The sequence below is a fragment of the Streptomyces sp. NPDC088810 genome, assembly GCF_044750305.1.
In the GTDB taxonomy this organism is placed as follows: domain Bacteria; phylum Actinomycetota; class Actinomycetes; order Streptomycetales; family Streptomycetaceae; genus Streptomyces.
Genome location: NZ_JBIVJQ010000008.1, coordinates 75,136 through 117,474, shown reverse-complemented (window position 1 = coordinate 117,474; position 42,339 = coordinate 75,136). Strand labels below are relative to the sequence as shown.

37 protein-coding genes and 1 pseudogene (1 of these 38 only partly in view) are annotated in these 42,339 nt (G+C 70.6%); 8 read left to right on the top strand and 30 right to left on the bottom strand.

Annotation, left to right across the window (positions count from 1 at the left end; genetic code table 11):
• Positions 1 to 124: 124 nt before the first annotated feature.
• Positions 125 to 706, bottom strand: coding sequence for a GNAT family N-acetyltransferase (locus ACIP4Y_RS24830; RefSeq protein WP_401397305.1), 582 nt, complete (start codon positions 704 to 706; stop codon positions 125 to 127).
• Positions 707 to 793: 87 nt separating this feature from the next.
• Here ACIP4Y_RS24830 and ACIP4Y_RS24825 point away from each other — a divergent pair, with 87 nt between their 5' ends.
• Positions 794 to 1,855, top strand: coding sequence for an RluA family pseudouridine synthase (locus ACIP4Y_RS24825; protein WP_401397302.1), 1,062 nt, complete (start codon positions 794 to 796; stop codon positions 1,853 to 1,855).
• Here ACIP4Y_RS24825 and ACIP4Y_RS24820 read toward each other — a convergent pair.
• The 16 genes from ACIP4Y_RS24820 to ACIP4Y_RS24745 form a co-directional block, all read right to left on the bottom strand.
• Complete coding sequence (locus tag ACIP4Y_RS24820; protein WP_401397299.1) at positions 1,764 to 3,260, bottom strand: cytochrome P450; 1,497 nt, start codon at positions 3,258 to 3,260, stop codon at positions 1,764 to 1,766. The genes ACIP4Y_RS24825 and ACIP4Y_RS24820 overlap by 92 nt on opposite strands.
• A gap of 46 nt (positions 3,261 to 3,306) precedes the next feature.
• Positions 3,307 to 3,927, bottom strand: a complete 621-nt coding sequence (locus ACIP4Y_RS24815; RefSeq protein WP_401397296.1) for a GTP-binding protein — start codon at positions 3,925 to 3,927, stop codon at positions 3,307 to 3,309.
• Entirely contained in the window at positions 3,908 to 4,345 is a 438-nt protein-coding gene (locus tag ACIP4Y_RS24810) for a DUF742 domain-containing protein (protein ID WP_358647940.1), read from the bottom strand. Before ACIP4Y_RS24810 ends, ACIP4Y_RS24815 begins: the two co-directional genes overlap by 20 nt.
• Positions 4,342 to 4,746 carry a roadblock/LC7 domain-containing protein gene (locus ACIP4Y_RS24805; RefSeq protein WP_358647942.1) on the bottom strand — a complete coding sequence of 135 codons (405 nt, stop codon included), beginning with the start codon at positions 4,744 to 4,746 and terminating at the stop codon, positions 4,342 to 4,344. The genes ACIP4Y_RS24810 and ACIP4Y_RS24805 overlap by 4 nt, the downstream gene beginning before the upstream one ends.
• The gene (locus tag ACIP4Y_RS24800; RefSeq protein WP_401397291.1) at positions 4,743 to 6,431 is read right to left on the bottom strand and encodes a sensor histidine kinase; all 1,689 of its coding nucleotides are present in this window, start codon (positions 6,429 to 6,431) and stop codon (positions 4,743 to 4,745) included. The genes ACIP4Y_RS24805 and ACIP4Y_RS24800 overlap by 4 nt, the downstream gene beginning before the upstream one ends.
• A gap of 351 nt (positions 6,432 to 6,782) precedes the next feature.
• Entirely contained in the window at positions 6,783 to 9,635 is a 2,853-nt protein-coding gene (locus tag ACIP4Y_RS24795; protein WP_401397288.1) for a DEAD/DEAH box helicase, read from the bottom strand.
• A 95-nt stretch (positions 9,636 to 9,730) separates the two neighbouring features.
• On the bottom strand, positions 9,731 to 10,681 hold the full coding sequence (tatC, locus tag ACIP4Y_RS24790; RefSeq protein ID WP_401397285.1) for a twin-arginine translocase subunit TatC: 951 nt from the start codon (positions 10,679 to 10,681) through the stop codon (positions 9,731 to 9,733).
• Positions 10,682 to 10,728: 47 nt separating this feature from the next.
• Entirely contained in the window at positions 10,729 to 11,007 is a 279-nt protein-coding gene (gene tatA / locus ACIP4Y_RS24785; protein ID WP_358647949.1) for a Sec-independent protein translocase subunit TatA, read from the bottom strand.
• 259 nt (positions 11,008 to 11,266) lie between these two features.
• Positions 11,267 to 11,461, bottom strand: coding sequence for a hypothetical protein (locus ACIP4Y_RS24780; RefSeq protein WP_401397282.1), 195 nt, complete (start codon positions 11,459 to 11,461; stop codon positions 11,267 to 11,269).
• 42 nt (positions 11,462 to 11,503) lie between these two features.
• The gene (locus ACIP4Y_RS24775; RefSeq protein ID WP_401397876.1) at positions 11,504 to 11,764 is read right to left on the bottom strand and encodes a hypothetical protein; all 261 of its coding nucleotides are present in this window, start codon (positions 11,762 to 11,764) and stop codon (positions 11,504 to 11,506) included.
• A 145-nt stretch (positions 11,765 to 11,909) separates the two neighbouring features.
• Complete coding sequence (locus tag ACIP4Y_RS24770) at positions 11,910 to 12,914, bottom strand: WYL domain-containing protein (RefSeq protein WP_358647953.1); 1,005 nt, start codon at positions 12,912 to 12,914, stop codon at positions 11,910 to 11,912.
• A 10-nt stretch (positions 12,915 to 12,924) separates the two neighbouring features.
• The gene (locus ACIP4Y_RS24765; protein WP_358647955.1) at positions 12,925 to 13,878 is read right to left on the bottom strand and encodes a WYL domain-containing protein; all 954 of its coding nucleotides are present in this window, start codon (positions 13,876 to 13,878) and stop codon (positions 12,925 to 12,927) included.
• A gap of 159 nt (positions 13,879 to 14,037) precedes the next feature.
• Positions 14,038 to 14,409, bottom strand: coding sequence for an FKBP-type peptidyl-prolyl cis-trans isomerase (locus tag ACIP4Y_RS24760; protein ID WP_358647957.1), 372 nt, complete (start codon positions 14,407 to 14,409; stop codon positions 14,038 to 14,040).
• A gap of 87 nt (positions 14,410 to 14,496) precedes the next feature.
• The gene (locus tag ACIP4Y_RS24755; RefSeq protein WP_401397277.1) at positions 14,497 to 15,501 is read right to left on the bottom strand and encodes an FKBP-type peptidyl-prolyl cis-trans isomerase; all 1,005 of its coding nucleotides are present in this window, start codon (positions 15,499 to 15,501) and stop codon (positions 14,497 to 14,499) included.
• Positions 15,502 to 15,644: 143 nt separating this feature from the next.
• Positions 15,645 to 17,006 carry a Pup--protein ligase gene (gene pafA / locus ACIP4Y_RS24750; RefSeq protein WP_358647960.1) on the bottom strand — a complete coding sequence of 454 codons (1,362 nt, stop codon included), beginning with the start codon at positions 17,004 to 17,006 and terminating at the stop codon, positions 15,645 to 15,647.
• A gap of 9 nt (positions 17,007 to 17,015) precedes the next feature.
• Positions 17,016 to 18,275 (bottom strand): MFS transporter, encoded by a 1,260-nt coding sequence (locus ACIP4Y_RS24745; RefSeq protein WP_401397273.1) that lies wholly within the window; start codon positions 18,273 to 18,275, stop codon positions 17,016 to 17,018.
• Positions 18,276 to 18,392: 117 nt separating this feature from the next.
• Here ACIP4Y_RS24745 and ACIP4Y_RS24740 point away from each other — a divergent pair, with 117 nt between their 5' ends.
• The gene (locus ACIP4Y_RS24740) at positions 18,393 to 19,412 is read left to right on the top strand and encodes a LacI family DNA-binding transcriptional regulator (protein ID WP_401397270.1); all 1,020 of its coding nucleotides are present in this window, start codon (positions 18,393 to 18,395) and stop codon (positions 19,410 to 19,412) included.
• 61 nt (positions 19,413 to 19,473) lie between these two features.
• Here ACIP4Y_RS24740 and prcA read toward each other — a convergent pair whose 3' ends face one another.
• The 6 genes and pseudogenes from prcA to arc form a co-directional block, all read right to left on the bottom strand.
• Complete coding sequence (gene prcA, locus ACIP4Y_RS24735) at positions 19,474 to 20,229, bottom strand: proteasome subunit alpha (protein WP_358644074.1); 756 nt, start codon at positions 20,227 to 20,229, stop codon at positions 19,474 to 19,476.
• A gap of 61 nt (positions 20,230 to 20,290) precedes the next feature.
• Positions 20,291 to 21,136 (bottom strand): proteasome subunit beta, encoded by an 846-nt coding sequence (prcB, locus tag ACIP4Y_RS24730; protein WP_401397267.1) that lies wholly within the window; start codon positions 21,134 to 21,136, stop codon positions 20,291 to 20,293.
• Positions 21,088 to 21,571: pseudogene (locus tag ACIP4Y_RS24725) on the bottom strand (endonuclease VII domain-containing protein). The gene prcB and the pseudogene ACIP4Y_RS24725 overlap by 49 nt, the downstream one beginning before the upstream one ends.
• Positions 21,572 to 21,603: 32 nt before the next feature.
• Positions 21,604 to 21,822 carry a ubiquitin-like protein Pup gene (locus ACIP4Y_RS24720; protein ID WP_020939002.1) on the bottom strand — a complete coding sequence of 73 codons (219 nt, stop codon included), beginning with the start codon at positions 21,820 to 21,822 and terminating at the stop codon, positions 21,604 to 21,606.
• A gap of 173 nt (positions 21,823 to 21,995) precedes the next feature.
• The gene (gene dop / locus ACIP4Y_RS24715; RefSeq protein WP_401397263.1) at positions 21,996 to 23,507 is read right to left on the bottom strand and encodes a depupylase/deamidase Dop; all 1,512 of its coding nucleotides are present in this window, start codon (positions 23,505 to 23,507) and stop codon (positions 21,996 to 21,998) included.
• A 232-nt stretch (positions 23,508 to 23,739) separates the two neighbouring features.
• Positions 23,740 to 25,506 (bottom strand): proteasome ATPase, encoded by a 1,767-nt coding sequence (gene arc, locus ACIP4Y_RS24710; protein ID WP_358644083.1) that lies wholly within the window; start codon positions 25,504 to 25,506, stop codon positions 23,740 to 23,742.
• A 520-nt stretch (positions 25,507 to 26,026) separates the two neighbouring features.
• Here arc and ACIP4Y_RS24705 point away from each other — a divergent pair.
• A complete protein-coding gene (locus ACIP4Y_RS24705) occupies positions 26,027 to 26,329 on the top strand; it encodes a ferredoxin (RefSeq protein ID WP_030744715.1) in 303 nt (100 codons plus the stop codon).
• Positions 26,330 to 26,336: 7 nt separating this feature from the next.
• On the opposite strand, the gene ACIP4Y_RS24700 is transcribed toward ACIP4Y_RS24705, so the two are convergent.
• The 3 genes from ACIP4Y_RS24700 to ACIP4Y_RS24690 form a co-directional block, all read right to left on the bottom strand.
• Entirely contained in the window at positions 26,337 to 26,912 is a 576-nt protein-coding gene (locus tag ACIP4Y_RS24700; protein ID WP_401397258.1) for a hypothetical protein, read from the bottom strand.
• A 227-nt stretch (positions 26,913 to 27,139) separates the two neighbouring features.
• Positions 27,140 to 28,042, bottom strand: a complete 903-nt coding sequence (locus ACIP4Y_RS24695; protein ID WP_358644087.1) for a tRNA (adenine-N1)-methyltransferase — start codon at positions 28,040 to 28,042, stop codon at positions 27,140 to 27,142.
• Positions 28,043 to 28,086: 44 nt separating this feature from the next.
• A complete protein-coding gene (locus tag ACIP4Y_RS24690) occupies positions 28,087 to 29,520 on the bottom strand; it encodes a site-2 protease family protein (RefSeq protein WP_401397253.1) in 1,434 nt (477 codons plus the stop codon).
• 347 nt (positions 29,521 to 29,867) lie between these two features.
• Here ACIP4Y_RS24690 and ACIP4Y_RS24685 point away from each other — a divergent pair, with 347 nt between their 5' ends.
• Both ACIP4Y_RS24685 and ACIP4Y_RS24680 read left to right on the top strand, forming a co-directional pair.
• Positions 29,868 to 30,824, top strand: a complete 957-nt coding sequence (locus tag ACIP4Y_RS24685; protein ID WP_401397874.1) for a RecB family exonuclease — start codon at positions 29,868 to 29,870, stop codon at positions 30,822 to 30,824.
• 53 nt (positions 30,825 to 30,877) lie between these two features.
• Positions 30,878 to 31,549, top strand: coding sequence for a response regulator transcription factor (locus tag ACIP4Y_RS24680; protein ID WP_030608351.1), 672 nt, complete (start codon positions 30,878 to 30,880; stop codon positions 31,547 to 31,549).
• A gap of 65 nt (positions 31,550 to 31,614) precedes the next feature.
• On the opposite strand, the gene ACIP4Y_RS24675 is transcribed toward ACIP4Y_RS24680, so the two are convergent.
• The 4 genes from ACIP4Y_RS24675 to metH form a co-directional block, all read right to left on the bottom strand.
• Positions 31,615 to 33,195, bottom strand: coding sequence for an ABC transporter substrate-binding protein (locus ACIP4Y_RS24675; protein WP_401397250.1), 1,581 nt, complete (start codon positions 33,193 to 33,195; stop codon positions 31,615 to 31,617).
• Positions 33,196 to 33,294: 99 nt separating this feature from the next.
• A complete protein-coding gene (locus tag ACIP4Y_RS24670) occupies positions 33,295 to 34,899 on the bottom strand; it encodes an ABC transporter substrate-binding protein (RefSeq protein WP_401397247.1) in 1,605 nt (534 codons plus the stop codon).
• Positions 34,900 to 35,362: 463 nt separating this feature from the next.
• Positions 35,363 to 36,064, bottom strand: a complete 702-nt coding sequence (locus ACIP4Y_RS24665; RefSeq protein WP_358644095.1) for an HAD family phosphatase — start codon at positions 36,062 to 36,064, stop codon at positions 35,363 to 35,365.
• Positions 36,065 to 36,177: 113 nt separating this feature from the next.
• Positions 36,178 to 39,693, bottom strand: a complete 3,516-nt coding sequence (metH, locus tag ACIP4Y_RS24660; RefSeq protein ID WP_401397242.1) for a methionine synthase — start codon at positions 39,691 to 39,693, stop codon at positions 36,178 to 36,180.
• A 279-nt stretch (positions 39,694 to 39,972) separates the two neighbouring features.
• On the opposite strand from metH, the gene ACIP4Y_RS24655 reads away from it, so the two are divergent.
• The 3 genes from ACIP4Y_RS24655 to glpK form a co-directional block, all read left to right on the top strand.
• Positions 39,973 to 40,737, top strand: a complete 765-nt coding sequence (locus tag ACIP4Y_RS24655; RefSeq protein ID WP_401397239.1) for an IclR family transcriptional regulator — start codon at positions 39,973 to 39,975, stop codon at positions 40,735 to 40,737.
• Positions 40,738 to 41,079: 342 nt separating this feature from the next.
• On the top strand, positions 41,080 to 41,874 hold the full coding sequence (locus ACIP4Y_RS24650; RefSeq protein WP_401397236.1) for an MIP/aquaporin family protein: 795 nt from the start codon (positions 41,080 to 41,082) through the stop codon (positions 41,872 to 41,874).
• A 91-nt stretch (positions 41,875 to 41,965) separates the two neighbouring features.
• A protein-coding gene (gene glpK / locus ACIP4Y_RS24645) for a glycerol kinase GlpK (protein WP_358644103.1) crosses the window boundary here: on the top strand, positions 41,966 to 42,339 show its 5' portion. 1,165 nt of this gene lie beyond the right edge of the window; 374 of the gene's 1,539 nt are visible here — the first part of the coding sequence; it begins with the start codon at positions 41,966 to 41,968; its stop codon lies off the right edge, out of view.

Here is a 42,339-nt window from a genome sequence, read left to right as displayed (position 1 = left end):
GGGGGGGTTGCCCCCGGGGGGGGGGGGCGGCGGGGGGGGGGGGGGGGGGGGGGGGGGGGTTGGGGGGGGGGGGGGGGGCCCCCCCGGGGGGGGGCCCCCCCGCCTCCGTACGTCCGCCGTGGCTTCAGTCGCCGCGCACGCGCGCGTGCAGGTGCATGTCGTGCCAGCCGTCCGGGTGGTTCAGGGCGCTGCGCTTGGTGCCCTCCAGGGCGAACCCGGACTTGCCGGCGACCCGGCAGGACGCCTGGTTGGCGGTGGCGTGCATAAGTTCCAGGCGGTGCAGGCCCAGCTCCTCGAAGGACCAGTGGGCCAGGGTGCTCGTGGCGCGCACGGCGACGCCCCGGCCCCGCGCCCGCGCCACCGTCCAGTACGCCACCTCGGCGACTCCGTCCCCGAGCAGGATCTGGCGCAGCGCGACCCGGCCCAGCAGCTCGTCCGTCGCCTCGTCCACGACGGCCCACTGCGCCTCGCGCTCGTCCGCCCACCCCTGATGCCACTGCGCGATCCAGCCGGCGGCCTCCTCGGCGGAGTCGCAGGACCTTATGTGCCACTGCCGCAGGACGGGGTCCTGGAAGGCGGCGTGCACCGCGGGCGCATCCTCGGCCCGCCACGGGCGCAGGACCACGCCGTCGCCGGCGGGGAGAGTGGGCTGGAGGGCACGGGCCAGGGCGCCGGGTGCCACGACCGGGCTGGTGAGATGGGGCATGGCCGACATCCTGCCGAGTACGCGGCCATGGGCGCAGCCGATTTCGGCCCCCGTCCCGGTGACGGTGTCCCCGTACGCTTGACCCCGATGAGACGCCGTACACCGCCCCCGCCCGCCCCGCTCCCCCAGCGCGAGGGGGTCGACCCCGTACGGGTACGGCTGCCCGCGGACGGGGTGTGGGCCACCGTGCGGGAGCATCTGGTGGAGCGGCTGACGGGGGCCGGGCCCGGGATGATCGAGTCGATGTTCGCCGCGGGGCTGGTGGTCGGGGCCGACGGGCGGGCCGTGCCGCCGGACGCGCCGTACCGGCCGGGGATGTACGTCTGGTTCCACCGCGAACTGCCCGCCGAGGTGCCGGTGCCGTTCCCGGTGGAGGTGGTGTACCGGGACGAGCACATCGTGGTGGCCGACAAGCCGCACTTCCTGGCCACGACCCCGCGCGGCATGCATGTCGCCGAGACCGCACTGGCCCGGCTCCGGCGCGAGCTGGGCATCCCGGCACTGACGGCGGCCCACCGCCTGGACCGGCTCACCGCCGGGCTGGTGCTGTTCACGGTACGGCCCGAGGAGCGCGGCGCCTACCAGACGCTGTTCCGGGACCGGCGCGTGCGCAAGGAGTACGAGGCCGTCGCGCCGTACGATCCCGCGCTCGCCCTGCCCCGGACCGTGCGCAGCAGGATCGTCAAGGAGCGGGGGGTGCAGGCCGCCCGGGAGGTCGCGGGCGAGCCGAACGCGGAGACCCACGTGGAACTGGCCGAGCACCGCGCCGGCCTCGGCCGCTACCGACTCGTCCCCACGACCGGCCAGACGCACCAGCTGAGGGTGCACCTGAACGCCCTGGGCATCCCCATCCTCGGCGACCCGCTCTACCCCGAGGTGGCCGCCCCCGAACCCCCCGGCACCTTCCGGCGTCCCCTCCAACTCCTGGCCCGGACGCTGGAGTTCACCGACCCGGTCACGGGCGCGGACCACACGTTCACCAGCGCACGCGAACTCCACGCCTGGACGTCGTACGAGACCTGGGCCGCCGAAGCCCAGCCCCCGGGAGGGACGGGGCTCACTCGCCGTGCCACCAGGCCAGGAGCCGCTGCCAGAAGCCCCGGGGGCGGGTGGGCTGCGGGGTCGCCGGAGGGGTCGGGGGCGGGGTGAGGGTGGCGCGGACACTCACCGGCTGGGAGTCGACGGGCGGTGCCGGGTCGGTGCTCAGGGTGCCGACCTGCCAGTGGGAGCGCTGCTGCGGGACGGGCATGGCCTGCGGCGGCAGGTCGACGTCCTGCTGCGGCTTCGGTTCGAAGCGCACCGGCAGGGCCACCAGGTGCCGGGAGGCGATGGACGACCGCCAGCGCAGGTCCTCCTCGGGGCAGTCGAGCTGGATGTCGGACAGCCGGGTCAGCAGCGCGTCGACGCCGACGTCCGCGATGGCGCGGCCGATGTCCTGACCGGGGCACTCGTGCGGGCCCCCGCCGAAGGCGAGATGCGCGCGGTTGCCCTGCATGCTCGCGGACAGGTCGGGCCGTACCCGCGGGTCGACGTTGCCCGGAGCGGGCGCGAAGAGCAGCCCGTCGCCCTTGCGGATCTGCCGGCCGCCCAGCTCGGTGTCCTGCTTGGCGTAGTAGCCGAAGACGGTGCTGAACGGCGGCTCGTCCCACAGGGACTGCTCGATCGCCTCCGGCACCGTCATCTGGCCGCCGTTGAGCTGGGCGCGGAACCCCGGCTCGGTCAGCACCATGCGCAGCGCGTTGGCGAGGAGGTTGGCCGTGGCCTCGTAGGCCGCGAAGAGGACGACCCGCAGGTGTTCGCGGACCTCGTCGTCGGTGAGCCCGGCCGGGTGGGTGATGAGGTGACTGGTGAAGTCGTCCTCGGGCTCGGCGCGCCGCCGGGTGGTGAGCCGGCTGAGCGCCTCCATGACGTAGGTGTGGCTCTGGATGGCGGTCTCGCTGCCCTTGAGGGCGTCCCGGGCGGCCTGCACCATCCGGTCGTTGTACTCCTCGGCCATGCCGAGGATCTCGCACATCACGGCCATCGGCAGGTGCTCGGCGAACTGGGAGACCAGGTCGGCCCGCCCCCGCTCGCAGAAGCTGTTGACCAGGATCTGGGTGTAGCGGCCGATGTGGCGGCGCACGCTGCGGTGGTCGATGGTCTCCATGGCGGCGGTGACGGCGCCGCGCAGCCGCTTGTGCTCCTCGCCCTCGGCGTGGGAGCAGATGGGCTGCCAGGCGATGTGCGGCATGAGCGGGTGGTCGGGCTTGACCCTGCCCTCGCGCAGCGGGGTCCAGATCCGGCTGTCGCGGGTGAACTGGGAGGCCTGGCGCACCATCTGCAGGTTCTCGGCGTGGCCGAGGACCACCCACATCGGGACGTCGTCGTGGAGCAGCACGGGCGCCACGGGGCCGTGCTCCTCGCGCAGGCGCTCGTACAGCTCGCCGAGGTCCTCCGCTTCGGGGCCGTACAGCCGGCGCGGTCCCGCGGGGACGAGGCCGTGCGCGGGGCAGCCCGGCGGCGGACCGGAGAGGGTGTCGTGCGTGCCGGTCGGGAAGGGGGGTTCAGGCGTCACAGTGGTCGCTTTCGGAACGAAAAGGGGAGGGGTCGGGGGCTGCCGGTCAGGTGAGGGCGCCGGACATGGCGAGCGAGTGCAGGAAGCGCATCAGGGTCATCAGCACGTCCTTGCTGGAGGCCCGGCGGCGCACGTCGCACTCGATGATCGGGATGTCCGGGCTCAGGTCGAGCGCGGTGCGCAGTTCCTCGACGGGGTAACGGGGGGCGTCCGGGAAGGAGTTGACGGCGACGACGAAGGGCACGCCGCCCTCCTCCAGTCGGCCCATGACGTCGAAACTGACCTCCAGGCGCCGGGTGTCGACCAGCACGACCGCGCCGAGCGCGCCTTCGAACAGGCCGTTCCACAGGAACCAGAAGCGCTCCTGGCCGGGGGTGCCGAAGAGGTAGAGGACCAGCTTCTCGGTGATGCTGATGCGGCCGAAGTCCATGGCCACGGTGGTGGCCGTCTTGGAGTCGGAGCCGTAGTCGTCGTCGACCCCGATGCCGGCCTGGGTCATGGTCTCCTCGGTGGTCAGCGGTCTGATCTCGCTGACCGAACCGACCATGGTGGTCTTGCCGACGCCGAAACCACCCACGATCACGATCTTGACCGCGGCCTGCGCCGTGTGCGGCAGGTGGTCCTCGGTGCGCGGGCCGGGGAGGGTGTCAGAGCCTTTGAAGTCCATGCATCACCGCTTCGAGGAGTGATCGGTCGGGGACGGCCTGGCGGACGATGGGGGCGCGCGCGTGCACCAGTTCGGCCGTGATCAGCTCGGTGAGCAGTACGGTCATCGTGCTGAACGGAAGCCTGAGGTAGGCCGAGAGCTCCGCCACGGACAGCGGGGCGTGGCAGAGGCGGAGCACTGCCGCCTGCTCCGGCGTGGCGGAGACCGGTGGCGCGGTACGCGCCACGATCAACGTCACCAGATCGAGTTCGGCGCGGGCGCCGTCGGCCCCGGCGACGGAGTACAGCCGTTCCGGGTTCTCGCGCGGCCCCTGGCCGTCCGCCGCCTCCGGCAGCGCAGGCTGCGACGGCTGGGGTGCCGGCTGGGGCTTCGGGGTCAGGGGCTGCGGCCGGCGCCGCGTGCGTCGTGGAGGGGTCATACGGTCTGCCCGTTCCGCCGGGGCGGACTGGTGAGATGGGTGCCGATCCGGACGACGAGGTCGCGCATCATGCCGCTCATCCGCCCCGGTTCGCAGGTCACGTCGGAAAGCACGGCGAGGAAGGCGCCGGGGCCGGCGTTCATGAGGTAGAAGTAGCCGCCGTCGATCTCGAAGACGACGGTCTTCATGTCGCCGGCCTCGGGCAGCTCCTGGATGATGGCGCTGGCCAGGCTCTGTACGCCCGCGCAGGCGGCGGCCACCCGGTCGGCGGCGTCGGGGTCGCCGCCGTAGCGGGCGATGCGCAGTCCGTCGGCGGAGAGGACCACGATCATCTCGATGCCCGGCACGCCGTCGTTCAGCTGCTTGAGCATCCAGTCCAGGTTGCCTCGCTGCTGGATCACTTGAGGTCCCCCTCGTCGTCGGCCTCGGTGGCGCCCTCGGTGGCGCCTTCGGCGTAGTCGGCCGAATCGTTGAGCAGATGCAGGTACTTGGTCGGGTGAAGCGTGAAGTCGGTCAGTTCGTGGGTGGGGGTGTCCGGCGGCATGCCCTTGCGCAGGCCGTTCCAGAAGTCCTCCATCCAGAGGCCCGGCGGCCGTTCCCTGAGCTTCTTGCGCTCCGGGTCCATCTCGGGCTCGGGCTCGGGCTCCGGCTTGCGCTGCGACCAGATGGTCGGCCGGCCCTCGCGTTCGGCGCGTTCGATGGCGGCCTGTTCGGCGTACCGCTGGGTGAGCGAGGTCCGCACCCGGCTGCGGCGCTGCGGCAGGCCGCCCGCCGTCCACTCGGTGACCTCGGGGACGTCGTCCTCCAGGGAGATCCCGGCGGGGATCTTGGGGCTGGTGGGGCGGCGCTTCTTGGCCGGACGCTTGGGGCCCTCGACGGCGTCCGCCGTCGGGATCTGGGCGGCGGCGGCACCGATGCCGTGGGCCTGCACGGCGCCGACACCGGGCTCGGTGGTCGTCATGACGCGCGGTACGACGAGGATGGCGCGGACCCCGCCGTAGGCGGAGGAGCGCAGCGAGACCTCCATGTCGAACCGCTTGCACAGGCGGCCGACGACGGCGAGGCCGAGGCGCGGGTTCTCGCCGAGGTTGTGCGCGTCCTCGCCGTTCTTCGCGTCCTCGATCATCTGCTCGATGCGGGCGCGGGACTCCTCGCTGAGGCTGACCCCGCAGTCCTCGATCTCGATGACGATGCCCGACTGCACCTCGACGGCGGTGACGTGCACCTTGGTCGTGGGCGGCGAGTAGCGGGTGGCGTTGTCGAGGAGTTCGGCGGCGGCGTGGATGACCGGCTCGACCGAGGTGCCCTTGATGTTGATGTTGACGATGGAGGCGAGGTTGATGCGGCGGTACTCCAGGATGCGCGACATCGCGCCGCGCAGCACGCTGTAGAGGGAGACCGGCTGGGGCCACTGGCGGCCGGGCCGTCCGCCGCCGAGGACGGAGATGGTGTCGGCGAGCCGGCCGATCAGCGAGGTGCCGTGGTCGATGCGCAGCAGGTCGTCGAAGACCTCGGGGTTGCGGCCGTGGTCCTCCTCCATCTCGCGGAGTTCCTGGGCCTGCTGGTGGACGATGGCCTGGACGCGGCGGGCGACGCTCACGAAGGAGCGCTCCGTGGCGTCGCGCATCGAGATCTCCTGGTCGGCACCGCGCAGCGCCATGCGGATCAGTTCGCGGTAGCCGTCGGGCAGGGAGCGCAGGTAGGGGTCCGCGTCGAAGACGTCGCGCACGACGTTGCGGAGCACCTGGCCGCGGCGCAGCCGGTAGAAGCCGTTGGGCAGGACCTCGGTGGCGAAGCGCTCCATCAGCTCGTTGTGGGCGGCGATCCGCTGCTCCAGATACGCCGCGTGACGGGCGTGTTCGGCCTGTACCTCGCGGAGCCGCCGGCCGCGGCGGGCGGCCTCCCCGCCCGTGCCGAGGACCAGCAGCACGGCCAGCGCTCCGCACAGGCCGACGGCGAGCCGGGCCGCGGGCGGTACCAGGGCGACGGCGGCGCCGGCCGCCGCGGCCATCACTATGGCCGGCGGCAGGAGCACACGCGCATAGGGGCGTTCGCGGCGACCGGGAGGCTTCTGAACACTCACCATGGATGCCTTCTGAGACGAATCGGCTGGGTGTCGGGGGAGCTTGCGGGGGGAAGGTGCATGAAGGATCGGGACGTACGGCATGTTTGGGAACAGACGCACGAATAGGCTCAACTCGGTGCGCCGCGGGCGAGCTTAGTCCGACCGGATCATCGCCGTGTCATATTCGGCAAGCACCTGAAATCACCCCCGGAGGAGGAGTAACCTCAACTCCTTTTATACGCACGGCTTTTGTTCGAACACGATGCGTAACGACCGACGGGTGTACGAAGCCCGCTCACCGTGAAGAGTGAAACGGCGACCGCGGCCGCACCTCAGCGGCCACGATCGCCGTTCCGGACGAAGACGGACAGGTCAGCCGACGGACGAGTAGGCGACCACGCCCCGCAGCAACTGGTCGACAGCCTTGCGCGCAGCCTTCCCCACGGTCGAGCCCTCCACGTGAGCCGCCGCGGAGATCTGCCCGAGCACGTCGATGACCTGCTTGCACCACCGCACGAAGTCGCCGGCCGGCATCTCCGCCTCCCGCAGCACCTCGTCGAGCCCCTTGCCGGACGCCCACATGTACGCGGCCCAGGCGAACCCGAGATCCGGCTCCCGCTGCCCGACACCCTCGGTCTGGCTGATCCGGAACTCCTCCTCCAGCCCGTCGAGCCGGCCCCAGATCCGGACCATCTCACCGAGCGCGGCCTTGGCCTTCCCGGAGGGCAGCTTCGGCGCCATGGCGTCGTCGCCGACCCGTGCCTCGTACACCAACGCGGAGACGCAGGCGGCGAGCTCGGCGGGGGCCAGCCCCTCCCACACCCGCTCGCGCAGGCACTCGCTGGCCAGCAGGTCCAGTTCGCCGTACAGCCGCGCGAGCCGCTTGCCGTGCTCGGTGACCTCGTCGCCGCGCAGATAGTCCATCTCGGTCAGCAGGGCCACGATCCGGTCGAAGGTCCGCGCGATCGTGTTGGTACGGCCCTCGATGCGCCGCTCCAGCTGCGAGGTGTCACGCAGCAGCCGGTGGTACCGCTCGGCCCAACGGGCGTGGTCCTCCCGGTCGTTGCACCCATGGCAGGGATGCGCGCGGATCGCCGTGCGCAGCCGTGCGATCTCTCGGTCGTCGGCGGCCTGGGACCGCTTCTTGCGCGCCCGCTCCGGCGGGATGTGCCCGGCCTTGGAGCGCAGCGCGGAGGCGAGGTCGCGGCGGGACTGCGGCGAGCGCGGGTTGAAGGACTTCGGGATCCGCATCCGGTCCAGCGGCTCCACCGGCACCGGGAAGTCCATCGACGCCAGCCGCTTGACCTGCCGTTCGGCGGTCAGCACCAGCGGGCGCGGGCCGTCGTGGTGGTCGAAGCCGCGGTGGCCGTTGGAGCGGCCCGCGGGCAGTCCCGGGTCCAGCACCAGGGCGAGGCCCGCGTACTTGCCCGTGGGCACGTGGATGACGTCGCCCGGCTTCAGCTTCTCCAGGGCGACGGCGGCCTCGGCCCGGCGCTCGGTGGCGCCCTGCCGGGCCAGCTCGGTCTCCCGCTCCTTCAGCTCCCGGCGCAGCCGCGCGTACTCCTCGAAGTCGCCGAGGTGGCAGGTCATGGAGGCCTTGTAGCCTTCCAGGCCCTCCTCGTTGCGCTGCACCTGGCGGGAGATCCCGACGACCGACTTGTCGGCCTGGAACTGCGCGAAGGAGGTCTCCAGCAGCTCGCGCGAGCGGTGCCGGCCGAACTGCTCGACCAGGTTGACCGCCATGTTGTACGACGGCTTGAAGCTGGAGCGCAGCGGATACGTACGGGTGCCCGCGAGACCGGCGAGGTGCTCGGGGCTCATCCCGCGCTGCCAGAGCACCACGGCGTGGCCCTCGACGTCGATGCCGCGGCGGCCGGCCCGGCCGGTCAGCTGGGTGTACTCGCCGGGCGTGATGTCGGCGTGCTGCTCGCCGTTCCACTTGACGAGCTTCTCCAGCACCACCGAGCGGGCGGGCATGTTGATGCCGAGCGCGAGGGTCTCGGTGGCGAAGACGGCCTTGACCAGGCCGCGGACGAACAGCTCCTCGACGACCTCCTTGAAGGTCGGCAGCATGCCCGCGTGGTGGGCCGCGATCCCGCGCTCCAGGCCCTCCAGCCACTCGTAGTAGCCGAGGACGTGCAGGTCCTCGGTCGGAATGGAGGCGGTGCGCTCCTCGACCAGGGCGCGGACCTGCTCGCGCGCCTCCTCGTCGTTGAGCCTCAGGCCCGCGTACAGGCACTGCTGGACGGCGGCCTCGCAGGCGGCGCGGCTGAAGATGAAGGTGATGGCCGGGAGCAGGCCCTCGGAGTCGAGCCGCTCGATGACCTCCGGCCGGCCCGGGGTCCACACGCGCGAGCGCTGTCTGCGCTCCCGCTCCCGGTCGGCCTCGCGCATCGCCCGGCCGCGCCTGCGGTCCTGGTACGACGGCCGGCTGGCCTCCATGCGGGCGAGGCGGACCAGGTCGGGGTTGACGGCCTTCCTGTGGCCCTCGCCCTCCTCGAACAGGTCGTACATCCGGCGCCCGGCGAGCACGTGCTGGAACAGCGGCACGGGCCGGTGCTCGGAGACGATCACCTCGGTGTCGCCCCGGACGGTGTCCAGCCAGTCACCGAACTCCTCCGCGTTGGACACGGTGGCGGAGAGCGAGACCAGGGTGACCGACTCGGGCAGGTGGATGATCACCTCCTCCCAGACGGCGCCGCGGAAGCGGTCGGAGAGGTAGTGCACCTCGTCCATGACCACATAGCCGAGGCCGAGGAGGGTCTGCGAGCCGGCGTAGAGCATGTTCCGCAGCACCTCGGTGGTCATCACGACCACCGGGGCGTCGGAGTTCACGCTGTTGTCGCCGGTGAGCAGGCCCACCTTCGCGGTGCCGTAGCGCCGGCACAGGTCGGCGTACTTCTGGTTCGACAGCGCCTTGATGGGTGTCGTGTAGAAGCACTTCTTGCCCTGCTGCAGGGCGAGATGGACGGCGAACTCGCCCACGATCGTCTTGCCCGAGCCGGTGGGGGCGGCCACCAGTACGCCCTTCCCCGCTTCGAGGGCCTGGCAGGCCTCGATCTGGAAGGGGTCGAGGCCGAAGTCGTACATCTCGCGGAAGGAGGCGAGGGCGGTGGCCTGCTCGGCTGCCCGCCTGCGGGCTGCCGCGTACCGCTCGGCCGGTGAGAGATCCTCTGTCATCGTACTTTCGAGCGTACCGGGCGCCACTGACAACAGGACGATCATTATCCGGATCCCGGGCCGGCCGGCAGACGACGGATGCCCCCGTCCTCGGGGGGCGGGGGCATCGAAGGCGGCGGCTCGGCGGAGGCCGTATCGGATCAGGTCACGTCGTCGTAGCCGTTGACCCGCTCGGTGCCCGCCGGCTCGGGCAGCGCCCGGGTGGCCGGGACGGGCTCGACGTCGCCGATGTCCTCGGGCGTGAGGTCCAGCTCGGAGGCCTCGTCGTCGTCGGGGCCCTGGGCGTCGCGACGGCGCCGGCGCTTGTCGTTGAGCAGCGAGAAGCCGACCGCGCCGAAGTACAGCACCCAGATCGGCCCGGCGAGGGCCAGCATGGACAGCGGGTCGGTGCTCGGTGTGGCCACGGCCGCGAAGACCGTGATGCCGAGGATCATGGCCCGCCACCAGCCGAGCATGCGCCGGCCGGTCAGCACCCCGGTGAGGTTGAGCATGATCAGCAGCAGCGGCAGCTCGAAGGAGAGGCCGAAGACGATCACCATGCGGGTGACCAGCTGGAGCAGGTCGTCGAGCGGCAGCAGGTTCCTGATGTTGCCGTTCGGTGTGAAGTCGATCAGCACCTTGGCGGTGGTCGGCAGCACCTTGTACGCGAAGAAGGCACCGCAGAAGAACAGCGGGGCGCCCGTGAAGACGAAGGCGTAGGCGTACTTCTTCTCGTGCCGGTGCAGACCCGGCGCGACGAAGGCCCACAGCTGGTAGAGCCAGATCGGCGAGGCGAGCACGACACCCGCCATCAGCGAGACCTGGAGGGCCAGCGTGAACGGCGCGAGGAGACCGTTGATGGTGATCTCGGCGCACTGGGTCTTGCCGCTCGACCTGGCCAGCTGCTCGAAGGTCTCCCGGCAACCGACCGAGTCGAGGATCGGCCTCGTCAGGAAGTTGATGATGTCGTTGTAGTAGAAGGCCGCGACGATCGTCACGATGACGATGGCCAGCATCGCCTTCGCGAGCCGGTTGCGGAGCTCACGAAGGTGATCCGCGAGGGGCATCCGCCCCTCGGGATCCTTCTCCTTCTTGCGGGCAGGCTTGAGCAACCCACGTCCTCATCTCGTGCGGCAGGCCGGGGGTTTCCGGCCGTGCGTCAGCGCTGGGTGGTGTCCGTCGGCTCGTTGACCGGCCGCGAGCTGGTCACGTCGCCGGGGGCCGCCTGGATGGTGCGCTGGGCCGGAGGCTGCTCGCCGGAGGTGGGCGCCTGGCTGGAGGCGTTGCCCTCTTCCTTCATCGCCTTGGCCTCGCTCTTGAGGATGCGCGCGGACTTGCCGAGCGAGCGGGCCATGTCCGGAAGCTTCTTCGCGCCGAACAGCAGGATGATGACGACGAGGATGAGAATGATCTCGGGAGCTCCGAGCCTTCCGAACATAAGTCTTTACCTTCTCACCGAGGCGGCTGGGTGGGGTGCTGTCCGACCAGTCGGACATGTGTCCGATGGTCGTGCTGGCAGCGATCGTAACGCTCAGGGGTAAACGTGAGGCAATCCCCGTGCGTACTCCCGGTCCACGGTACGGGCCTCGTTCTCCGCACCGTGACCAGCAGCGTACCTTTCCCGCAGGGCAGCATGACAGGGCGAAGTGACGCAAAGCGCTTGTCCCGCCGGACTCGCGGGCACCGCCCGTCGCTGCTCACAGGGCGTCCACGGCGCGGGCTGTGCTCACCGCCGCCCGCTCCAGATCCTCGGCGGCCCGGTTGATACGGCGCGCGGAGTCCGCCACCTGCTCACCGAGGCGCCGCGCCTCCAGGAACACCCGCACGGCGAGCGCCCCGAGGACGGCGAGACCCAGGAAACCCATGGCTACCGCGAACATCGGCCAGAACATGACGTCGAGACTAGACCGTCCGCCGGCCCGGAACGCGACCGGCTACACCGTGGAGTGCAGCCGCAGGGTCCTGACCCCGCCGCCGGTGAGCAGCTCGACGATCCGCTCCCCGGCGGGCTTGCGGACGGCGGCGCCGCAGTCGGGGCAGATGAAGGAGTAGAACGTCGTCCGGCTGCTGGCGCCGATGGCGAGGCGCAACGCGCTCGCGGCGAGTTCGAAGCGGCCGCGGCAGTCCGGGCAGCCGGCTCTGAACACGACCGGGACCACTCTGCGCATCCCGGCGAACGCGGTCGCCACCGTCATCTCACCCGCACGCTCGCTCACAGGCCTCGCTCCTTCTTCTGGTCGTTCGCCAGGCACGCCGCCGGAAGTGCCGCGTTGTGCCGGCTCGCCTGTGCGGCGCCGTCGGCGCTGCTCGCACAGTCCCCCGCGCCGCTACGGGCGCGCCTCACTGCCCGGAGGCTGCCGGCTGCTGCGTGTCGTACGCCGCCAATGCCTCCGCCGCCGCTCTCCGGGCGCTCTCGGCCAGCTCCGGCGGCGAGACGATCCGGCCGTCGCCGCCGAGCCGCAGCGCGAGCCGGCGCAGGGAGGCCGGGTCGGGGGTGCGCAGAGTGATACGCAGCCCGCCGTCGGGAAGCTCATCGGCGCTGTCGTGCGGGTAGTACTCGGCGACCCAGCGGCCCCCGGGGCCGACCTCGACCACGACCTCCGGGTCCTCGGCGGCCGGCTGGACCAGGGCCTCGGACAGGTCGCGCAGTTCTATCTCGGGCGGCGCGGAGGGCGCGTCGAGGATCCTGATCTCGGCGACCCGGTCGAGCCGGAAGGTGCGCCGGGCCTCGGAGCGGCGGCACCAGGCCTCCACATAGGTGTGGCCCACGCTGACCAGCCGGATGGGGTCGATCTCGCGCTCGGTGACCTCGTCGCGGGCCGGGGAGTAGTAGCGGATCCACAGCCGGCGGCGCTCGGAGATCGCCCGGTCCACGTCGGCGAAGACACCGCCCTCGGACTCGAAGGTCACCGACAGGCGGGAACTGGCACCGGCGGCCTCGCCGGCCGCGGCCTCGACCTTGGCGGTGGCCCGCAGCAGGGCCTGCCGGTCGCCCTCCCGCAGGCCGGGCAGGGTCGACACCGCGCGGGCGGCGACCAGCAGGGCGGTGGCCTCGTCGGCGGCGAGCCGGAGCGGTTCGGCCGCCTCCTCGCCGAGCGCGGCCGGGTTGTGCCACCAGATGCGCTCGCCATCGGTGTCGATGTCCAGCAGGTCGCCGCCGCGGAAGCTGGTGCCGCACATGGGCAGCAGGTCGAGGTCGGCGACCAGCTCGTCCTCGGTGATGCCGAAGGCGCGCGCGACGTCGGCGATCCGGGCGCCGGGGCGCTCTCTCAGATACGTCACCAGGGAGAGCATCCGCCTGGTCTGGTCGATGGCGTTGACGGTCCTGGCCGGTTTGGCTGCCACAGTTTCCCCCTCAGCCCTTGGCCACGGCACGCAGCCGGTCCACCACGTCGGCCCGCAGCTCGGCCGGCTCCAGGACCACCACGTCCGGGCCGAACTCCACCAGCCAGGCGTCCAGGCCGTGCCCGTACGGAATCTCCAACTCGTCCCAGCCGTCGCCGAGTTCCCGGACCTTCGTGGCCTTCGCCCGAAGGGGGTAACCGGCGCCGGAACGCAGCCGGATCAGCGCCGAGCGGTCGGCGATCTCACCGGCCCAGCTCGCGACGGTCTCGCGCACGGTGACGACGTCGGGCACGGGCGCGGTGAAGCCCGTGCCCCGGGAGCGGACCTTGCCGGTGATCCGGGAGAGCCGGAAGACGCGTTCGGCACCCCGGTCGCGGTCGAAGCCGGCCAGGTACCAGTGGCCGCGCCAGCACTCCAGCGCCCACGGCTCGACATGCCGGGGCTCGGGGCGGGCGGCGGAGGCCTTGCGGTACTCGAAGACGACGGGGCGGCGGTCGCGGCAGGCCAGCATCAGCGGCTCGAAGGCGGCTTCGTGCACCGGGATGCGCGGTTCCAGGGCGCCGTGCGCCTCGTACGGGTCGACGTCCTCGGGCAGGCCGGCGGCGCGCAGCTTCTGCAGGGCGCCGCTGGCGGCTCCGGCCAGCCGGGCCTGCTGCCAGACCTTGGCGGCGAGGCCGAGGGCGGCGGCCTCCTCGGCGTCCAGGGTGATGGGGGGCAGGCGGTTGCTGTCGCGGCGGGCGAGGTAACCGACCTCGCCGTCCATGTTCTCGACGGTCGCGATGACGAGGCCCAGTTCGCGCAGGTCGTCCTTGTCCCGTTCGAACATACGGTTGAAGGAGTCGTCGTTGCCCGCTTCCAGATAGGCCTCGATCGACTCCCGCAGCTCGCGCTTGCTGAGCGGCCGGCGGGTGCCGAGCAGACACAGCGCGAGGTTCATCAGCCGCTCGGCCTTGGCAATGGCCATCGACGCCCTTCGCCTTCCCTATGGTGCTTCTGACCGATGACCGTACCGCTCCGCGGGGCGGTGACAAAAGCCGAGGGCCCATGCCCGAACAGGCATGGGCCCCAGGTGATCGGATCCGGTCGGAACCGGCGGGCCGATCCTCTGTGGATCACGTGTGGATCAGACCCCGAGCAGGTCCACCACGAAGATGAGGGTCTCGCCCGGCTTGATCGCCGGGGTCGGGCTCTGGTTGCCGTAGGCGAGGTGGGCCGGGATGGTCAGCTGGCGGCGGCCGCCGACCTTCATGCCCTGCACGCCCAGGTCCCAGCCCTGGATGACCCGGCCGGCGCCCAGCGGGAAGCGGAACGGAGTGCCGCGGTTCCAGCTGGCGTCGAACTCCTCGCCGGTGCTGAAGGCCACGCCCACGTAGTGGACGGTGACGGTCTGGCCGGCCTGCGCGACCGGGCCGTCGCCCTCCCAGATGTCCTTGATCTCAAGGTCCGCCGGAGGCTCGCCGCCCGGGAAGTCGATCTCGGGCTTGTCGATGCTCACGTCAAAAGCTCCTGCTTGTGTACGACACGAAACGCGGACAGTCTTTCATCTCCGCGGGCTTCGCGCCCGCCCCGGGCGCCTCCTCCGTCACATCGCCGCGAGGATGTCCACGGTGAACACGAGGGTGGAGTCCTTCTTGATGACGCCGCCGCTCGGCGGGTTGTCGCCGTAGCCCAGCTGCCGCGGGATGACGATCAGGACCCGGCTGCCGACCTTCTTGCCGGTCAGGCCCTCGGCCAGGCCCTTGACCGCCCGCTGCATCTGCTCCAGCCCGAACTGGCTGAGCCGGCCCGAGCCGTACGTCCGCTGGAAGGTCTTGCCGCCCTCCCAGACCAGGCCCTGGAACTGGCACAGGACCGCCTGGTCGGCCTTCACCTCGGGGCCGTCGCCCTCCAGCACGTACTCCGACACCAGCTTCTTCGGCGGGTCGGCCCTGGGGATGGTCACCTTGGGTACCTGGCCGTCGGTGTTGGTGCCCACCTTCGGCAGGGCCGCGTCGGTCTGCGGGACCTGCTGCCCCTTGGCGGAGCTCTTGGAGTTGAAGGAGTCGATCAGGTCGATGACGAAGACCAGGGTGTCGGTGCCCTTGATGCCCGCCTGCGCGTTGCCCTCCTTGCCATAGCCCCAGGTGGGCGGGACGGCGATCTGGACGCGGCTGCCGGTCTTCTTGCCCGCGAGCGCGTACAGCCAGCCGTCGATGATGCTGCCCTTGGCGAGCTGCATGACCAGCGGGCGCTTGCGGTCGTAGGAGTTGTCGAAGACCTTGGCGGTGCTCCAGATCTGGCCGAGGTAGTCGGCCCGGATGAAGTCGTTCTCCGCGATCGTGCGGCCACTGCCCGCGATCAGCGTCTTCACGGCGAGGTCCTTCGACGGCTCGCCCGGGCCCTTCGCGACGGTCGGCTTCTCGCCGAACTTCGTGCCCGCCGTGACCGCCGGCAGCGGGCCGTCCACGATCTTGGGCGGGGGCACGGAGGACACCGAGGGCGACGGCGAGGCGCCGGCCTTGCTGGTGTCGGACTTGTCGTCACCGCATCCGGCGAGTGTGACCAGTCCTGCGGGTACGGCGGCCAGGAGGAGTGAGCGTCGGCGCACGGAAGAGCCTCGTAATCGGTCGATCTTGTGGGTGGCGTGCGCGCAACTCTACGACTCGAGAAGGGCGCCGTACGGGAAACGTACGGCGCCCGTGTGGCGTTCCGGCATGTGCGTGCCCGAACGCCCTGCTCGCCAGTCCGGCTCTACATTCCGGCGATCAGCTTCTCCACCCGGTCGTCCACCGAACGGAACGGGTCCTTGCACAACACGGTGCGCTGCGCCTGGTCGTTGAGCTTGAGGTGCACCCAGTCGACCGTGAAGTCCCTGCGCTGTTCCTGCGCCCGCCGGATGAAGTCGCCGCGCAGCCGGGCCCGAGTGGTCTGCGGTGGAACCGACTTGCCCTCGAAGATCTTCAAGTCGTTGCAGATCCGGGCGGCTTGGCCCTTCTTCTCCAGCAGGTAGTACAGGCCACGACGGCGGTGGATGTCGTGGTAGGCGAGGTCTATCTGGGCGACCCGCGGGTGCGACATCGTCATGTTGTGCTTGGCCCGGTACCGCTCGATGAGCTTGTACTTCATGACCCAGTCGATCTCGGTCTCGATGCGGTCCAGTTCCTCGTTCTCGATCGCCTCGAGGGTGCGGCCCCACAGTTCCAGGACCTGCGCGACGGTGCCGGTGCGGATGCCCCGGCGGTCGCAGAAGTCCAGGGCCTTGTCGAAGTACTCGCGCTGCACCTCCAGCGCGGAGGCCTCCCGGCCGCTGGCCAGGCGCACCTTGCGCCGGCCGGTGATGTCGTGGCTCACCTCGCGGATCGCCCGGATCGGGTTCTCCAGGGTGAGGTCGCGCATCACGGTGCCCGCCTCGATCATGCGCAGCACCAGGTCGGTGGCGCCGACCTTGAGCAGCATCGTCGTCTCGGACATGTTGGAGTCGCCGACGATGACGTGCAGCCGGCGGTAGCGCTCGGCGTCCGCGTGGGGTTCGTCGCGGGTGTTGATGATGGGCCGGGAGCGGGTCGTCGCCGAGGAGACGCCCTCCCAGATGTGCTCCGCGCGCTGACTGACGCAGTAGACGGCGCCGCGCGGGGTCTGCAGCACCTTGCCGGCGCCGCACAGCAGCTGCCGGGTGACCAGGAAGGGGATGAGAATGTCCGCGAGCCGGGAGAACTCCCCGTGCCGCGCCACCAGGTAGTTCTCGTGGCAGCCGTAGGAGTTGCCCGCCGAGTCGGTGTTGTTCTTGAAGAGGTAGACGTCGCCTGCGATTCCCTCCTCGTGCAGGCGTCGTTCCGCGTCCACCAGGAGTCCTTCGAGAATGCGCTCGCCGGCCTTGTCGTGGGTGACCAGTTCGGTCACGTTGTCACATTCGGGGGTCGCGTATTCCGGATGTGAGCCCACGTCGAGATAGAGCCGGGCGCCGTTTCGCAGAAAGACATTGCTGCTGCGGCCCCATGACACGACACGGCGGAAGAGGTACCGCGCCACCTCGTCAGGAGACAGGCGCCGCTGTCCCCTGAACGTGCACGTGACGCCGTACTCGTTCTCCAGCCCGAAAATGCGGCGGTCCATGAGGGAACATTACGCCCGATCCCCCGAGCTGAAACGGGGTTCGACAGCACGATTTGGATCATTTTCCGATGAAGCCGCAACGACCGCGCCCTGCGCGGGAGCTGCGAGGACCCGTCCGGTGGCCACCAGGACCAGCAACGACGCGGCTCCGGCGGCCCCCGGCAGCGCGAAGCCCCACAGGGTGCCACCGGCCTGGACCACCGGCCCGGCCAGGCCCGTTCCGACCGAGGCACCCACGGTGAACGTCGTCACCAGCCAGGAGAACGCCTCGGTGACGGTCCCGCTCGGCGCGTGCCGGTCCACGATGATGAACGCGCAGGCGATGCAGGGCGCCAGGAACACGCCGGAGACCACACTCAGCAGCACCATGGCGACCGCGCCGGGCATCAGCATCAGCGGCAGGTAACAGACCGCCAGGCAGGCCACCAGCACCCTCAGTCGCCGTTCGGGCACGCCGGCCCACCGGCGGGCGCCGTAGACGGTGCCGCCGGCCAGTGCCCCGAGGCCCAGTCCGGCCATCATCCAGCCGTAGACCGCGTCGCCGCCGTGGCCGTCGGCGTACGACACCGAGGCGACCGTGATGGAGCCCAGCGCGATGCCGACGCACAGGAAGGCGGCGAGCAGGGCGAGCAGGCCGGGCGAGCGCAGGGCACCGAGCCAGTGGGCCTCGCGCGGGGCCGAGCGCCACGCGCGCGAGGGCGGCGAGACGACGACGGAGAGCGCGCCGAGCACGCCCAGCAGGCTCAGCACCAGCAGGGCGGCGCGCTCGTCCCACAGGGAGACGCACAGGGTCACCAGCAGCGGGCCGACGGTGAACATGACCTCCTGGGCGATCGCGTCCATGGCGTACGCGGTGTGCACCTGCTCCTCGCGGTCCAGCACGGACGGCCACAGCGCGCGCAGGCCGCCCTCCAGGGGCGGGGTGAACAGGCCGGCCGCCGTGACGGCCGCGTAGGCGAGCGGCAGCGGATCGGTGCCGGCGACGGCGAACAGCGCCATGGCGAGGGCGGCGAGGACGGCCGCGGGCAGCTGGACGCGGGGCTGGCCGTACAGGTCGACGAGGCGGCCCAGCACCGGCTGGCCGACCGCGTTCGCGACGCCGTACACGGCCGCGAGGGCGCCGGCGAGGCTGTAGGTGCCGCCCCCGGCGCGCACGAAGAGCACCAGGGCGATGGCGGCGGTGGCGTTGGGCAGCCGGCCCACCAGGGTGCCGGTGAGCAGCCGCAGGGCGTGCCTCGCCCTCAGGATCTCCAGGTACCCCGTGGCCATGTCCTGCCCTTCCGTGGCTCGCCGGGACGCCTCGACGGCCCGAAGTGTTACGTATAACGTCCCTCTTCATACGTACCATGTGCGCTGTTCGCACGTCCAGACGACCGGGAGTGAGTGGTGGCCCGCAGCAGCACGCGCCCGACCAGCCGGGACGTCGCCCAGGCGGCCGGGGTCTCCCAGGCGGCCGTCTCGCTGGTGCTGGGCGACAAGTGGCGCGGCCGGGTGTCGCAGACCACCGCCGAGCGGGTCCGGGAGGCCGCCCGCGAGCTGGGCTACCGGCCCAACCTCGCCGCCCGCAACCTCCGCCTGGGCCGCACCCGCACCGTCCTGCTCGTGGTGCCGGCCCTGACGACGGAGTTCTTCGCCGGTGTCTACACCGGTGCCGCGCGCGTGGCCGCCGAGCACGGCTTCGGCGTGGTGCTCTACCCCTCCCCCGAGGGCATCGGCCCGGCCCGCGACCCCTTCGCCTCCGCGCAGGCCGCCCTGGACGGCGTCCTCGCCTCCTCGATGGCCGCCGACGCCCTCACCGCCATCCGCGGCGACCAGCTGCCCCTGGTCATGCTCGACAGCGACCCGGCGGGCAGCCTGGGCGCCGCGACCGTGAACCTGGACATCGCCGACGGCGTCCGCCAGGTCGCCGAGCACCTGCTCGGCCTCGGCCACCGCCGGGTGCTGCACCTCGCCGCGGACGTGCCGTCCTGGACCTTCGAGATGCGCGCGAGGGAACTGGCCGCGCGCCTGGCCGCCGTCCCGGGCACCGAGGTCCGCACGGCCCGGGCCCCGATCTCCATCGAGGGGGCGCTGGCCGCCACCGAGGCCGCGCTCACCGCGGCCGGGCCCCGGCCCACGGCGGTGGTCTGCGACGACGACAAGCTCGCCGCCGGCGCCTACAAGGCGCTGCGCCGCCTCGGCCTGCGGGTCCCCGACGACGTCTCGGTCACCGGCCTGGACGACCTGGCCCTGGCCACCGCGATCGACCCCGAGCTGACCACCGTACGACTGGACGCCGAGCTGTTCGGGGAACGGGGCATGCGGGCCCTGCTGGCCGTCCTGGAGGGCCGGGAGCCGGAGGGCGGGGACATCCCGGTGGAACTCGTCGTGCGGGGCTCCACGGCGCCGCCAGGCGCGTCCGCGTAAACGCCGGGGGCCCCGGCCGGAAATCCGACCGGGGCACCCGGCGATACGTGCGGGAGGGGGGTCACTCCTCGTCGGAGTCCTCCGAGCCGTCCGCGCTCTCCGCTTCCGTGCTCGCGCCGTCCACCGCCAGCAGGCGGCCGAGCTGGCGGCCGACGATGCGCTTGAACTTGCGCTTCTGCGGACGCGTGCGGTCCAGCACGGCGACCTCCAGGCGCTCGGCGGGGATCTCCCGCTCGCTGCCGTTGGTGTCCCGGGACAGGGCCTGCACGGCCAGCTTGAGGGCCTCGGCGAGGCTCATGCCGTCGCGGTGGCGCTGGTCGAGGAAGCTGCTGATCTGCTCGGCGTTGCCGCCCACCGCGACCGAGCCGTGCTCGTCCACGATGGAGCCGTCGTGCGGCAGCCGGTAGATCTGGTCGCCCTCGGGGGTCTCCCCGACCTCGGCCACCACCAGCTCCACCTCGTACGGCTTCTCGGCCGCGGAGGAGAAGATCGTGCCCAGCGTCTGGGCGTAGACGTTGGCCAGGCCGCGGGCGGTGACGTCGTCGCGGTCGTAGGTGTAGCCGCGCAGGTCGGCGTAGCGGACGCCGCCGATGCGCAGGTTCTCGTACTCGTTGTACTTGCCGGCCGCGGCGAAGCCGATCCGGTCGTAGATCTCGCTGAACTTGTGCAGCGCGCGGGACGGGTTCTCGCCGACGAACACGATGCCGTCGGCGTACTGCAGCACGACCAGGCTGCGGCCGCGGGCGATGCCCTTGCGGGCGTACTCCGCCCGGTCGGCCATGGCCTGCTGGGGTGAGACATAGAACGGCGTCGACACCGGTTATCCGTCCCTTTCTGTCATGGTCACTGGATCACCTTGATAAGAACCGGGCCCACGCTCAGAGCAGGGCGGCCTTGGGGCCGTCGGGCTCCTCCAGGCGCCTCTGGAGCACCGCGCGGGACAGCTCGGAGGCCTCCTGGTCGGTGAGCCGGCGGAAGCCGTCCTCGGTGATCACGGTGATGATCGGGTAGATCCGGCGGGCGACATCGGGACCACCGGTCGCCGAGTCGTCGTCAGCCGCGTCATAGAGGGCCTGCACCACGAGCGTGGTGGCCTGCTCCTCGGTCAGGTCGTCACGGAACAGCTTCTTCATCGCACCGCGCGCGAAGATCGAGCCGGAGCCCGTCGCAGCGAAGTTGTGCTCCTCGGAACGGCCGCCCGTGACGTCGTAGGAGAAGATGCGACCCTTCTCGCGGTCCACGTCGTACCCCGCGAAGAGGGGCACCACGGCCAGGCCCTGCATGGCCATGCCGAGGTTGGAACGGATCATGGTCGACAGCCGGTTCGCCTTGCCCTCCAGGGACAGCTGGGCGCCCTCGACCTTCTCGAAGTGCTCCAGCTCCAGCTGGAACAGCTTGACCATCTCGACGGCCAGGCCGGCGGTGCCGGCGATGCCCACGGCCGAGTACTCGTCGGCCGGGAAGACCTTCTCGATGTCCCGCTGGGCGATCACGTTGCCCATCGTGGCCCGGCGGTCACCGGCGAGCACCACGCCGCCGGGGAACGTCACGGCCACGATGGTCGTGCCGTGCGGCGCCTCGAGCACGCCCTGGGTGGGCGGCAGCTGCCGGTTGCCGGGCAGCAGCTCCGGCTGGTGCTCGGCGAGGAAGTCCATGAACGAAGAGGATCCTGGCGTCAGGAAGGCAGCTGGTAGACGCCCGGTGCCACGAGAGTTGGCTTCCACAGGTTTCCTTCCAGGTAAGCAACAGCGCGACGGCCAACGTCGGGATCGTCCCGCAACTTGCCGATGGCCGAATTGCAGTTGAAGCACAGTACGCCACGGACCCTACCCGTCTTGTGGCAGTGATCCACATGCGCGGGCGGGGCGGCCAGACAGATCGCGCAGAGTCCGTGCTGGGAGGCGATCAGCGCGTCGCGCTCGGCTTCGGTGAGGCCGTAGTTGCGCTTGAGGTGGTGCTGCCGGCCCTTCACCGCCTTGCACGCCTTGCGGACGGACGTTGAGGCCCTTCGCCAGGTGCCGCTGCTGATGGTAGGCAGCCGCGCACTCACGGCAATAGGCCTGCAGACCGTCCCGCATGGACTTGTTCTTCGCGAATGCTGCTCGCGGCTTGTGTTCCCTGCACCGCGAGCAGCGCTTCGCGCTCGCCTCACTCGCCAACTCAGACTCCCCGGCGACCTTCGATTCGAAGGCTACTCGCCGCCCTTCTGAACGAAGCTTCGAACGAAGTCCTCTGCGTTCTCCTCCAGGACATCGTCGATCTCGTCCAGAACCGAGTCCACGTCGTCGCTCAGCTTCTCGTGCCGTTCCTTGAGGTCCTCCGAGGCCTGCGCGTCCTGCGCCTGCTCCTCGACCTCTTCCGTGGACCGGGTGGCCTTCTGCTGGCCGCCGCCGGTGTCCTTGGTCGCCATAACCCTCACCCCGCTCAGTTCGCCTGCCGATCGGTGATGATCAGACCCTATAGTCCGGGTCCGACATCGGCCCCGCAGTTTCCACAACATTGCGGGGGCCACCTGGATGATTCCCGGGCGGTGGGGTTTCCACCCCGGCCGCCCGGGTCGGAACGAGTACCCGCTGACCGCTGTCAGTTGCCGGACAGGACCCTGACCAGGTCTTCCGCGGTGCGGCAGCGGTCCAGCAGCTCCTTGACGTGATTTCGCGTTCCGCGTAGCGGTTCCAGGGTTGGAACACGCTGGAGGGAGTCGCGGCCGGGCAGGTCGAAGATGACCGAGTCCCAGCTCGCGGCGGCGACGTCGTCCGCGTACTGCTCCAGGCAGCGTCCGCGGAAGTACGCGCGCGTGTCCTCAGGCGGCTTCGTACGCGCCCGGTCGACCTCGGCCTCGTCCAGCAGCCGTTTGATGCGCCCACGGGCCACCAGGCGGTTGTACAGGCCCTTCTCGGCGCGCACGTCGGCGTACTGGAGGTCGACCAGGTGCAGCCGGGCCGCGTCCCAGTCGAGGCTGTCGCGCCGGCGGTAGCCCTCCATCAGCTCCCGCTTGGCGACCCAGTCCAGCTCGCCGGCCAGGCTCATCGGGTCGTTCTCCAGCCGGGTGAGGGTGTCCTCCCAGCGGCTGAGCACGTCCTTGGTCTGGTCGTCGGCGTCGGCGCCGAAGCGCTCCTCGACGTACTTGCGGGCCAGCTCGAAGTACTCCATCTGCAACTGGACCGCGGTGAGTGTGCGCCCGCTGCGCAGGGTGACCAGTCGCTTGAGGGACGGGTCGTGCGAGACCTGGTGCAGGGTGCGCACGGGCTGGTCGACGGCGAGGTCCACGGCGATGAAGCCGTCCTCGATCATGGACAGGACCAGGGCGGTCGTGCCCAGCTTGAGGTAAGTGGAGATCTCCGAGAGGTTGGCGTCGCCGATGATCACATGCAGCCGGCGGTACTTCTCGGCGTCCGCGTGCGGCTCGTCGCGGGTGTTGATGATCGGGCGCTTGAGCGTGGTCTCCAGGCCGACCTCGACCTCGAAGTAGTCCGCTCGCTGGCTGAGCTGGAAGCCGTGCTCGTGCCCGTCCTGGCCGATGCCGACGCGGCCCGCTCCGGCGAAGACCTGGCGGGAGACGAAGAAGGGCGTGAGGTGGCGCACGATGTCCGAGAACGGGGTCTCCCGCTTCATCAGGTAGTTCTCGTGCGTGCCGTAGGAGGCGCCCTTGTTGTCGGTGTTGTTCTTGTAGAGGTGGATCGGCTGGGCCCCGGGCAGCTGCGCCGCCCGCTCGGCGGCCTCGGCCATGATCCGCTCGCCGGCCTTGTCCCACAGGACGGCGTCGCGGGGGTTGGTGACCTCGGGGGCGCTGTACTCGGGGTGGGCGTGGTCGACGTACAGACGGGCACCGTTGGTGAGGATCACATTGGCCAGGCCGATGTCCTCGTCGGTGAGCTGGCTGGCGTCGGCGGCCTCCCGGGCGAGGTCGAATCCTCGCGCGTCCCGCAGCGGATTCTCCTCCTCGAAGTCCCAGCGGGCCCGGCGGGCCCGGTGCATCGCCGCCGCGTAGGCGTTGACGATCTGGGACGAGGTGAGCATGGCATTGGCGTTCGGGTGGCCGGGGACGGAGATCCCGTACTCCGTCTCGATGCCCATTACTCGCCGTACGGTCATGCGGCCCTCCTTGCCCGGCGGCACCCTCGGTCGTGGGCGCCGCTCAAGTACCGCTGGCGCTCCGGTGCGTGTGCGGTGCCCGTCCCCGCACGGCGCGACTCGGCGGCAGGAACGAGCCTAGAACGCCTTTGCGCTGGTGGGGAGATCATTTGCGTCATTGGCTGCTCCGGTCGTGGCCCGAAAAACAGTCGGCTGCGGGTACCCGCCGAGGGCACCCGCAGCCGCCCTGCCGTTACAGGTACTGACCGGTGTTCGCCACCGTGTCGATGGAGCGTCCGGTGTCCGCGCCCTGCTTTCCGGTGATGAGGGTACGGATGTAGACGATCCGCTCGCCCTTCTTTCCGGAGATCCGGGCCCAGTCGTCCGGGTTCGTGGTGTTGGGCAGGTCCTCGTTCTCCTTGAACTCGTCCACGCAGGCCTGGAGCAGGTGGGAGACGCGGAGGCCCTTCTGGGTCTTCTCCAGGAAGTCCTTGATCGCCATCTTCTTGGCGCGGCCCACGATGTTCTCGATCATGGCTCCGGAGTTGAAGTCCTTGAAGTAGAGGACTTCCTTGTCGCCGTTGGCGTAGGTGACCTCCAGGAAGCGGTTCTCCTCGGACTCGGCGTACATGTGCTCGACCGCGGTCTGGATCATGCCCTGGACCGTGGCGCTCTTGTCGCCGCCGTGTTCCGCGAGGTCGTCCGCGTGCAGCGGGAGACGCTCGGTGAGGTACTTGCCGAAGATGTCCTTCGCCGCCTCGGCGTCCGGACGCTCGATCTTGATCTTCACGTCGAGCCGGCCGGGGCGCAGGATGGCGGGGTCGATCATGTCCTCACGGTTGGAGGCGCCGATCACGACCACGTTCTGCAGGCCCTCCACGCCGTCGATCTCGGCGAGCAGCTGCGGGACGATGGTGTTCTCCACGTCCGAGCTGACACCGGAGCCACGGGTGCGGAAGAGGGACTCCATCTCGTCGAAGAAGACGATCACGGGGGTGCCCTCGCTGGCCTTCTCACGCGCACGCTGGAAGACCAGGCGGATCTGCCGCTCGGTCTCGCCGACGTACTTGTTGAGCAGCTCGGGACCCTTGATGTTCAGGAAGAAGCTCTTGCCCGCGGCCTGGCCGGTGACCTCGGCGACCTTCTTGGCCAGCGAGTTCGCGACGGCCTTGGCGATGAGCGTCTTGCCGCAGCCGGGCGGGCCGTAGAGCAGGACGCCCTTGGGCGGGCGCAGCTCGTGCTCCTTGAACAGGTCCGGGTAGAGGTACGGCAGCTCCACCGCGTCGCGGATGGCCTCGATCTGGTTGCCGAGGCCGCCGATCTGCTCGTAGCCGATGTCGGGGACCTCTTCGAGGACCAGCTCCTCGACCTCGCTCTTGGGCACGACCTCGTAGACGTAGCCGGAGCGGGGCTCGAGCAGGAGGGCGTCGCCGGGGCGGATGGTGACGTCCAGCAGCGGCTCGGCGAGCCGCACCACCCGCTCCTCGTCGGTGTGCCCGAGCACGAGGGCGCGCTCGCCGTCCTCCAGGATCTCCTTGAGGGTGACGATGTCGCCGACGCGCTCGTACTCCATGGCCTCGACCACGTTGAGCGCCTCGTTGAGCATGACCTCCTGGCCGCGCCGCAGGTCGTCGAGCTCGACGCTGGGGCTGACGTTCACCCGCAGCTTGCGGCCCCCGGTGAAGATGTCGGCGGTGCCGTCCTCGTTCGCCTGCAGGAAGACACCGAAGCCGGCCGGCGGCTGAGCGAGCCGGTCGACCTCCTCCTTGAGGGCCACGATCTGGTCGCGGGCCTCGCGGAGGGTGTTGGCCAGTCGTTCGTTCTGGGCGGACACGCCGGCCAGGTTGGTCTGCAGCTCGACGATCCGCTCTTCGAGAATCCTCGTGTGGCGCGGAGAGTCGGCGAGCTTGCGGCGCAGGACGGCGATCTCCTGCTCAAGGTAGGCAATCTGCCCGGCCGGGTCGTCGGACCCTCGTCCCGGGCGGATGCCGCGGTTCATGTCGTCGTCGTGGGCTGCCACGGTCCTCACCTCCTCCAAGGGGAGCTGGACGCTTCCAGACCCTACCTGGGTGGGTGTCGATTGAAACCCCTAGATCACAAAGACTGTCAAGGTGTGTCGTCGGTCACCCGGTGCGCGCTCCCTCGCACGGAGGGGATACCCACTCAACGTGAAGGGAAAGCCGCTTGTTCCATGCATGGCGCGGTCGAATCCCTTCACTACGGGCCGGAGTTGTCCGCTCCTGGCCGATCGGCCGGTCCGCGGGCAGCACACAGGGCGCTCGTACGATCATCACGCAGAGCGACGGCACCGGTGAGTGAGGTCACCGCCGCGGTGGCCTGAAGTGATCGACCCGGCCGCCTGGGCACCCCTGTCCCGGTCCGGCGCTGGTACCCGAGCGGGCGGGACCGGAAACCCGGAACCGGTGCCACCGGGCCGCGCGGCGGGCGGAGGTAGGGTCGAGGGTGTCCAACAGCCGCTGGAGCGGACCCGGCTGGCCCTCGCGGCACCGGGACCGCCCGGCGAACCGACGGCAGGAGAGATGACCGTGCAGCAGGAGGCCCCGGGCGGCGAGGCGCTGGAGGTCTGGATCGACCAGGACCTGTGTACCGGCGACGGGATCTGCGCCCAGTACGCCCCGGAGGTGTTCGAGCTGGACATCGACGGGCTGGCCTATGTGAAGGGCGCGGACGACGAGCTGCTCCAGGCCCCCGGGGCGACCACACCGGTGCCGCTGCCGCTGCTGACGGACGTGGTGGACTCGGCGAAGGAGTGCCCCGGCGAGTGCATCCACGTACGCAGGGTTTCGGACAAGGTCGAGGTGTACGGGCCCGAGGCGGAGTGAGCCCGGCTCAGACGCTGTGGGCCCCGGCCGGCGTGGAGCGCAGGAAGGCGCTGCCGTTCCACCGCCACTTGGCCGGGGTCTTCACGTCGGGGCAGCAACTGGGCACGGCGTCCGAGGAGTAACCGAGCAGGGTCGCGGAGACGGCCCGCGCGCGGAGCGCGAAGTCGGTGACCGTGAGCCGCTGCTTGGGCTCCACGAGGGTGGCGACCACGCGCGGCTTGCCGCCGTCCGCAGCGCGGGTGAGGACGTAGACCCCGTCGGGCGGGGTGCCCATGGGGGCGTCGCAGTGCACCACCGCGACGGTTTCCGGTCTGCCGTCGCCGTCCAGGTCCCCGGCGGCCTTCCTGGCGACCACCGCCTTCACCGGGCCGCACTCCAGCGGGAACTGCACCCCGGCCGTGCTCGGCGGCGCGACGGCCGCCGCGGCGGACCTGCCCCCGGGGCCGGACTGGGCAGCCGTGGCCGATCCGGGCTGGACGACGGAGGAGAGGGCCACGACGCCCGCGACGGCCGTGGCGGTGGCGACCCAGTGGATGGGCCGGGTGTGGGTGTGGGCGAGCTCCGGAACGGCGGATTGCTGCACGAGGAGTGTCTCCTGTGAGGGCTGTGCCGGTGGGATGGCCTGCATGGTGCCACACGTCACAGTGCGGGGGAACGGCGGGGTCCGGCATTCCCGCAGGCGGCGGGCCCGCGCACGCGGGAGGCGCCGATGCTGGTACCGCGTCAACGGACGGGCGCCGTGACCGAGTTCCCGCCCGTCGGTGGGGAACTCGGTCACGGCGCCCTGACGTTGGTACGCGCGCGTGCCGGTCAGCGGCCGGCGCCGCCGTCGGCGTTGGGTCCGGCGTAGTCCTCGCCGTAGGCGCCCTTGGCGGGGCGGCGGCGGCGCATGGGCGGCTCGACGCCGTCCGCGAGGCGGCGGGCGGTGAGCAGGAAGCCGGTGTGGCCGATCATCCGGTGGTCCGGGCGGACGGCCAGGCCCTCGATGTGCCAGTTGCGGATCATGGTCTCCCAGGCGGTCGGCTCGTTGAAGCAGCCGATCTCGCGGATGGACTCCACGGTCCGGGCGAGCTGGGTGGTGGTGGCCACGTAGCAGCACAGGATGCCGCCGGGGACGAGCGCCTTGGAGACCGCCTCCAGGCACTCCCAGGGGGCGAGCATGTCGAGGATGACACGGTCGACGTCGGTGTCGGACAGGTTGTCCTGGAGGTCGCCGACGGTGAGCTGCCAGGCGGGGTGCGGGGCGCCGAAGTAGCGCTCCACGTTCTGCTTGGCGATCTCGGCGAAGTCCTCGCGGCGCTCGTAGGAGTGCAGCATGCCCTGGTCGCCGATGGCCCGCAGCAGGAAGCTGCTGAGCGAGCCGGAGCCGACGCCGGCCTCGACGACGCGGGCGCCGGGGAAGATGTCGGCGAAGGCGAGGATCTGCCCCGCGTCCTTCGGGTAGACGACGGCTGCCCCGCGGGGCATGGACAGGACGTAGTCGGGGAGCAGGGGGCGCAGCGCGAGGTAGGCCACGTTGCCGGTGGTGCGGACAACGCTGCCCTCGGGAGCGCCGATCAGTTCGTCGTGCGGGAAGGAGCCCTTGTGGGTGTGGAAGTTCTTCCCTGCTTCGAGCGTGAACGTGTAGTGGCGGCCCTTGGGGTCGGTCAGCTGTACCTGGTCCCCGACCTTGAAGGGCCCGCGCCTGCGGGCGGCACCGGTCGGTTCGGACATGTGACCAGCCTACCGGTCCCGGTGAGGGGTGCCGACCACGGCGGCTAGGCGGTGGGTCTCGCCATCGCCTTGACGAAGGCCCGCTCGACGTCCGCCGCCGACAGCACGCCGTAGATCTCGCCGCTCTCCTCGACCACCAGGTACTCGGTGGCCGGAGTGGCGCGCAGGACGTCCAGGAGTTCTTCTCCGGCCAGCTCGGCGGAGACCCGCATGCCGTCGGTCAGCTCCTGGGCGAGGCCGCTGACGGCCACCCAGGGGCGGCGGTGCTCGGGTACGCCGACGATCGCGGCCTCGCGGACGAGCGAGAGCGGATGGCCGTCGGCGTCCACCACGACCAGGGCGCGGGCGCCGGCTGCGTTGGCGCGGCGCAGCGCCTCGGAGAGCGGGGTGTCGTTCTCGACCGGTACGGCCCGCCGGGTGAGGGTGCGGGCGCGCAGCTCGGGGAGGTGCTCGCGCAGCCGGGCCATGCGCAGGCTGTTGCCGGCGCCGGTCCAGATGATCGCGGCCAGGATGGCGGCGAGCAACGCGTCGGTGACGGTGTCCATGCCGCCCACGTCCTCGCCGCTGCCGCCGAGGACACCGGACTGGTTGAGCAGCGGGAGGCCGATCAGGACGGCGACGGCGAGGGCACGGCCGACCCAGGCGGCGGCGACCGTGCCGGTCATCGGCCTGCCGCTGATCTTCCAGACGACCGCGCGGAGCATGCGGCCGCCGTCCAGGGGGAGGCCGGGCAGGAGGTTGAAGATCGCCACGATGAGGTTGGAGACCATCAGGCCGGCCAGCAGGACGCCGGGGACGGTGCCGGGCTCCACGGGTTTCATGGCGAGGTAGAACAGGCCGGCCAGCACGAGGGAGAGCAGCGGGCCGACGAAGGCCAGCACGAACTCCCGGCCGGGGGTCTCGGCCTCCTTCTCGATCTCCGAGACGCCGCCGAAGAACTGCAGCTGGATACGGCGGACCGGGAGCTTGAAGCGGATCGCGGCGACCGTGTGGGCCAGCTCGTGGACCAGGACGGAGGCGTAGAAGGCGACCGCGAAGAAGAGGGAGACCAGGTAGCGGGCGGCGCCCAGCTCGGGCAGCACGCGGTCGAGCTGCCCGCCGAAGACCCAGGTGATCAGGGCGGCGACGAGGAACCAGCTCGGCGCGACGTAGACGGGCACGCCGAAGGGGCGGCCCATGAGGATGCCGCCGCCGGGTTCCTTCGGCCGGGGCTCGGGCGGTTCGCCCTTGGCGATGCCGGAGTGGGCGAGGGAGCGGTGCTCGGGGGCGGCATCCGGAGCCTGGTGCTCCGGCCCGGCCGGCTCGTCGGTGCCGGCGGCGCTGGTCTCCTCGGCGTCGTCCGCTCGGGGTGCGGGGGTGTCGGGCTCGGGGCCGGAGTGGTCGGTGGGTCCGGTCGCCGGGGCCGTAGGGTCAGCGGAGTGCTCGGCCGGCTCGTCGTTGCCGGACCGCGGCTGCCCGCTCCCGCCGCTCACGTCCACGGTGTCCCCTCGTTCGAAGCGTCTTCCGCACCTGCCGGACGGAAGGGGTCTCTGGTCGATGGTATGCGGCCGTGGTGGCACGTTTCGCCCCGGCACCCCTTGTGTTTGCCCCGGGATCGCGGGGCCGACGCGGGCGGCGACCGGGTCACTGTCAGTGGCGGGCCGTAAGGTCTGTGGGCATGGACAGCAGCATCGACGAGGCGGCGGCCCAGCCGGGCGGCGCCGACCGCACGCCCCCGGCCACCCCGCCCCGGCCACCGATCCCGACGATGCCTGCACCCACGGACCCGACCGGAGCACCAGCCACGGCACCGGCCGCCGGGACCGGGGAGCGGGTGGCGACCGGCCTGGCGGCGAGCGGCGAGGACGGCGCCCCCGGTACGGCCGGCGCGGCAGCGAGCGGCGCCCACGAGAGCGGCGTCCCCGGCGCGGCCGGCACAGCGGCGAGCACTGCCGGTGCGGGCGGGGAGCGGAAGGCCGGGCCGCCGAGTTCCCTGTCGCCGTCCCGGGCCAGTGACTTCATGCAGTGTCCGTTGCTGTACCGGTTCCGGGTGATCGATCGGCTGCCGGAGAAGCCGAGCGCCGCGGCGACACGGGGCACGCTGGTGCATGCCGTGCTGGAGCGGCTGTTCGACGCGCCCGCCGGAGAGCGGACCGCGCCGCGGGCCAAGGCGCTGATCCCGGGGCAGTGGGACCGGCTCCGGGAGACCCGGCCCGAGGTGACCGAGCTGTTCGCGGACGACCCGGACGGGGAGCGGCTGGCCGGCTGGCTCGCCGAGGCCGAGCGGCTCGTGGAGCGCTGGTTCACGCTGGAGGACCCGACCCGGCTGGAGCCTGCCGAGCGCGAGCTGTTCGTGGAGGCCGAGCTGGAGTCGGGGCTGCGGCTGCGCGGGATCATCGACCGGGTGGACGTGGCGCCGACCGGCGAGGTGCGGATCGTCGACTACAAGACGGGCAAGGCGCCCCGCCCGGAGTACGCCGAGGGCGCGCTGTTCCAGATGAAGTTCTACGCCCTGGTGGTCTGGCGGCTGAAGCGGGTGATCCCGCGCCGGCTCCAGCTCGTCTACCTCGGCAGCGGGGACGTGCTGACGTACGACCCGGTCCTCGCGGATCTCGAGCGGGTGGAGCGCAGGCTGCACGCGCTGTGGGAGGCCATCAAGCAGGCCACGGAGACCGGGAACTGGCGGCCCCGGCCGACCAAGCTGTGCGGCTGGTGCGACCACCAGGCGCACTGCCCGGAGTTCGGCGGCACTCCCCCGCCCTACCCGCTGCCGGTCGGGCCGGCCGAGGCCGGGACCGGGTGATCCGGGAAACCCCGGCAGGGCAGAATGGGGCGGGACTAGCGAAGGAGTGTCACGTGGCCATCCGCGTCCTACTGGTCGACGACCAGCCCCTGCTGCGTACCGGTTTCCGGATGATCCTGGAGGCCGAGCAGGACATCGCGGTCGTCGGCGAGGCCGGTGACGGCCTGCAGGCCCTCGACCAGGTGCGCGCGCTCCAGCCGGACGTCGTGCTCATGGACATCCGGATGCCTCGGATGGACGGCGTGGAGGCCACCCGGCAGATCACCGGGCCCGGCCGGGACGGCCCGGCCAAGGTGCTGGTGCTGACCACGTTCGACCTGGACGAGTACGTGGTGGAGGCGCTGCGCGCCGGCGCCAGCGGCTTCCTGCTCAAGGACGCGCCCGCGAACGAACTGGTGCAGGCGATCCGGGTGGTGGCGAACGGCGAGGCCATGCTCGCGCCGAGCATCACCCGGCGGCTGCTGGACAAGTACGCCACGCACCTGCCGTCCGGCGAGGAGCCGGTGCCGGACACCCTGCACACCCTGACCGACCGTGAGGTCGAGGTGCTGAAGCTGGTGGCGCGCGGGCTGTCCAACGCCGAGATCGCCGCGGATCTGTTCGTCAGCGAGACGACGGTGAAGACGCACGTGGGGCATGTGCTCACCAAGCTGGGCCTCAGGGACCGCGTGCAGGCCGCGGTGTACGCGTACGAGAGCGGCCTGGTGCGCCCCGGCGCCCAGTAGGGAGTCGTACGACGGCGAAGGGCGCCCCTCTCCTGCGGAGCGGGGCGCCCTTGGCGTATCCGGCTTCAGCTCTTGCTGAGTTCCCAGAACCGGAACACCGTGGAGGCGTCCAGGCAGTACTCCAGGCCGTACACGCCGTCACGGACGACCGCGTACTGCTTGGCCTGCCACACCGGCAGGACGGGCAGTTCGGCGGCGACGATGTCCTGCAGCTTCCCGAAGTCCTTGTCGGTCGCGGCACGGTCGCTCTGCGCGGCGGTGCCGGGGATCAGGGACTTGACGATGGTGCGGTTGCTGTAGTTGTTGTCCAGCACGTTGCCCTTGCCGAAGAAGGGCGCGGTGAAGTTGTCGGCGTCCGGATAGTCCGGCACCCAGCCCTTCACGTACACGCCGTACTTGCCGGCGGCGATGTCCTTCTCGTACTGGCCGTACGCGACCGACTGGACGTCGGCGTCGAACAGCCCGCTGGCGTTGAGCTGGCCGGCGATGGCCTTCAGCTCCTCGTCGGTGGCGGGGCCGTAGCGGGACGGCGTGGACCACAGGGTGAGCTTCACCTTGCCGGTGATGCCGTCCGCGCGCAGTGCGGCGGCGGCCTTCTCCCGGGAGGGGCGGGCGCCGTAGGTGTCGAAGAACGCGGTGTTGTGGCCCGCGACGCCCGCCGGGATGATCGAGTACAGCGCGCTGGCGGTGCCCTGGTAGACGTCCTTGATGAGGGCGTCGCGGTCGATGAGGTAGGCCATGGCCTTGCGGACGCCGAGCTTGCCGGCCACCGGGTCCTTCATGTTGAAGACCAGGTGCTGGACCTCGGCGCTGGTGCCCTCGATGACGTCGACGCCCTTGTCGTCGTCCTGCTGGTCGAGCTGGGCGATGTCGGCGGCGGTCAGACCTCGGTAGGCGATGTCGATGCCGCCGTCGAGGAGGGCCTGCTTCAGGGCCGTGCGGTCGCCGTGGAAGAACTTCAGGGTGACGCCGGCGTTCTTGACCTTGGCGGTGCCCTGGTAGTTGCCGTTGACGGAGAAGACCGCCTGGTCCTTGTCGAAGGAGTCCAGCTTGTACGGGCCGGAGCCGACGGCCTGGTGGTCGGTGCGCAGGCCGTTCGCGTCGTACTGGCGGTGGTCCACGATCGAGCCGGCGCCGGAAGCGATCTTGCTGGGGAAGGTGGCGTCGGGCACCTTCAGATGGAAGACGGCCGTCTTCGCGTCCGGTGTCTCGACCTTCTCGAGCATCGGGAACATGATCGCGGGACCGGCGGGGTCGTTGATCTTCAGCATGCGGTCGAAGGAGAACTTCACGTCCTCGGAGGTGAGGGCGTCACCGTTGCTGAACTTCAGGCCGTCCTTCAGCTCGCACCTGTAGACCATGGCCCGGGTGTCGGTGAAGCCGCACTGCTTCGCCAGTTCGGGCTGCGGTTCGGTCGCGCCCTTGGGGAAACTGAGCAGCGACTGGAAGACGTTGTTGAACAACAGCCAGGAGCCGGGGTCGTAGCCGGATGCCGGGTCCGTGGCGAGGACGTCGTCGGACATCCCCATCACCACGGAGGAGCCGGTGCCCCCGGAGTCACCGGTCTCGGAGCCGCAGCCGGTCAACAGGCCGGAGGCCAGCCCCGCCACGAGGGGCAGGACTGGCCACTGGGTGCGCATGTTCACTTGAAATGTGCCTTGTCGTCGGTTGGTCAGCCCGGGGCCCCCGTCCCTGGTCCCGGGCATCGGGGCCGCGCCGTGCTCGGCCCCGGGTGCGGAGAGCCGTCAGCCGCTCACACCGCGGCCGAGCTCCCACAGCTGGAGCGTCGAGGAGGAGTTGAGGGCGTAGGCCACGCCCGTGATGTCGTCCCGTGCGGCGACGTACTGCTTGCCCTGCCACAGCGGCAGCACCGGGACGTCCTCGGCGACGATGTCCTGGATCTCCGTCAGGCTCTTGGACGCGCTGAGCCGGTCCGCCTCGCGGCGGGACTGCGGGATCAGCGTGCGCTGGATGCTGCTGTTGTTGTACGGCGAGCCGAGGAAGTTGTTCTTGTCGAGGAAGGGCGCGATGAAGTTGTCGGCGTCCGGGAAGTCGGGGAACCAGCCCATGCCGTAGACGTCGTACTGGCCCTTGCGCTCGGCGGGCCGGAAGGTCGCCCAGGGGTGGCCCTGGATGGAGGCGTCGAACAGACCGCTGTCGTTGAGCTGCTTCTGCAGGACCTCGAACTCCTGCTTGGTTGCCGAACCGTAGTGGTCGGTGGTGTAGTGCAGGGTCAGCTTCACCGGGGTGGTGATGCCGGCCTTGGTCAGCAGGTCCTTCGCCTTGGCGAGGCTGGGGTTGCCGTACTTGTTGAAGAACGAGTTGGAGTGGCCGGTGACGGTGGCCGGGACCAGCGAGTACAGCGGCTCGGCCTGGGTGCCGTAGACCTTGGAGACCAGCTCGCCCCGGTTGATGAGCTGGGCCATGGCCTGGCGCACGGCCTTCGACTTGACGCTGGAGGCGTCGGTGTTGAAGGCGAGGTAGCGGATCTCCAGGCCCGGCATGTCGACCAGGTCGGCCTTGTCGTCGCCGCCGCTGTCCAGCTTCTGGATCTGCGCGGGCGACATGGTGCGGGTCATGACGTCGATGTCGCCCTTGTCGATCGCGGCGCTCATGGCGTCGGCGTCGTTGAAGGAGCGCAGCTCCACCTTGTCGTTGTTCACCTTCACGCTGCCCTTGTAGGAGGGGTTCTTGGTGAAGGTGGCCGTGACGATCGCGCCGTTCTTGGCGTCGGCCTGGAAGGTGTACGGGCCGGAGCCGTCGACCTCGAAGCCTTCCCGGAGCTTGTCCTTCTCGTAGTCCTTCGGGTTGACGATGCCCGCGACCGGGGTGGACAGCTTGTACGGGAAGGTGGCGTCGGCCGTCTTCAGGTGGAAGACGACCTCGCGGTCACCCTGCGTCTCGATGGTGTCGATGGTGTTCAGCAGGGCCGAGACACCGCTGTCGGCGTTGATGCGCAGCGCACGCTCGATGGAGTACTTGACGTCCTGGGCGGTCACCGGGTCGCCGCTGGCGAACTCCAGGCCCTCGCGCAGCTTGCAGGCGTAGCGCTCGCTGCCGCTGTCGGTGAAGGAGCAGCTCTCGGCGGCATCCGGGACGGGGTCGCCCTCGCCCTTGGGCTGGGCCATCAGGGTCTGCACGGACTGGCGCAGGATGTTCCAGGTGCCGACGTCGTAGGCGTAGGCCGGGTCGAGGGGCGCCGGGGCGTCCTTGGTGGCCGTGAACTGGTCCGTGGTACCGACGACGATGGCGTCACCGCTCTTGCTCCCGCTGTCGGATCCGCCGCACGCGGCGAGAACCGGGGTGAGCAGGCCGGCCACCGCCGGCAGCACCAAAGTCTTGCGGTTCATGCGGGAGTTTCTCCAGAGCTGTTCGGGTCCGTGTATCCGGCATGCATGGGTGGTGCGGCGGATCACAGGGGTTCGCGGCGATGTTCTCGCGACGAGATTAGTCCGCGCCTGCAGCCCGGTTCACAGCGCCGTGAGTTGACCCCCCATCACGCAGTGGAACCGGTCGCGGACACACCGAAAACCCGACAGCGGCAGGATTAGTGCAGCGTCCCCCCAATCGGGACACAAGGTGCCGCCGTTTCTCCCCCTTCGGGGTGGGCCAGCACACTTGGCCAACGTTGTCGAGCCGCTCCGGCGTGGGGAACGTCACACCCGCAACTGTGCCGCCGGTCAGCAGAATTCGGCCGGTCGACAGCCCGTGAATTCCCCCCGGGTGTACTTCCCCGGAAATGTGTCCGGCACGGCCAATGGAGATCGCGCTCCCCCGGACTCTTCGAGCCCGGGGGGCACCCGCGGTGAACGGTTAGCGCATTTCCGTCATCAGACCCCGGAGAAATGCCAGGTCGACCTCTTCCAGGGAGGAGACGACGGTACGCCCCGCGGCCGGGCCGATGGGCGCGACGGAGGGTACGGCGACCACCCGGCAGCCCGCGGCCTCGGCGGCGGCGACCCCGGTCGCGGTGTCCTCGACGACGGCACATCTGGCCGGATCCGCACCGAGCCCCGCGGCGGCGAGCAGATACGGGTCCGGGAACGGCTTGGTGCGGGAGACCTCGTCGCCGGCGATGGACAGGGTGAAGTGGTGCGGGCCCAGCACCGACAGCACACGGTCGATGATGCGCCGGTGGGAGGCGGAGACCAGGGCGGTCGGGATCTCGGACTCGTACAGCTCGGCGAGGAGCCGGGCGGCGCCGGGCATCAGCGGCAGGGTGCGGCCGATGCGGTCCTCGAAGCCCTCGTTGAGCAGCACCATGAGCTCGGCGAGGGTGATGTCGGCGCCGGTCGCCTCGATGAGGAAGCCGGCGCTGCGGGTCATGGGGCCGCCGACCACGACGTGCCGCCAGGTCTCGTCCAGGGTGTGTCCGAGGGAGGCGAAGACCTCCTCCTCGACGTCCCACCAGAAACCCTCGGTGTCCACCAGAGTGCCGTCCATGTCGAGCAGCACCGCCTGCAGGGCGGAGCCTTCGGCCGTACGGGTTCCTAGCGCGGGGACCGTGCTGGTCATCCTGGCGCACCTCCTCGAGGGACGACCAGGCCGGTTCCCGGGCTGGGGAACCGGCCTGCAGTGGACCGACCAGTGTACGACTTATCCGATCAGTGTGCCGACTGCGACACGCGTCACCGTGCGTTGAAGTACTTGGCCTCCGGGTGGTGGATCACGATGGCGTCCGTGGACTGCTCGGGGTGCAGCTGGAACTCCTCGGACAGGTGGACGCCGATCCGCTCCGGCCGGAGCAGCTCCGCGATCTTGGCACGGTCCTCCAGGTCGGGGCAGGCGCCGTAGCCGAGGGAGAAGCGGGCGCCCCGGTACTTCAGGTCGAACATGTCCTGGATGTCGGCGGGGTCTTCGCCGGCGAAGCCGAGTTCGGCGCGGACGCGGGCGTGCCAGTACTCGGCCAGGGCCTCGGCCAGCTGGACGGACAGGCCGTGCAGTTCGAGGTAGTCGCGGTAGGCGTTGGCCTCGAAGAGCTTGGCCGTCTCCTCGCCGATGCGGGAGCCGACGGTGACGACCTGGAGGCCGACCACATCGGTCTCACCGGACTCCTCCGGGCGGAAGAAGTCGGCCAGGCACAGGCGCCGGCCGCGGCGCTGGCGCGGGAAGGTGAAGCGGGTCCGCTCGTTGCCCTGCTCGTCCAGGATGATCAGGTCGTCGTCCTTGGAGACACAGGGGAAGTAGCCGTAGACGACGGCCGCTTCGAGGAGGTTGTCGGTCTGCAGCCGGTCGAGCAGGCCGCGCAGCCGGGGCCGGCCCTCGGTCTCGACCAGTTCCTCGTAGCTCGGTCCCTCGCCGGTGCGGGCCTGCTTCAGCCCCCACTGGCCCTTGAACAGCGCGCCCTCGTCCAGCCAGCTCGCATACTCCTTGAGCTGGATGCCCTTGACGATGCGGGTGTCCCAGAACGGCGGGGTGGGCACGGGGTTGTCGGCGGCGACGTCGGAGCGGACATGGCCCTCCTCGGGCCGCTCCTCGGCCTGGACGGCGGCGGTGGCCCGGACCCGGCGCTGGCGCAGCTCGGGCAGCTTCGCGCCGGGGACGCCCCGCTTGACGCCGATCAGGGCGTCCATCAGCCGCAGGCCCTCGAAGGCGTCGCGGGCGTAGCGGACCTCGCCCTCGTAGATCTCGTGCAGGTCCTGTTCGACGTAGGCCCGGGTGAGGGCGGCGCCGCCGAGGATGACCGGGAAGCGGGCGGCGAGCCCGCGCTGGTTCAGCTCCTCCAGGTTCTCCTTCATGATCACCGTGGACTTCACCAGCAGCCCGGACATGCCGATCACGTCGGCCCGGTGCTCCTCGGCCGCCTCCAGGATCGCGGAGACGGGCTGCTTGATGCCCAGGTTGACGACGTTGTAGCCGTTGTTGGACAGGATGATGTCGACCAGGTTCTTGCCGATGTCGTGCACGTCGCCGCGCACGGTGGCCAGCACGATCGTGCCCTTGCCCTCGGCGTCCGACTTCTCCATGTGCGGTTCGAGGTAGGCGACGGCGGCCTTCATGACCTCGGCGGACTGCAGGACGAACGGCAGCTGCATCTGGCCCGAGCCGAACAGCTCGCCGACGACCTTCATGCCGTCCAGCAGGGTCTCGTTGACGATGTCGAGCGCCGGGCGGTCCTGGAGGGCCTGGTCGAGGTCGGCCTCCAGGCCGTTGCGCTCGCCGTCGATGATCCGGCGCTTGAGCCGCTCGTCCAGGGGCAGCGCGGCCAGCTCCTCGGCCTTGCCGGCCTTCAGGGACTTCGCCGTGGCGCCCTCGAAGAGCTGCATGAGCTTCTGGAGGGGGTCGTAGCCCTCGCTGCGGCGGTCGTGGATCAGGTCGAGGGCGGTCTGCACCTCCTCCTCACTGAACCGGGCGATCGGCAGGATCTTGGAGGCGTGCACGATCGCCGAATCCAGGCCCGCCTTGACGCACTCGTCCAGGAACACGGAGTTCAGCAGGATGCGGGCGGCCGGGTTGAGACCGAAGGAGATGTTCGACAGGCCCAGCGTGGTCTGCACCGCCGGGTGCCGCCGCTTCAGCTCGCGGATCGCCTCGATGGTGGCGAGGCCGTCCTTGCGGGACTCCTCCTGACCGGTGCAGATGGTGAAGGTCAGGGTGTCGATGAGGATGTCCTCCTCGCGGATGCCCCAGTTCCCGGTCAGGTCGTCGATCAGCCGTTCGGCGATCTCGACCTTCTTCTCCGGGGTGCGGGCCTGGCCCTCCTCGTCGATGGTGAGCGCGATCAGCGCGGCGCCGTGCTCCCGCGCCAGCTGCGTGACCCTGGCGAACCGGGAGTCGGGGCCGTCGCCGTCCTCGTAGTTCACCGAGTTGATCACCGCGCGGCCGCCGAGCTTCTCCAGGCCGGCGCGGATGACGTCGACCTCGGTGGAGTCCAGGACGATCGGCAGGGTGGAGGCGGTGGCGAAGCGGCCGGCCAGCTCCTCCATGTCGGCGACGCCGTCGCGGCCGACGTAGTCCACGCACAGGTCGAGCATGTGCGCGCCCTCGCGGATCTGCTCGCGGGCCAGCTCCACGCAGTCGTCCCAGCGGCCCGCCAGCATGGCCTCGCGGAACTTCTTGGAGCCGTTGGCGTTGGTGCGCTCGCCGATGGCCAGGTAGGAGGTGTCCTGCCGGAACGGCACCGACTGGTAGAGGGAGGCGGCGCCCGGCTCGGGGCGCGGGTCGCGCTCGGTGGGGGCGAGGTCCCGGACCCGCTCGACGACCTGGCGCAGGTGCTCGGGGGTGGTGCCGCAGCAGCCGCCGACCAGGGAGAGGCCGTACTCGCGGACGAAGGTCTCCTGCGCGTCGGCGAGCTCGGGCGCGGTCAGCGGGTAGTGGGCGCCGTCCTTGCCGAGGACGGGCAGGCCCGCGTTGGGCATGCAGGACAGGCGGACGCGCGACTGGCGGGCCAGGTAGCGCAGGTGCTCGCTCATCTCGGCGGGGCCGGTGGCGCAGTTCAGGCCGATCATGTCGATGCCGAGCGGCTCCAGCGCGGTCAGCGCGGCGCCGATCTCCGAGCCGAGCAGCATGGTGCCGGTGGTCTCCACCGTCACCGACACGATCAGCGGGACCTCGTACCCGGCGGTCTCCATCGCCCGGCGGGCGGCGATCACGGAGGCCTTGGTCTGGAGGAGGTCCTGGGTCGTCTCCACCAGCAGGGCGTCGGCGCCGCCGGCGAGCAGGCCCTCGGCGTTCTGCTGGTAGGCGTCGCGGATGGCGGTGAAGGTGGTGTGGCCGAGGGTGGGCAGCTTCGTGCCGGGTCCCATCGAGCCCAGCACCCAGCGCTGCCGGCCGTCGCGGGCGGTGAACCCGTCCGCGCTCTCGCGGGCGATACGGGCGCCGGCCTCGGACAGTTCGGTGACGCGTTCGGCGATGTCGTACTCGCCCAGGGCGGTGAGGTTGGCCCCGAAGGTGTTGGTCTCGACGCAGTCGACGCCCACGGCGAAGTAGGCCTCGTGGACGGAGCGGACGATGTCGGGCCGGGTGACGTTGAGGATCTCGTTGCAGCCCTCGAGCTGCTGGAAGTCCTCGAGGGTGGGCTCCTGTGCCTGGAGCATCGTGCCCATCGCTCCGTCGGCGACCACCACACGGGTGGCGAGCGCCTTGCGGAGCGCGGACGCACGGGTCCGGCTGTCGGCGGAAGGGGACGTCGGCGACGAGGCCATAGAGGGGCTCCCTGGGATGCGACGGCTGTCGGCTATGCGGCTTCCCCGGGGGGCGGGGCGTGCCGCACGGCGCCAGAGTAACCGGCCGTCGGCTTGGATGGGCACAGGCGTCCACGAGGCGGACGCGGGTGACCCCGATGCCACGCCAAGGTCACCTTGGATGTAACAGGTGCCGTCCGACCATTAGCGGGAGGTCGGCAACGACCGGTAGTGTTCGGCATTGCCGAACGGTGGCTTCCCGCACCGTGGGCAGTCGAAGGGGACGGAGGCAGAACGGCGATGGCACGGAACATCCAGTCGCTCGAACGGGCGGCGGCGATGCTGCGGCTGCTCGCGGGTGGCGAGCGACGGCTCGGCCTCTCGGACATCGCCTCGTCGCTGGGCCTCGCCAAGGGAACCGCCCACGGCATCCTGCGGACCCTCCAGCAGGAGGGCTTCGTGGAGCAGGACGACGCCTCCGGCCGCTACCAGCTGGGCGCGGAGCTGCTGCGCCTCGGCACCACCTATCTCGACGTGCACGAACTGCGCGCGCGGGCCCTGGTGTGGGCCGACGACCTGGCCCGCTCCAGCGGGGAGAGCGTGTACCTGGGCGTGCTGCACCAGCAGGGCGTGCTCATCGTGCACCACGTCTTCCGGCCCGACGACAGCCGGCAGGTGCTGGAGATCGGCGCCATGCAGCCCCTGCACTCGACGGCCCTGGGCAAGGTGCTCTCCGCGTACGACCCGGTGGCGCACAGCGAGGCGCTGGAGGCCGACCGCAAACCCTTCACCGACCGCACGGTGTGCGATCCCGGCGACTTCGAGCACATCCTCGACCTCACGCGCGCGCGTGGCTACGCGGCCGATGTGGAGGAGACCTGGGAGGGCGTGGCGTCGATCGCCGCGCCCATCCACGACCGGCGCCGGATGCCCGTGGGCGCGGTCGGCATCACCGGGGCCGTGGAACGACTGCGCCGGGACGGCGAGCTGCGCCCCGAACTGATCGCGGCGGTGCGCGACTGCGCCCGCGCGGTCTCGCGGGACCTGGGCGCCGGGCGGTTCTGACCGGCGACGACGAAGCGAAACGACCGGGACGCCAGGCGGCGTTCCGGTCATCGATCTACCCTGAAAATGGACAAAAGGGGCTAGATCGTACGTCCGCACACGAAGGTCGATAACCCGCAGCGATCAATAACGATCCTGTTTTCGATAACAGAACTCTTGACGCACGCGTAACGCCGAAGCAAGACTCCCGTCCATCGGTCGGCATTGTCGAACACCTACCGGCAATACGCGCTAGAGTGTGACAACGCCAAGGGCCGGCATCGCTCTCACCCCCGAGGGCGCCAGAACCCCCGGTGGGACCCGGGGTTCGGCTTCCCTGGACGAAGGACAAAGGAGTCGCGGGTGTCCAGCTCCGACATCTTCATCGGCGAGACCATCGGTACCGCCATACTCATCCTGCTCGGCGGTGGCGTCTGCGCCGCCGTCACGCTGAAGGCCTCCAAGGCACGTAACGCCGGTTGGCTCGCCATCACCTTCGGGTGGGGCTTCGCCGTTCTGACGGCCGTGTACATCTCCGGACCGCTGTCCGGTGCCCACCTCAACCCGGCCGTCACCGTCGCCCTGGCCATCAAGGACAGCGACTGGAGCAACGTTCCGACCTACTTCGCCGGCCAGCTGCTCGGCGCGATGATCGGCGCGGCTCTGGTGTGGGTCGCCTACTACGGCCAGTTCCACGCGCACCTGACCGACAAGGAGATCGTCGGCGGTCCGGGCGCGCAGGCCACCACGGCCAAGGCCGTCGAGGCCCAGGAGAAGGGCGCCGGCCCGGTCCTCGGCGTCTTCTCCACCGGTCCGGAGATCCGGAACGTGGCGCAGAACCTCGCCACGGAGATCATCGGCACCGTGGTGCTGATCCTCGCGGTCCTCACCCAGGGCCTGAACGACAAGGGCAACGGCCTCGGCATCCTCGGCGGTCTGATCACCGCGCTCGTGGTGGTGTCCATCGGCCTGTCGCTCGGCGGCCCCACGGGCTACGCGATCAACCCGGCCCGCGACCTGGGCCCCCGCATCGTGCACGCCCTGCTGCCGCTGCCCAACAAGGGCGGTTCCGACTGGAGCTACGCCTGGATCCCGGTGGTCGGTCCGCTGATCGGCGGCGCCATCGCTGCAGGCATCTACAACGTCGCCTTTGCCTGAGAAGCCTCTTGAGAAGCCTGACGAAGCACCGAGTCTTCGAGCACGCGCCGTACGTGCAGCCCCATCACCACGGATCTTTCAGGAGCACACAGTGACCGACGCCCACACCGCAGGCCCCTTCATCGCGGCGATCGACCAGGGCACGACCTCCTCGCGCTGCATCATCTTCGACCGGGACGGCCGTATCGTCTCCGTCGACCAGAAGGAGCACGAGCAGATCTTCCCGAAGCCGGGCTGGGTCGAGCACAACGCCAACGAGATCTGGACCAACGTCCAGGAGGTCGTCGCCGGCGCCGTCGCCAAGGCCGGCATCACCCGCGACGACATCAAGGCCATCGGCATCACCAACCAGCGCGAGACCACCGTGCTGTGGGACAAGAACACCGGTGAGCCCGTCCACCACGCCATCGTGTGGCAGGACACCCGCACCGACGCGCTCTGCAGGGAGCTGGGCCGCAACGTCGG

Excerpts from the sequence above, each read along its gene's own strand:
- ACIP4Y_RS24830 (WP_401397305.1), bottom strand. The coding sequence starts at position 706 with ATGCCCCATCTCACCAGCCCGGTCGTGGCACCCGGCGCCCTGGCCCGT.
- ACIP4Y_RS24825 (WP_401397302.1), top strand. The coding sequence starts at position 794 with ATGAGACGCCGTACACCGCCCCCGCCCGCCCCGCTCCCCCAGCGCGAG.
- ACIP4Y_RS24815 (WP_401397296.1), bottom strand. The coding sequence starts at position 3,927 with ATGGACTTCAAAGGCTCTGACACCCTCCCCGGCCCGCGCACCGAGGAC.
- ACIP4Y_RS24810 (WP_358647940.1), bottom strand. The coding sequence starts at position 4,345 with ATGACCCCTCCACGACGCACGCGGCGCCGGCCGCAGCCCCTGACCCCG.
- ACIP4Y_RS24800 (WP_401397291.1), bottom strand. The coding sequence starts at position 6,431 with ATGGTGAGTGTTCAGAAGCCTCCCGGTCGCCGCGAACGCCCCTATGCG.
- ACIP4Y_RS24795 (WP_401397288.1), bottom strand. The coding sequence starts at position 9,635 with ATGATCGTCCTGTTGTCAGTGGCGCCCGGTACGCTCGAAAGTACGATG.
- tatA (WP_358647949.1), bottom strand. The coding sequence starts at position 11,007 with ATGTTCGGAAGGCTCGGAGCTCCCGAGATCATTCTCATCCTCGTCGTC.
- ACIP4Y_RS24780 (WP_401397282.1), bottom strand. The coding sequence starts at position 11,461 with ATGTTCTGGCCGATGTTCGCGGTAGCCATGGGTTTCCTGGGTCTCGCC.
- ACIP4Y_RS24775 (WP_401397876.1), bottom strand. The coding sequence starts at position 11,764 with ATGACGGTGGCGACCGCGTTCGCCGGGATGCGCAGAGTGGTCCCGGTC.
- ACIP4Y_RS24765 (WP_358647955.1), bottom strand. The coding sequence starts at position 13,878 with ATGGCCATTGCCAAGGCCGAGCGGCTGATGAACCTCGCGCTGTGTCTG.
- pafA (WP_358647960.1), bottom strand. The coding sequence starts at position 17,006 with ATGGACCGCCGCATTTTCGGGCTGGAGAACGAGTACGGCGTCACGTGC.
- ACIP4Y_RS24745 (WP_401397273.1), bottom strand. The coding sequence starts at position 18,275 with ATGGCCACGGGGTACCTGGAGATCCTGAGGGCGAGGCACGCCCTGCGG.
- ACIP4Y_RS24720 (WP_020939002.1), bottom strand. The coding sequence starts at position 21,822 with ATGGCGACCAAGGACACCGGCGGCGGCCAGCAGAAGGCCACCCGGTCC.
- dop (WP_401397263.1), bottom strand. The coding sequence starts at position 23,507 with ATGACCGTACGGCGAGTAATGGGCATCGAGACGGAGTACGGGATCTCC.
- ACIP4Y_RS24705 (WP_030744715.1), top strand. The coding sequence starts at position 26,027 with ATGACCGTGCAGCAGGAGGCCCCGGGCGGCGAGGCGCTGGAGGTCTGG.
- ACIP4Y_RS24695 (WP_358644087.1), bottom strand. The coding sequence starts at position 28,042 with ATGTCCGAACCGACCGGTGCCGCCCGCAGGCGCGGGCCCTTCAAGGTC.
- ACIP4Y_RS24670 (WP_401397247.1), bottom strand. The coding sequence starts at position 34,899 with ATGAACCGCAAGACTTTGGTGCTGCCGGCGGTGGCCGGCCTGCTCACC.
- ACIP4Y_RS24665 (WP_358644095.1), bottom strand. The coding sequence starts at position 36,064 with ATGACCAGCACGGTCCCCGCGCTAGGAACCCGTACGGCCGAAGGCTCC.
- metH (WP_401397242.1), bottom strand. The coding sequence starts at position 39,693 with ATGGCCTCGTCGCCGACGTCCCCTTCCGCCGACAGCCGGACCCGTGCG.
- ACIP4Y_RS24655 (WP_401397239.1), top strand. The coding sequence starts at position 39,973 with ATGGCACGGAACATCCAGTCGCTCGAACGGGCGGCGGCGATGCTGCGG.